Annotated in this window: 48 protein-coding genes and 1 tRNA gene (1 of these 49 running past the window's edge); 15 read left to right on the top strand and 34 right to left on the bottom strand. The window is 65.3% G+C overall.

What is annotated here, in order from left to right; genetic code table 11:
• A protein-coding gene (locus RV045_RS11410) for a manganese efflux pump MntP (RefSeq protein ID WP_423235918.1) crosses the window boundary here: on the top strand, positions 1 to 432 show its 3' portion. The gene continues 141 nt to the left of window position 1, outside the view; 432 of the gene's 573 nt are visible here — the last part of the coding sequence; the start codon falls outside the window, past its left edge; the stop codon is at positions 430 to 432.
• A gap of 7 nt (positions 433 to 439) precedes the next feature.
• On the opposite strand, the gene xylB is transcribed toward RV045_RS11410, so the two are convergent.
• The 12 genes from xylB to xylA all read right to left on the bottom strand — a co-directional run bounded on the left by xylB (position 440) and on the right by xylA (position 14,710).
• Positions 440 to 1,918 carry a xylulokinase gene (gene xylB / locus RV045_RS11405; protein ID WP_423235917.1) on the bottom strand — a complete coding sequence of 493 codons (1,479 nt, stop codon included), beginning with the start codon at positions 1,916 to 1,918 and terminating at the stop codon, positions 440 to 442.
• A 15-nt stretch (positions 1,919 to 1,933) separates the two neighbouring features.
• Entirely contained in the window at positions 1,934 to 2,878 is a 945-nt protein-coding gene (locus tag RV045_RS11400; RefSeq protein WP_423235916.1) for a helix-turn-helix domain-containing protein, read from the bottom strand.
• A gap of 9 nt (positions 2,879 to 2,887) precedes the next feature.
• Positions 2,888 to 4,276, bottom strand: coding sequence for a D-arabinitol 4-dehydrogenase (gene dalD / locus RV045_RS11395; RefSeq protein ID WP_423235915.1), 1,389 nt, complete (start codon positions 4,274 to 4,276; stop codon positions 2,888 to 2,890).
• Between the two features lie 11 nt (positions 4,277 to 4,287).
• Positions 4,288 to 5,049: an SDR family oxidoreductase gene (locus RV045_RS11390; protein WP_423235914.1), complete on the bottom strand. Its 762-nt coding sequence runs from the start codon at positions 5,047 to 5,049 to the stop codon at positions 4,288 to 4,290.
• 16 nt (positions 5,050 to 5,065) lie between these two features.
• A complete protein-coding gene (locus RV045_RS11385; protein WP_423235913.1) occupies positions 5,066 to 6,106 on the bottom strand; it encodes an ABC transporter ATP-binding protein in 1,041 nt (346 codons plus the stop codon).
• Positions 6,107 to 6,174: 68 nt separating this feature from the next.
• Positions 6,175 to 7,005, bottom strand: a complete 831-nt coding sequence (locus tag RV045_RS11380; RefSeq protein ID WP_423235912.1) for a carbohydrate ABC transporter permease — start codon at positions 7,003 to 7,005, stop codon at positions 6,175 to 6,177.
• Positions 7,006 to 7,015: 10 nt separating this feature from the next.
• On the bottom strand, positions 7,016 to 7,876 hold the full coding sequence (locus tag RV045_RS11375; protein ID WP_423235911.1) for a carbohydrate ABC transporter permease: 861 nt from the start codon (positions 7,874 to 7,876) through the stop codon (positions 7,016 to 7,018).
• 84 nt (positions 7,877 to 7,960) lie between these two features.
• Positions 7,961 to 9,265, bottom strand: a complete 1,305-nt coding sequence (locus tag RV045_RS11370; RefSeq protein ID WP_423235910.1) for an ABC transporter substrate-binding protein — start codon at positions 9,263 to 9,265, stop codon at positions 7,961 to 7,963.
• Positions 9,266 to 9,440: 175 nt separating this feature from the next.
• Entirely contained in the window at positions 9,441 to 10,577 is a 1,137-nt protein-coding gene (locus RV045_RS11365) for a sugar ABC transporter permease (protein WP_423235909.1), read from the bottom strand.
• Positions 10,578 to 10,616: 39 nt separating this feature from the next.
• The gene (gene xylG / locus RV045_RS11360) at positions 10,617 to 12,179 is read right to left on the bottom strand and encodes a D-xylose ABC transporter ATP-binding protein (protein WP_423235908.1); all 1,563 of its coding nucleotides are present in this window, start codon (positions 12,177 to 12,179) and stop codon (positions 10,617 to 10,619) included.
• 101 nt (positions 12,180 to 12,280) lie between these two features.
• Complete coding sequence (xylF, locus tag RV045_RS11355; protein WP_423235934.1) at positions 12,281 to 13,267, bottom strand: D-xylose ABC transporter substrate-binding protein; 987 nt, start codon at positions 13,265 to 13,267, stop codon at positions 12,281 to 12,283.
• A gap of 90 nt (positions 13,268 to 13,357) precedes the next feature.
• Positions 13,358 to 14,710, bottom strand: a complete 1,353-nt coding sequence (gene xylA, locus RV045_RS11350) for a xylose isomerase (RefSeq protein ID WP_423235907.1) — start codon at positions 14,708 to 14,710, stop codon at positions 13,358 to 13,360.
• A 242-nt stretch (positions 14,711 to 14,952) separates the two neighbouring features.
• On the opposite strand from xylA, the gene RV045_RS11345 reads away from it, so the two are divergent.
• Both RV045_RS11345 and RV045_RS11340 read left to right on the top strand, forming a co-directional pair.
• Positions 14,953 to 16,179, top strand: a complete 1,227-nt coding sequence (locus tag RV045_RS11345) for a XylR family transcriptional regulator (protein ID WP_423235906.1) — start codon at positions 14,953 to 14,955, stop codon at positions 16,177 to 16,179.
• On the top strand, positions 16,176 to 17,219 hold the full coding sequence (locus tag RV045_RS11340) for an aldose epimerase family protein (protein WP_423235905.1): 1,044 nt from the start codon (positions 16,176 to 16,178) through the stop codon (positions 17,217 to 17,219). The genes RV045_RS11345 and RV045_RS11340 overlap by 4 nt, the downstream gene beginning before the upstream one ends.
• A 28-nt stretch (positions 17,220 to 17,247) precedes the next feature.
• Here RV045_RS11340 and RV045_RS11335 read toward each other — a convergent pair whose 3' ends face one another.
• The 21 genes from RV045_RS11335 to petA form a co-directional block, all read right to left on the bottom strand.
• Positions 17,248 to 18,438, bottom strand: coding sequence for an ABC transporter substrate-binding protein (locus RV045_RS11335; protein ID WP_423235904.1), 1,191 nt, complete (start codon positions 18,436 to 18,438; stop codon positions 17,248 to 17,250).
• A gap of 89 nt (positions 18,439 to 18,527) precedes the next feature.
• Complete coding sequence (locus tag RV045_RS11330; protein WP_423235903.1) at positions 18,528 to 19,514, bottom strand: branched-chain amino acid ABC transporter permease; 987 nt, start codon at positions 19,512 to 19,514, stop codon at positions 18,528 to 18,530.
• A gap of 19 nt (positions 19,515 to 19,533) precedes the next feature.
• On the bottom strand, positions 19,534 to 20,445 hold the full coding sequence (locus tag RV045_RS11325; protein WP_423235902.1) for a branched-chain amino acid ABC transporter permease: 912 nt from the start codon (positions 20,443 to 20,445) through the stop codon (positions 19,534 to 19,536).
• Positions 20,442 to 21,185 carry an ABC transporter ATP-binding protein gene (locus tag RV045_RS11320; protein WP_423235901.1) on the bottom strand — a complete coding sequence of 248 codons (744 nt, stop codon included), beginning with the start codon at positions 21,183 to 21,185 and terminating at the stop codon, positions 20,442 to 20,444. Before RV045_RS11320 ends, RV045_RS11325 begins: the two co-directional genes overlap by 4 nt.
• Positions 21,182 to 21,994: an ABC transporter ATP-binding protein gene (locus tag RV045_RS11315; protein ID WP_423235900.1), complete on the bottom strand. Its 813-nt coding sequence runs from the start codon at positions 21,992 to 21,994 to the stop codon at positions 21,182 to 21,184. The genes RV045_RS11320 and RV045_RS11315 overlap by 4 nt, the downstream gene beginning before the upstream one ends.
• A gap of 34 nt (positions 21,995 to 22,028) precedes the next feature.
• Entirely contained in the window at positions 22,029 to 24,104 is a 2,076-nt protein-coding gene (gene capA / locus RV045_RS11310) for a caprolactamase subunit alpha (protein ID WP_423235899.1), read from the bottom strand.
• 66 nt (positions 24,105 to 24,170) lie between these two features.
• A complete protein-coding gene (gene capB / locus RV045_RS11305) occupies positions 24,171 to 25,922 on the bottom strand; it encodes a caprolactamase subunit beta (protein ID WP_423235898.1) in 1,752 nt (583 codons plus the stop codon).
• A 159-nt stretch (positions 25,923 to 26,081) separates the two neighbouring features.
• Positions 26,082 to 27,047 carry an AraC-like ligand-binding domain-containing protein gene (locus RV045_RS11300; protein WP_423235897.1) on the bottom strand — a complete coding sequence of 322 codons (966 nt, stop codon included), beginning with the start codon at positions 27,045 to 27,047 and terminating at the stop codon, positions 26,082 to 26,084.
• Between the two features lie 130 nt (positions 27,048 to 27,177).
• The gene (locus tag RV045_RS11295) at positions 27,178 to 28,605 is read right to left on the bottom strand and encodes a YfcC family protein (protein ID WP_423235896.1); all 1,428 of its coding nucleotides are present in this window, start codon (positions 28,603 to 28,605) and stop codon (positions 27,178 to 27,180) included.
• Between the two features lie 12 nt (positions 28,606 to 28,617).
• Positions 28,618 to 29,391, bottom strand: a complete 774-nt coding sequence (locus RV045_RS11290) for an IclR family transcriptional regulator (RefSeq protein ID WP_423235895.1) — start codon at positions 29,389 to 29,391, stop codon at positions 28,618 to 28,620.
• Positions 29,372 to 30,247, bottom strand: a complete 876-nt coding sequence (locus tag RV045_RS11285; protein WP_423235894.1) for an N-formylglutamate amidohydrolase — start codon at positions 30,245 to 30,247, stop codon at positions 29,372 to 29,374. Before RV045_RS11285 ends, RV045_RS11290 begins: the two co-directional genes overlap by 20 nt.
• Positions 30,248 to 30,366: 119 nt before the next feature.
• Positions 30,367 to 30,918, bottom strand: a complete 552-nt coding sequence (locus RV045_RS11280; protein WP_423235893.1) for a class I SAM-dependent methyltransferase — start codon at positions 30,916 to 30,918, stop codon at positions 30,367 to 30,369.
• Between the two features lie 10 nt (positions 30,919 to 30,928).
• Positions 30,929 to 31,777, bottom strand: coding sequence for a lysophospholipid acyltransferase family protein (locus tag RV045_RS11275; protein WP_423235892.1), 849 nt, complete (start codon positions 31,775 to 31,777; stop codon positions 30,929 to 30,931).
• A gap of 3 nt (positions 31,778 to 31,780) precedes the next feature.
• Positions 31,781 to 33,079, bottom strand: coding sequence for a dihydroorotase (locus tag RV045_RS11270; RefSeq protein WP_423235891.1), 1,299 nt, complete (start codon positions 33,077 to 33,079; stop codon positions 31,781 to 31,783).
• Positions 33,076 to 34,035, bottom strand: coding sequence for an aspartate carbamoyltransferase catalytic subunit (locus RV045_RS11265; protein WP_423235890.1), 960 nt, complete (start codon positions 34,033 to 34,035; stop codon positions 33,076 to 33,078). The genes RV045_RS11270 and RV045_RS11265 overlap by 4 nt, the downstream gene beginning before the upstream one ends.
• A 26-nt stretch (positions 34,036 to 34,061) precedes the next feature.
• Complete coding sequence (gene pyrR / locus RV045_RS11260) at positions 34,062 to 34,619, bottom strand: bifunctional pyr operon transcriptional regulator/uracil phosphoribosyltransferase PyrR (RefSeq protein ID WP_423235889.1); 558 nt, start codon at positions 34,617 to 34,619, stop codon at positions 34,062 to 34,064.
• Entirely contained in the window at positions 34,616 to 35,062 is a 447-nt protein-coding gene (gene ruvX, locus RV045_RS11255; protein ID WP_423235888.1) for a Holliday junction resolvase RuvX, read from the bottom strand. Before ruvX ends, pyrR begins: the two co-directional genes overlap by 4 nt.
• 8 nt (positions 35,063 to 35,070) lie before the next feature.
• Positions 35,071 to 35,649, bottom strand: coding sequence for a YqgE/AlgH family protein (locus RV045_RS11250; protein WP_423235887.1), 579 nt, complete (start codon positions 35,647 to 35,649; stop codon positions 35,071 to 35,073).
• Between the two features lie 9 nt (positions 35,650 to 35,658).
• The gene (locus RV045_RS11245) at positions 35,659 to 35,928 is read right to left on the bottom strand and encodes a hypothetical protein (RefSeq protein ID WP_423235886.1); all 270 of its coding nucleotides are present in this window, start codon (positions 35,926 to 35,928) and stop codon (positions 35,659 to 35,661) included.
• Positions 35,925 to 37,247 (bottom strand): cytochrome b, encoded by a 1,323-nt coding sequence (locus tag RV045_RS11240; RefSeq protein ID WP_423235885.1) that lies wholly within the window; start codon positions 37,245 to 37,247, stop codon positions 35,925 to 35,927. The genes RV045_RS11245 and RV045_RS11240 overlap by 4 nt, the downstream gene beginning before the upstream one ends.
• A 2-nt stretch (positions 37,248 to 37,249) precedes the next feature.
• A complete protein-coding gene (gene petA / locus RV045_RS11235) occupies positions 37,250 to 37,870 on the bottom strand; it encodes a ubiquinol-cytochrome c reductase iron-sulfur subunit (RefSeq protein WP_423235884.1) in 621 nt (206 codons plus the stop codon).
• Positions 37,871 to 38,060: 190 nt separating this feature from the next.
• On the opposite strand from petA, the gene mscL reads away from it, so the two are divergent.
• Positions 38,061 to 38,495 carry a large conductance mechanosensitive channel protein MscL gene (gene mscL / locus RV045_RS11230; protein WP_423235883.1) on the top strand — a complete coding sequence of 145 codons (435 nt, stop codon included), beginning with the start codon at positions 38,061 to 38,063 and terminating at the stop codon, positions 38,493 to 38,495.
• Positions 38,496 to 38,583: 88 nt separating this feature from the next.
• Here the strand turns inward: mscL and RV045_RS11225 are convergent, their stop codons facing one another.
• The gene (locus RV045_RS11225; RefSeq protein WP_423235882.1) at positions 38,584 to 39,045 is read right to left on the bottom strand and encodes a hypothetical protein; all 462 of its coding nucleotides are present in this window, start codon (positions 39,043 to 39,045) and stop codon (positions 38,584 to 38,586) included.
• An 86-nt stretch (positions 39,046 to 39,131) separates the two neighbouring features.
• Here RV045_RS11225 and RV045_RS11220 point away from each other — a divergent pair, with 86 nt between their 5' ends.
• The 11 genes from RV045_RS11220 to RV045_RS11170 all read left to right on the top strand — a co-directional run.
• A complete protein-coding gene (locus tag RV045_RS11220) occupies positions 39,132 to 39,836 on the top strand; it encodes a nucleoside/nucleotide kinase family protein (RefSeq protein WP_423235881.1) in 705 nt (234 codons plus the stop codon).
• 65 nt (positions 39,837 to 39,901) lie between these two features.
• A tRNA-Arg gene (locus RV045_RS11215) sits at positions 39,902 to 39,977 on the top strand.
• A 288-nt stretch (positions 39,978 to 40,265) separates the two neighbouring features.
• A complete protein-coding gene (locus RV045_RS11210; protein WP_423235880.1) occupies positions 40,266 to 41,204 on the top strand; it encodes a DUF7832 domain-containing protein in 939 nt (312 codons plus the stop codon).
• 201 nt (positions 41,205 to 41,405) lie between these two features.
• Entirely contained in the window at positions 41,406 to 42,287 is an 882-nt protein-coding gene (locus RV045_RS11205) for a PoNe immunity protein domain-containing protein (protein WP_423235879.1), read from the top strand.
• A 138-nt stretch (positions 42,288 to 42,425) separates the two neighbouring features.
• Positions 42,426 to 42,770, top strand: coding sequence for a hypothetical protein (locus RV045_RS11200; protein ID WP_423235878.1), 345 nt, complete (start codon positions 42,426 to 42,428; stop codon positions 42,768 to 42,770).
• A gap of 24 nt (positions 42,771 to 42,794) precedes the next feature.
• Positions 42,795 to 43,100: a hypothetical protein gene (locus RV045_RS11195; RefSeq protein WP_423235877.1), complete on the top strand. Its 306-nt coding sequence runs from the start codon at positions 42,795 to 42,797 to the stop codon at positions 43,098 to 43,100.
• Positions 43,042 to 43,752 (top strand): hemagglutinin repeat-containing protein, encoded by a 711-nt coding sequence (locus RV045_RS11190; RefSeq protein ID WP_423235876.1) that lies wholly within the window; start codon positions 43,042 to 43,044, stop codon positions 43,750 to 43,752. Before RV045_RS11195 ends, RV045_RS11190 begins: the two co-directional genes overlap by 59 nt.
• Before the next feature lie 388 nt (positions 43,753 to 44,140).
• Positions 44,141 to 45,880 carry a ShlB/FhaC/HecB family hemolysin secretion/activation protein gene (locus RV045_RS11185; protein ID WP_423235875.1) on the top strand — a complete coding sequence of 580 codons (1,740 nt, stop codon included), beginning with the start codon at positions 44,141 to 44,143 and terminating at the stop codon, positions 45,878 to 45,880.
• Positions 45,881 to 45,893: 13 nt separating this feature from the next.
• Positions 45,894 to 56,618: a two-partner secretion domain-containing protein gene (locus tag RV045_RS11180; protein ID WP_423235874.1), complete on the top strand. Its 10,725-nt coding sequence runs from the start codon at positions 45,894 to 45,896 to the stop codon at positions 56,616 to 56,618.
• The gene (locus tag RV045_RS11175; RefSeq protein ID WP_423235873.1) at positions 56,615 to 57,430 is read left to right on the top strand and encodes a hypothetical protein; all 816 of its coding nucleotides are present in this window, start codon (positions 56,615 to 56,617) and stop codon (positions 57,428 to 57,430) included. The genes RV045_RS11180 and RV045_RS11175 overlap by 4 nt, the downstream gene beginning before the upstream one ends.
• Before the next feature lie 41 nt (positions 57,431 to 57,471).
• Positions 57,472 to 57,671: hemagglutinin repeat-containing protein (locus RV045_RS11170; RefSeq protein WP_423235872.1), on the top strand; the 200-nt coding region annotated here is incomplete at its 3' end.

The raw sequence follows: 57,671 nt of genomic DNA, 5'->3' as shown, positions 1-57,671 counted from the left end.
GGGCTGACGCCCGTGCTGGGCTGGCTGCTGGGCCTGGGCGCGGCGCAGTACATCACCGCCTGGGATCACTGGGTGGCTTTCGCGCTGCTGGTGGGCCTGGGCCTGCACATGATCCGCAACGGCCTGGCGCCTGCAGCCGATGACCCGGACGCGCCCAGTGCGCGCCGCCCGGGCTTCTGGGGTCTGGCCGCCACGGGTCTGGCGACCAGCATCGACGCCATGGCAGTGGGCGTGGGCCTGGCGTTTCTGGATGTGAACATCGCCGCTGTGGCCGGGGTGATCGGTCTGTGTACGCTGGTGATGGTGACGCTGGGCATCCTGCTGGGGCGCGTGCTGGGCCGAATGGCCGGACAGCGCGCCGAGGTGGTCGGCGGCGCCATCCTGATCGTGATCGGCGCGGTGATCCTGTGCGAGCACCTTTCGGCGGGGTGAGCCGGGTTCAGTCTGCGGCGGGCACGAACTCCTCGCGCAGCGCGCGATACAGCCGCTGGTGACGCTGGTGGCGCGGCAGCAGGCGCTCGCGCAGTGCCGCCTGGGGCGCAAAGCGCCGCGCTGAATCCGCCGCGCCCGGGGCTGCGCAAGCCTCTTGCGGTGTGGCGCCCAGCGCCATCCAGGCCAGGCGCGCTGCGCCCAGTGCGGCGCCGACATCGCCGTGCTCGGGCAGGAAGAGCGGCCGGTCCAGCCCGCTGGCCAGCAGCGTGGCCCAGAAGGCGCTGCGCGATCCGCCGCCCGTCAGCGCCAGCTCGCGCGCAGCGTCAAAGGTGGCGCCCATGGCGCTGGCGCCATCCATCAGACCGAAACTGACGCCTTCGACCACGGCATAGGCCATCTGGGCGTTGCTCTGGCCGTGGCGCAGGCCCATCCAGACGGCGCTGGCGTGCGGGTTGTTGTGCGGCGTGCGCTCGCCGCTGAGATACGGCAGGAAGAGCGGGGATTCGTCCTGTTGCGCAGGGCTCAGGGCCTCGACGGCCGCGAACAGCGCCGCCACTGAAGCAAAACCCAGCGTGCGCTGCGCCCAGTCGATGGCGCTGGCGGCGCTGAGCATCACCGACATGCCGTGCCACAGCCCGGGCAGGGCGTGGGCAAAAGCGTGCAGCCCTTGCGCCGGATTGGGCTGGTGCGCGGCGCTGATGCAGAAAATCACCCCCGACGTGCCCAGCGAGACAAAGCCCTCGCCCACCCGGCTGGCGCCCACGCCGACCGCGCTGGCGGCGTTGTCGCCCGCGCCACCCGCCAGCGGGATGCCGGCCGTCAGGCCCAGCTCCTGCGCGGCCTTCGGCGTCAGCTGGCCCGCCACGGCATTGCCTTCGACCAGGCGCGGCATCTGCTCGCGGCGCAGGCCGCTCATCTGCAGCAGATCGTCCGACCACGCGCGCCGGGCGATGTCCAGCCACAGCGTGCCCGAGGCGTCGGACATGTCGCTGACGCGCTCGCCGCTCATGCGCCAGCGCAGCCAGTCCTTGGGCAGCAGCACGGTGGCCACGCGCGCGAACACGTCGGGCTCTTGCTCGCGCAGCCACATCAGCTTGGGCGCGGTGAAGCCGGGCATGGCCAGGTTGCCGCTGGCGGCCAGAAAGCTGGGCTGGCGCATCAGCGCCTCGCAGGCCGCGCCGCTGCGCCCGTCGTTCCACAGGATGGCCGGGCGCAGCACGCCACCGGCCGCGTCCAGCAGCACCGCGCCGTGCATCTGGCCGGAATAGCCCACCGCCTGAATCGCCCGCGTGTCCACGCCCTGGTCGCGCAGGCGCTGCATCGCCAGCGTCAGCGCCGTCCACCAGTCTTCGGGATGCTGTTCGCTCCACAGCGGGTGGGGGCGCTGCAGCTCAAGCGGCGTGTCGGCGCTGGCGACAACGCGGTGCGCGTCGTCCAGCACCAGCACCTTGATGCTGGAGGTTCCAGCGTCTATGCCCAGAAACATGGCGGCTCCTGAAAGTTAGCTCCGGCCCGCAAAGCGCATCTGGCTGCGCTGACGGAAGGCGCGCGGCGTCATGCCTTTTTGCGCCAGAAAACGCCGGTTGAAATTGGAGATGTTGTTGAACCCCACGCCGTAAGCGATCTGGGTGATGGATTCGTCGCCCTCCATCAGCCGTCCGCAGGCCTGCTGGATGCGCAGGCTGCTGACGAAATCGGTGAAGGAATTGCCCGTGGCCTTGCGGAAAAAGCGCGAGAACTGGCTCTCGCTCATGTCCATTTCATCGGCCATGGATTTCAGGGAGAGTTCGTGGGAGAGATCGCGCGAGATGCGCGCGATGACGCGGCTGATGCGCTCGTCGGCGTCCCGGCTGCTGCCCTGCAGGTAAACGCTGGACAGCAGGCGCACATCCGTCCATTCGGCCAGCAGCGCCATCAGCTCGCAGAAGCGGCCGAAGCGGCGCAGCCCGGAGCTGCTGACGATGGCGTCCAGCAGCGGCCCGGCCTGGTCGGCGATGCCGAAAAATTCGATGCCGCGCTGCGAACGCTCCAGCAGCGCCATCACCGGAGCCAGCTCGGGCATGCGCCCGGCGGCTTCGGCCAGCGGCTCGTGCGCAAACTGGATGACGACATCGCGCTGCGGATAGCCCTCGGGCGGCACATTCTGCGAGACCCAGTTGTGCGGCAGGCGCGGCCCGGCCAGCACGAGGTGGCCCGGCTCGAAAGGGCCGATCCAGTCGCCGACAAAGGCCTGGCCGGTCGAGGCGGTGATCAGGTGCAGCTCGTACTCGTCGTGGTAGTGCCAGCGCGCCAGCGGCGTGGGAAAGCCGTGACGCAGGCACTGGATGAAGCCCGCCCGGTCCAGCGATTCGTAGCCCAGGCGCGTTGAGCGCGTCAGGGGCTGTTCCAGCTCCGGGCGCGACTGGCGCGGCAGCGGGGAGAGCAGGGAAGGCGGCAGCAGACTCATGACCGCAGGTTAGCCGATGAAGGCCGCCACGCGCTGGCTGGCGTCGCGCAGCGCGGCCACCAGGCGCGCGTCCCCGGCCAGATCGCCCCACAGCGGCCGGTCGGCGCACAGCGCGGCCACCGGGTCGCTGCTCGCGCAGATGGCGTGCGCGACGGCCGGGTCCATGGCCTGATCCTGGTAGGTGTAGGGAATCTGTCCGGCGTGCCAGCGCTGCAGGTAGGCCAGGAAAAGCGCGGGCAGCATGGCGACGCTGGCGATGCTCTCGCCGCGCGCCAGGCGCTGGCGGAAGGTCGGCGCGATGAAGCCGGGAATTTTGCTGAAGCCGTCCATGGCCACGCGCTGGTTGGTGTCGCGGATGGCGGGGTTGCCAAAGCGGTCCAGCACCACGTCGCGGTAGGCGGGCAGATCGATGGGGCAGGGTTGCTCTGGCGTGTCCAGCACCGGGATGACGTCGTCGGTGACGTAATCGAAGGCGATTTTGCGGATGTCGGCGTCGTGCGTGCCCTCGTGGATGTAGGTGTAGCCGCGCAGCGTGCCCGCCCAGGCGATGGCGCTGTGCGTGGCGTTGAGCAGGCGGATTTTGGCCTCTTCGTAGGCATCGACCGAATCGACCATTTCGACGCCCACCGCTTCCCAGGCCGGGCGTCCGGCGGCGAAGTGGTCTTCGATGACCCACTGGATGAAGCTCTCGCCCATCAGGGCGGCGGGGTCATCCACGCCCGTGGCGGCCTGCACGCGCTCGCGCACGTCGGGCGTCGGGCGGGGCGTGATGCGGTCCACCATGGCGTTGGGGCTGGTGGTGTTGTTCTGCACCCAGGCCAGCAGCTCGCCATCGCCCACAAGCCCGATGAACTGCAGCAGCCCTGCGCGCGAGCGCTCGCCGTTGTGACGCAGGTTGTCGCAGTTGAGCAGCGTCACTGGCCCGGCGCCCGAGCGCATCCGCGCGCGCAGCAGGGCGGTCAGCGCGGCGTAAATCGTCGGCCCGGCTTGCCCGGCGCGCGCGGCGTCCAGGTCGGTGCGCAGATCGGCGAAGGTGGCCAGGTCCAGGCGGTTGGCCGCGTCCAGGTAATAGCCAGCCTCGGTCACGGTGAAGGAGATGATTTTTGTCTCGGGCCGGGCGCCTTGCGCGATCAGCCCGGCCAGGTCGGCGCTCCAGGGGATGATGTTCTGGATCGAGGTGATGCGCGTGTAGCGGTGCTCGCCCGCCGGGGAAATGGTCTCCAGCGTGTAGGCGCCGCCCTGGTCGGCCAGCGCCTGGATCAGCTCCGGGCTGTCGGGGCGGGTGTTGCCCCCGGCCAGCGACCAGCGGCTGTCGCCCGACTGGATCAGTTCGTGCAGATAAACGGCCTGGTGGGCACGGTGGAAGGCGCCCAGGCCCAGGTGCAGCATGACGTTCATGGTGGAGACTTTCAGAGATCGAACTGGGAGGGCAGCATGACCACATCGCGGATGGTCATGCCGCGCGGGCGGGTGAGCATGAAGCGGATGACCTCGCCGACTTCGGCCGGATCCAGCAGCGTGCCGTTGGCCTTGGCCTGAGCCAGCTTTTCGGGCGGCCAGTCGGCCAGCAGCGCGGTGATGACGGGCCCGGGCGAAATGGCGCCCACGCGCACGCCATGCCTGAACACCTGGCGGCGCACGGTCTGCACAAAGCAGTCGATGGCCCACTTGGATGCGGCGTAAACCGGCTCCCACGGCGTCGGGAAATGCGCCGCCAGCGAGCTGGTGACCAGCACGTCGCCCGAACCTTGGGCAATGAAATGCGGCAGCACGTCGTGCACGTTTTTCATCACCACATTGATGTTCAGGTGGAGCATGCGGTCGATGGCGGCCGGATCGGCATCGACCAGATCGCCGCCGACGTAGCTGCCCGCGTTGGCGTGAAAAATGTGCAGGCCGCCCGCCAGCGCCAGCACGCGCTCAAGCAGCGTGGCGCAGGCGGCAGGGTCCAGCAGATCGATCTCCAGCGCCAGCGCACGTCCCTCGCCGTGATGCGCGTTCAGGCGCTGGCACTGCGCGGCCAGCGCAGCGGCGTCGCGGTCGACCAGCACCACGCGGGCGCCCGCGCCCAGTAGCGCTTCGGTGCTGGCCAGCCCGATGCCCGAGGCCGCGCCGGTGATGGCGGCGACCTGACCGCTCAAGGGTTGTCCGTTTGGGGGGAGGGTGCTCATGGGTGTGCTCCAGGCCTCAGGCGGTGACGGGGGCCTGGGCGCCACGCACAACGCGGCCTTGGGCGTCGAAAACGTGGGCGCGCTGCGGATCAAAACTCAGGCCCACGTCCTGGCCGATCTGGCAGGCGCTGCGCTCGTTCAGGCGGGCGATCCAGGGCTGCTGGCCGCCGGTGTTGACGTAAATCAGCGTCTCGGCGCCCAGCGATTCGATCAGTTCGACCTTGCCCTGCACGCGGCTGTCGCCTGCGCGCGTCACGCTGAGGTATTCCGGGCGCAGGCCGACAAAGCCGTCGTGCGGCGCGCCGTCCACGCCGGGCACGTCGCTGGCGGGCAGCACGTTCATCTGAGGCGTGCCGATGAACTGCGCCACGAACTGGTTGGCCGGCTTGTCGTACAGCTCCAGCGGCGTGCCGACCTGCTCGATCTGGCCGTCGCGCAGCACCACCACGCGGTCGGCCAGCGTCATGGCTTCGACCTGATCGTGGGTGACGTAAATGGTGGTCGCGCCCAGCTCGCGGTGCAGTTTGGCGATCTCCACCCGCGTCTGCCCGCGCAGCGCGGCGTCCAGGTTGGAGAGCGGCTCGTCGAACAGGAAAACCTTGGGCGAGCGCACGATGGCGCGGCCGATCGCCACGCGCTGGCGCTGGCCGCCCGACAGCTCTTTGGGCGTGCGCTGCAGGTACTGCGTCAGGTTGAGGATGCGCGCGGCGTTCTCGACCTTCTCGGCGATCAGTTTGGGGTCGGCCTTGGCCAGCTTGAGCGCGAAGCTCATGTTTTCCGCCACGCTCATGTGCGGGTAGAGCGCGTAGCTCTGGAACACCATGGCCAGGTCCCGCTTGCTGGAGGGCAGGTGGGTGATGGCTTTGCCATCCAGGCTCAGTTCGCCGCCGTCGATGTGCTCCAGCCCGGCGATCAGGCGCAGCAGCGTTGATTTGCCGCAGCCCGAGGGGCCGACGAAGACGATGAATTCGCCCGGGTCGATGGACAGGTCGATGCCTTTGATGGCGCGTTGGGTGCCGAAGAATTTTTCGATGCCCTTGAGTTGCAGGTATGCCATGGGGATGTCTCCGGAAAAAGGGTGGGGGCCGTTAAGGTGGGCCGTTCGTGTCTGCGTTGGCTGGACGGTTACTTGACGGCGCCGAAAGTCAGGCCCTGGACGAGCTGTTTCTGGCTGAACCAGCCAAACACCACGATGGGCGCGATGGCCATCAGCGAGGCGGCGGACAGCTTGGCCCAGAACAGGCCCTCGGGGCTGGAGTAGCTGGCGATCAGCGTGGCCAGCGTGCCCGCGTTGGCCGAGCTGAGGTTGAGCGACCAGAAGGCCTCGTTCCAGCTCAGCACCAGGCACAGCAGGCCGGTGGAGGCCAGGCCGCCCATGCCCAGCGGCAGCAGCACTTTGGTGGCCTCCTGCCACAGCGTGGCGCCGTCCATGCGCGCGGCTTCCAGGATCTCATGCGGAATGTCCTTGAAGGCCGAGTACAGCATCCAGACCATGATGGGCAGGTTGGAGAGCGTGAACACGATGATCAGCGCCAGGCGCGTGTCCAGCAGGTGGCTTTTCTGGGCCAGCACATAGATCGGCACCAGCGCGCCCACGGCCGGCATCATCTTGGTGGACAGCATCCACATCAGGATGTCCTTGGTGCGCGGGCCTTTGAAAAAGGCCATCGAGTAGGCGGCCGGGGCTGCGATTGCCAGACCCAGCAGCGTGGAGACCACGCTGGTGATCAGCGAGTTGGTGGCGTAGAGCAGGTAGTCGCTGCGCTCCTGCACTTCGCGGAAGTTGTCCAGCGTGGGCGTGAAGAACAGGTCGGGCGGCACCTGGATGGCCTGCAGCTCGGTCTTGAACGCGGTCAGCATCAGCCAGCCCAGCGGGAAGAAGAGCAGCAGCGCCACGAACCAGGCGGCCAGCGTGCGGATGACGTTGGCGGGCGTGAAGAAGGTCTGGGTGGTCATGGAAGTCTCCTTACTTGTCCAGGTTCTTGCCGACCAGGCGGATCAGGAAAATGGCCGCGATGTTGGCCAGAACCACCGCAAACAGCGCCCCGGCCGAAGCCACGCCCGCGTCGAAGTTCAGCAGCGCCTGCTTGAAAATCAGGAAGGCCACGTTGGTGCTGGCGTCGCCCGGGCCCCCGCCGGTGGTGGTGTAGATCTCGGCGAAGACCGACAGCAGGAAAATCAGCTCGATCATCACCACCACCGCCACCGATCGGGCCAGATGCGGGATGTAGAGATAGCGCAGCTGCTGCAGGTAGGTGGCGCCGTCCATGCGCGAGGCCTCCAGCTGGTCGCGGTCCATGCTCTGCAGCGAGGTCATGAAAATCAGCGTCGCAAACGGCAGCCACTGCCAGGACACCATGATGATGACGCTGAGCAGCGGGTAGTCGGTCAGCCAGTCGATGGGCGTCAGGCCGAAGGTGTGCCAGACCTGCGCCAGCACGCCGTAAATGGGGTTCATCATCATGTGCTTCCACAGCAGCGCATTGACCGTGGGCATGACGAAAAAGGGCGAGATCAGCAGGATGCGCACGAGGCCGCGTCCGGGAAACGGATCGTTGATCAGCAGGCCGATGCCCACGCCCATCACCACGGTGATGAGAATGACGCTGCCCAGCAGCAGCACGGTGTTGATCACCGAGGTGGTGAAGGACGGGTCGGTGACGAAGTATTCGAAGTTTTCCAGCCCGATGAAGCCGGTCTGCTCGGGCTGCATCAGGTTAAAACGGATGACCGAGAAGTAGATCGTCATCACCAGCGGGACGATCATCCACAGGAAAAGGGTCGCGACTGCTGGCGTCAGCAGCGCGCGGGGGAGGAATCGGTTCATGGTCTGCTCCGGGCAGGAAAGACCCCGCGCCACTGCGGCAGCCGTGGCGCGGGTGCGGCAGGCGCCGCAGGACAGGCTGTGGGCTTACTTGTAGTAGCCGGCCTTCTTCATTTCACGCTCGGCAGCCAGCTGGCCCGCCTTCAGGGCCGCGTCCACCGTGGTCTTGCCCGCCAGCGCAGCGCTGATCTGCTGACCCACGGCGATGCCGATGGACTGGAACTCCGGGATGGCCGCGTACTGCACGCCCACATAGGGCGATTTGGGCAGCGTGGCGTCGTTGGGGTTGGCGCTGTCCAGCGCGGTTTTCTCGGCGGAGGCGAAGCGGGCGGCCTTCTCGAAATCCGGGGAAGCGTAGGTGCTCTTGCGCGTGCCGGTCGGCACGGCGTGCCAGCCTTCGGTCTTGGCCACGAGCTGGATGTAATCCTTGCTGGTGGCCCAGTTGATGAACTTCTCGGCCGCGTCCACCTTCTTCGATCCGGCGGGAATCGCCAGCGACCAGGCCCACAGCCAGTTGGCCCCCTTGGGCGTGACCTGCGTGGGCGCCTGCGCAAAAGCCATGTCCTTGGCGACCTTGGACTGCTTGGGATCGCTGACAAACGAGGCTGCGATGGTCGCGTCCACCCACATGCCGCACTTGCCCGCGTTGGTCAGCGCCAGGATCTCGTTGAAGCTGTTGGCCGACGAGCCCGGAGGGCCGTAGTTCTTCAGCAGGTCCACGTAGAAGCTGATGGCGTCGTGCCAGGGTTTGCTGTCGATCTGGGGTTTCCAGCTCATGTCAAACCACTGGCCGCCGTAGGTGTTGACCAGCGTGGACAGGAAAGCCATGTTGTCGCCCCAGCCTGGCTTGCCGCGCAGGCAGATGCCGTAGACACCGTTCTTGGGGTCGTTGATCTTGGCCGCCAGATCTTTGATCTGCGCCCAGGTGGGACGCTCGGGCACCTTCACTCCGGCCTTGTCGGCCAGGTCCTTGCGGTACATCAGCATCGAGCTTTCGCCGTAGAAGGGCGCAGCGTACAGCTTGCCGTCCACCGACAGGCCGCTGCGGATGGCGGGCAGCAGGTCGTCCACGTCGTAGGAGGCAGTGGGCTTGAACTCCTGCAGCCAGCCGCGCTTGCCCCAGATGGGTGTTTCGTACATGCCGATGGTCATCACATCGAACTGGCCGCCCTTGGTGGCGATGTCGGTGGTGACGCGCTGGCGCAGCACGCCTTCTTCCAGCGTCACCCATTTCACCTTGATGTCGGGGTTGGCCGCCTCAAAGTTTTTGGTGAGTTTTTGCATCTCGATCATGTGACCGTTGTTCACGGTGGCCACGACCAGTTCGGTGGCGGCCTGTGCGCCGGTGCTCAGAAGAGCCAGCGCGGCCAGGGCAGTCAGGGTGCGTTTCATGGTGTCTCCAGAAAAAGGAATTTTCAACACCGCAACCTTAGCCACCCGTTTTACTCGGACATGCCGCTTTCTGGCGCGGAGCTGTACTTTCTTGCATTGAAAGACCAGGAAAAATACTGAATGCGGCGGGAAAGTGTCTGGGTGGGGGAGATGGCGGGCATCACTTTGGGGCGTTTCACCGGCGCTGTCCCCGAATCGTGACATCGACCCATACCGCTGACACCAGGATGCCACCTTTGACGATCATCTGCCAGAAGGTGTCGACATCCAGCATGGACATGCCGTTATCCAGGCTGCTCATCACCAGCGCGCCGATCAGTGCGCCGTACACCGTGCCAGAGCCCCCGCGCATCGATGTTCCGCCGATGAAACAGGCCGCGATGGCGTCCAACTCTCCATTGGTGCCCGCTGAAGGGGAGCCAGCGGCCAGCCGCGCGGTATTGACCACCCCGGCCAGCGCACACATCAAGCCCATCAGACCGAAAATCCACAGCTTGACCGCCTGCACATTCACTCCCGAAAGCCGTGTTGCCTCCATATTGCTGCCCACCGCATACACCCGGCGGCCAAAAACCGTGAAGTTGGTGACATACGTGAAGATGCCCAGCAAAGCCAGGAGCAGCAGAACAGGAACAGGGATACCGTCATAGCTGTTCAAGGTAAGAACAAATGCCAGGATCACTGCAGCAGCCAGTGCGATGCGCAGGGCGTCGCGCCAGACCGGCGGAACGGTCAGGCCATTGGCGAGGTTGCGGCGGCGCGTATTCCAGACAAGGATCAGGCACAGCGCAATCAATACGCCTCCCAGAATCTGCCCTGCAGCGTGTGACAGATAGCCCTGACCAATCCAGACCAGCCCGTCCGAGACCGGGGCAACAGTGAGACCGCCAGTCACGCCCAGCAGAATGCCGCGAAAAGCCAGCATGCCGCCGAGACCGACAATAAAGGAAGGGATGCGCAGATAAGCGGTTAACCACCCATTAAACAGACCAATCAGCATGCCGAGAATCATGACCAGCGCTAGATTCAACGGCAATGGCAGGTGATAGTTCACATCCAGTACCGCAGCGAAGCCGCCTAGCAGACCCAGCAATGAGCCGACCGAAAGATCAATTTCTGCCGCGATGATGATCAAAACCATGCCGCAAGCCAGAATGCCCGTGACGGACATCTGCCGCAGCAGGTTGGACAGGTTTCGGGCACTGACATAACCACCGTCGGTTTGCCATGCAAAGAAGACCCAGATCAGTGCTGTGGCCGCCAGTAAAACCAGCATCTTGTATTGGTTAAAGTAATGCTTGAAATTGCTCATGGTGAAAATCCGGGAATTGCAGAAAATAACGGGTCTCACTCAGACCGTAACCACGTGATCAAGGTACCTCGCGGTGTCTTCGCTGCTGATGGCTGCAGCAAGAATTTTTTCCTGAGTCAGTCCCTGGCGCTCGAAGTTGCCACGCAATCGCCCTTCACCGATGACCAAAACCCGATCGGAAAGCCCCAGAACCTCGGGCAGCTCGGACGAGACCATGATAATGGCGACCCCTTGCTGGGCCAGCTCGAGCATGAGTTTGTAGATCTCGTACTTGGCACCCACATCAACGCCCCGTGTGGGCTCATCAAGAATCAGTATTCGGGGTTGTGCCAGCAGCATTTTGGCCAGGATGGCTTTCTGTTGATTTCCACCCGATAGACCAGTGATCGAAAGTGCCGGGCTGGAGGTTTTAATCTGCAGTCTGGAGATCTGTTCTGCAACGGCTTGCTGTTCGCTCTGGCCATTGATATGTCCAGCTCGTGCCAGCTGGGTCAATATCGCCAAAGTGATATTTCTACCAACGCTAAAGTCGGGAATTATTCCATGCATTTTCCGGTCCTCCGGTACCATGCAGAGCCCGGCTTGAATGGATCGTTGCGGTGTTCTATGATTCAGCGGTTTCCCGTCAATAAGAACTTCACCTTCGGATCGGCCCGGATAGGCTCCAAAAATCGCTTGCATCAGTTCTGTTCGTCCCGCGCCGACGAGTCCGGCCACCCCCAATATTTCGCCACGACGCACCGAAAAAGAGATGTCGGAGACACAAAGTCGGCTGGGCATGTCGATGTCGTGACAGGTGATATGATGGGCTTCCAGTATGACTTCTCCGGTCTCGTGAGGCATCTGCGGATAAAGCTGCGTGATTTCCCGTCCGACCATCTGAGTAATAATGGCTGTGGTGTTCATGTCACGCATAGGCGTTGTCGCGACGTGGTGACCATCCCGTATCACGGCAATGGTGTCGCAGACTGCAGCCACTTCGTCCAGTTTATGCGAGATGTAAACGCAGCCAACGCCCTGCGATTTCAGGTCTCGAACAATATCCAGCAGCACCGCGATTTCTGACGATGTCAACGACGAGGAAGGCTCATCGAGTATCAGTAGTTTTGCATTTTTATTGAGTGCTTTTGCAATTTCGATCAATTGCTGATGCCCGCCACCATAAGCGGAAATGGGCTGCCTGACGTTGATGTCGGGTATGCGCAGACGCCGGACCAACTCATCCGCGCGTCGGTGCATGGTTTCATAATCCATGCGTCCTCCGCTGCGGGTGATTTCGTGGCCCAGAAAAATATTTTCTGTGACAGATAAATCGGGGACCAGCATCAGTTCCTGGTGAATGATGACAATGCCTGCCGCCTCAGTTTCACGTACCGACTGGGCTTCAAGCGGCTGTCCCTTCCAGCGTATCGAGCCTTCCCAAGTGCCATGCGGGTAAACCGCTGACAGCACTTTCATCAGTGTTGATTTTCCTGCGCCATTCTCGCCGCACAAGCCCACGCACTCTCCGGCATGCACCCTCAGGTAAATATCAGACAGTGCTTTCATGGCACCAAATGACTTGGTGATGCCTTCCATTTCAAGCAGCAGTTCAGATGTCATTGCATGTCCAGTGTCAAAGATGACCTGCCGATGACGTTGTCATGAGCAGGCCATCCCTTGTTCAAATCACTCGCTCGCACGAGGGTATAGGGAAAGTCTTATCACCGCCCGTCAATCTGGGCTTGGGTGTAAAAACCATCTTTGACCAGCATGCCGACGTTGTCCTTGGTCATCACAATCGGTTTGAGCAGAATGGTGTTAACCTTTTTGAAACCATTGTCATACTGCGTGTTGTAGTTGATCTGCTTGCCTCTCACCAGATCAATCGACAGCTTGGCGGCCTCAGTTGCAATCAGCTTGATGGGTTTGTACACCGTCATGGTTTGTGTCCCGGCCACAACGCGCCTGACAGCCGCCAGATCGGCATCCTGTCCGGAAACAGGCACTTTGCCCGCCAGCTTTTGCGCGGCCAGCGCCTGAATCGCTCCCCCTGCAGTGCCATCGTTGGACGCAACAATGGCGTCAATCTTGTTTGCGTTCGCGGTCAGGGCGTTTTCAACGATGGACAAGGCTTCAGTCGGACTCCACTCCTTGACCCATTGCTGGCCTACAACTTTGATATCCCCTTTGTCAATCAGCGGCTGCAGGACCTTGAGCTGGCCTGCGCGAAGCAGCTTGGCATTGTTATCAGTGGGTGATCCGCCGAGCAGGAAGTAATTGCCTTTGGGCTGATGCTTCACGACCTCGGTTGCTTGCAGTTCACCGACTTTTTCATTATCAAAAGAAATATAGGCGTCGACATCCGCATTCAAAATAAGTCGATCGTATGAAATGACTTTAATGCCCGCTTTTTTGGCTTCCTTCACTGCGTTGGTCATGACCGTGGCATTGAACGGCACAATGGCAATGACGTCAACTCCCCGTGAGATCAGGTTTTCAATCTGTGCAATCTGGCGTTGCTCACTGGCATCAGCAGATTGCACATAGACGGTCGCCCCCAGCGCTTTGGCGGCTGCGGTGAAGTAATCGCGGTCCCGGGCCCAGCGCTCAACCCGCAGATCATCGATTGAAAAGCCGATTTTGGGGTGTTGTGCATCAGCTCGGGCCTGGCCAGCGATGCCCATGGCAAAAACAGCACTCAGTGCCATGATGATGGGTTTGATGTTTTTTTTCATGATTGTCTCCGTGGGTTTTAAAAAGCGAGAAGGTCGGGCTCCTGCCCTATGAAGATGCTGTTCTCAGCCGAAAATGGCGCGATTAATGACGTTTTCCAGATGCTCCTGACGGCCGCTGACTGGCTTAGGATCAATGAGATCAGTGAGTGCGTTATGGGCAATACTCTCCAGGCTGACCTGGCCCGACAGCAGTTGCTGCCCATAAGTGCTGCTCCAGCCGGCATAGCGGTTTTGTTTGAAGTTTTCGATGGTTTCATTTTCAATCAGCCGTGCTGCCCGCTCCAGTGCCAGTGCCAGAACATCAATGGCGCCGACATGACCGTGGAACAGATCGACCTCGTCCATGCTCTGGCGCCTGACTTTCGTATCAAAATTGAAGCCGCCATGAACCAGCCCTCCTCCCTGCAGGATTTCATACATTGCCAGTGTCATTTCTTCAACGCTGTTCGGAAACTGGTCTGTGTCCCAGCCATTTTGAGGGTCCCCCCGGTTGGCATCGATGCTGCCGAAAATGCCTAAAAAAATGGCGGTGGCGACTTCATGATGCAGGCTGTGCCCTGCGAGAGTGGCGTGATTGGTTTCAATATTAACCTTGATTTCTTTCTCAAGACCATACTGCTGCAAAAAGCCAAAAACGGTTGCACTGTCGTAATCGTATTGGTGTTTGGTCGGTTCCTGCGGTTTGGGCTCAATCAGTAAAGGTCCTTCGAAGCCTATCTTGTGCTTGTGTTCGGTCACCAGATTCAGAAAACGACCCAGCTGTTCACGCTCACGGCGCAAATCGGTGTTCAGCAGGGTTTCATAGCCTTCGCGGCCACCCCACAGCACATAGTTTGCACCGCCCAAGCGATGCGTGGCATTCAGTGCATTGAAAACCTGGGTTGCTGCGTAAGCGAAAACCTCGGGGTTGGGGTTGGTTGCGGCTCCGGCCGCATAGCGGGGGTGAGAAAAGCAGTTGGCCGTTCCCCAAAGCAGGCGAACGCCTGTTTCACCCTGCTTTTTTTCAAGCACATCGACCATTTCAGCGAAATTGCGCTGATAGTCTTTCAGGTTATCTCCTTCAGGAGAAACGTCCACATCGTGAAAGGTATAGAAATCAACGCCCAGTTTCGTGAAAAACTCGAACGCAGCATCTGCTTTCTTGCGTGCCAATTCCATTGCTGTGGCCCGTGGATGGGCCTGCGCATGCCAAGGACGCTGAAATGTCCCGCTACCGAACACATCATTGCCCGGCCAGACAAAGGTGTGCCAGTAGCATGCGGCCAGCCTCAGATGATCTCGCATTGATTTACCCAAGATCAGGCGATCCGGATCATAGTGCCGGTACGACAGGTCCCCGCAGTGGCTCGTTCCTTGAAAGCGGACAGGTGCTATGCCGGGAAAGTATTCGGTGCTTTGCTTTGTGGTGTCTGACATATTCGTTTTGGAAAGGGGGCGAACGAATCAACGTCGCCTGTTTGTGAAAAATCGCATGACATTCATGCCAGCTTGAAAATGATGCTAACGGGTAAAAATGTGATGAAATTACGAAAATCGTCAGCAGGGATGTCAATTTTTTTTGATGCGCTGCACAAAGCGAGGGAAAACCCTGTGAAAAGTTATCTGTCCTTTAAACTGATCGCCAAGGAACAAAGCTGCAGACCTGTCGCTGAACACCGATGAATCCACCTTCTGCTACCACCGGACCCCCGGTTCACCGGGTTGCGCTGCTGTTCAATGCCAGCAAGGTGTATGACCGTGAGGTCATGACGGGGATTGCTGACTACATCAACAGCACGCGCGCGGCATGGGACCTTTTTTTGGAAGAGGATTTCGTCTACCGCCTGAACGGCATTGATCAGTGGGAAGGCGACGGGATCATTGCCGACTTCGACGATCCCGAAGTCGCGCGGGCCCTGGGGGGCTGCCGCATGCCGGTTGTGGCGGTGGGAGGCTCCTACGCCGACGAGCGTGAGTACCCGCTGGATGTGCCCTACGTTGCCACGGACAACCGCAAGCTGGTGGGGCTGGCCTGTGAACATCTGATTGCAGCAGGCTTACGGCACCTGGCTTTTTTTGGGCTGCCGGCTGATCCCGGCCGTCGCTGGGCTCGCGAAAGAGAACAGGCCTGCCGTGATGCGGCTGCGGCCGTGGGGCTCCCCCTGGCGGTCTATCAGGGCCTGACCACACGCGCCACCGACTGGGGTGAGGCCATGAACGGGCTGACCCAGTGGCTGCAGTCGCTGCCCAAGCCGGTGGGCATTGTTGCCGTGACAGATGCCCGCGCCCGGCAACTGCTCCAGGCCTGCACGATGGCGGGCATTGCCGTGCCTGAGCAGGTGGCTTTGATCGGGATAGACAACGATCCTTTGACCCGTGTTCTGGCGCGGATTCCTTTGAGCTCCGTCATGCAGGGCACGGCCGAGATGGGGCGTACGGCGGCCCATCTGCTGCATCAGATGCTGGGGGGCGCCCGGCTGGGAAATCTGCGTGTCGTGGTGCCTCCGGCGGGGATTCACGTTCTGGCATCCAGCCAGCCGTCGCGCGCCGGTCATCCACGCGTCATGCGTGCCCTGATGTTCATCCGGCAGTACGCCTGTCAGGGCATACGCACAGAACAGGTGGCCGACTATGTCGGGGTGTCCAGGTCAACGCTGGAGAGTCATTTCCGCCGTGAACGCCAGTGCAGTGTGCACGACGACATCCTGCGCCAGCGGATTGAGGTGGCTTGCGGCCTGCTTCGCCAGGGAACCGGACAGATTGCCGAGATTGCCCGGCGTGCCGGATTTTCGTCCGTGCAGTACATGAATACCGTATTTCGCCGGGAGCTGAACTGCACGCCCCGTGAGTACCAGACTCAGTGGCTTGGGTCTCATCCGGCCAAAGAAAAGGAGCAGGATCAATGACGATGGTTTTATCCCGTGTCCGGCGTCTCACGGACGAAGGCGCTGGTCCGCTTTTCATGTTGAGCAATTCTTTGGATATGTCTGTGGTGATCAGCCCGTGGGGTGCGACCCTGCGCTCCTGGCGTGTGCCAGACCGGTACGGCCGGGTTGCGGATATTCTTCTGGGGTACCCCTCGGAAAAGGGCTGGCAGGAGAACCTTCACTTCATGGGGGCGACGGTGGGCCGCTGGGCCAATCGCATGTCGAACGCCCGTTTTTCTCTGGATGGCCGCCTGTTTCAGGTGGATCGCAATGAGGGCAATCACCTGCTCCATGGCGGATATACCGGGTTTCACCGCCGCCTGTGGTCCGCCCGGATTCAGGACGATACGCTGGTGCTGGGCTTGACTTCACCGGACGGGGATGGCGGGTTCCCGGGGGCTGTTAACGTCCAGTTGGCCTACCGGCTGGACGACGAAGGGCGCCTGCTGCTGGACTACCAGGCCAGCAGCGATGCGCCAACCCCCATCAACCTCACCGCGCATCCCTATTTCAACCTCGGTGGCGATGGCCGGGACATCCGCGATCACCAGTTACGCATCGATGCCGAACAGGTCCTGCATACAGACAAGGCATTGATCCCCACGCATCAGGCCCCTGTCGCGGGCAGTGCTTTTGATTTTCGCAGCCCCGCGCCGATTGGTGCCAGGCTGTCCTGGCTGGAGCCCCAGCTGACACTGGCAGGGGGCTTTGATCACTGCTATGTGCTGCCCGGTGGGCGTGGTGATCTGCGCGAAGTGGCCCATGTGCATGAGCCCTCGTCAGGGCGTTCATTGACCGTTCTGACCACCGAGCCGGGGCTGCAGTTTTATAGCGGGAACCACTTGCGCCTTGTGCCTGGTCGACACGGCCTGTATCAGGCCCACGCGGGTTTCTGTCTGGAGGCTCAGGCCTTCCCGAACCAGATCAACAGCCCGGACCCGGTGCAGGCTGAAGCCGTAGTTCTGCGCCCGGGACAGCATTACCGGCAGCAGACCTGCTACTGGCTCCAGACCCTCTGACGGAGGGCCGGTGTTGGCCCCCGCCGTATCACCGCTTCGCCAGCTCCGCCACCGGGAAGGGCTTGGCGAGCTGCCATTTGTCGACGATGCCGGGCTTGCCGTTTTTGACTTCGCTGATCAGCAGCGGGATGTTGTTCTGGATGTGCAGCGCCGGGCTGAAGCTGCGCGGGCCAAAAATGGTGGGTTCGGCGTTCATTTTCTCCAGTTGCGCGACCACGGGTGCGCCATCGGCCGATTTGGCGCGCTCGACCGCTTTGGCCCACAGGTCGATCAGGATGTAGCCCGGGTAGACGTAGGTGCTGGACGGGCGCCCGCCGTACTGGGTGGCGTAGGTCTTGTTGAAGGCCTCGACTTTGGGGTTGGGGTCGTCGCCGTAGATCGAGCCCTGCACGGGCACGACAAAGTTGGACAGGCCGGGCACCGAATCCAGCCAGTAGCTGCCATCGACCGCCGAGCCGTTCAGGATCAGCGAGTTGATCCCGGCCGCGCGCAGCTGCTTGACCGCGCTGGCCGCAGCCGGAATGACCGAGCACAGCATGATGGCGTCGGGCGGCGTGGGCAGCGCCTTGATGCGCGAGACCTGCGCCGCGATGCTGGCGTCGCCGCCCTTGAAGGTGTCCTGGCCGACGATTTTCAGCTCAGGCAGGGTTTTGGCCTGCGCGGCAAAGCCCTTGCAGATGCCTTTGTTGTACTCGATGGCCGTGTCTTCCAGCACGTAGGCGCTGCGCACCTTGCGCCTGTTGTAGGCCCAGTCGATGACGGTGGCGCCCTGAACGGCGTTGAGCAGCGAGCCGGTGAAGGCCATTTTGCCCACGCCCTGCAGCCCGGCCTTGATGTCTTCGGCGCACAGGAAGAAGGCGACTTTGCCCTTCTTCTGCGCCTCGATGGCGGCGGGGGCGCCGAAATCGTAATCGCAGCTGGTCACGACCAGATCAGCGCCCTGGTCCAGCACGTCCAGCCCGGCTTTGGCGCTCTGGGCGCGGTCGGTCTTGCTGTCGGATTCGACCACGCGCAGCTTGCGGCCCAGCAGGCCACCGGCGGCGTTGATCTCGTTGATGCGGATCATGGCGGCGTTGCGCGCCGGGGTGTCGTAGGCCTCCAGCCAGCCGGAGCGGGCGGTGGCAAAGCCGATGACCAGGTCTTTGGGCTGGGCCTGGGCGGCGGTGCAGGCGGCCAGCGCGAGCGCGGCCAGAGCGGTGCGGGTGAACAAGGGGCGCATGGCAGGGTCTCCTAGTGTTTTCGGGATGGAACGGGGGTCAGGTCAGCAGGAAAAGAGGGAGGGCGGGAAGCAGGGAAGGCGGGAAGACGTCAGCGCGTCCACAGCCCGTGCGGGCGCACGATCAGCATCACGATCATCAGCAGGCCGATGGCGATCTCCTGCGCGCCGTGCGGCAGCGCCAACGTGGTGCTGCCCAGGGTCACGCCCGCCTCCAGGCGGGTCAGAAGCTCCATGAGCAGCGAGATCAGCACCGTGCCGCCCACCGCGCCGCGCAGGCTGGACATGCCGCCGATGACCAGCATCGCCAGCGTGATGAAGGTGCGCGGCAGGTAGTACTCGTCCGGGCTGACCACGCCCAGGTACTGGGCGTTGAGCGCTCCGGCGGCGCCGCAGACCAGGGCGCTGAGCACGAAGGCGATCAGCTTCATGCGCAGCGCGCGGATGCCGCAGGACTGCGCCGCCACGGGCTCTTCGCGCACCGCCTGCAGCGCCAGTCCCCAGCGCGAATGGCGGTGGATTTCAGCCAGCAGCAGCGCCAGCAGCGCCACGCCCAGCGCCTGCGGAATGCCCACGGTGGTGGGGACGCCGACGATGGAACTGGTCCCCGCCGTGACGCTGTCCCAGCTGGAATAGACCACGTTGAAAATCGCCAGCAGCGAAAAAGTGGCGATCGACGCCGCGATGCCCGTCAGCCGCAGGATGGCGATGCCGGTCACTGCGGCGGCCACGGCGGCCAGCGCGCCGCCCGCCAGCGTGGCCTGCCACCAGGGCAGCGACAGCGCCTGCAGCCACTCGGGCAGACCGCCCAGCACAAAGGGTTTGATGGCCGGATCCATCGTCAGCCAGGCGGCGGCGTAAGCGCCCACGCCCATGAAAGCGATGTGGCCAAAGCTGATCACACCCGACTGCCCGACAAAAACAAACAGGCCCAGAACGGTGACGACGCGGATCAGCCCTTCGGTCAGCGTGCGCTGCAGGCCGGGCGCGGCCACACTGGCCAGCGCGGCCAGAGCCAGCAGCACGGCGGCCAGGAGCAGCGCATCGCGGTGGCGCGCGGCCAGGGAGGATGGGTTCATGGCGGAATCTTCCTCGGGGTCAGATGCGCTGGCGCACCGCAGAAGTGACAAACAGGCCCTGGGGTCGCCACAGCAGCAGGGCGATCACGCCCAGATAAACCAGGGCATCGCGGAAAGGGCGGGCATCCAGCGGCAGCACCATCTGCAGCGCGGTGCTGACCGCGCCCAGCAGAAAGCCGCCCAGCACCGCTCCGGCCAGGCTGCCCAGGCCGCCGATCACCGTGGCGACGAAAGCCACCAGCATCATCGGCCCGCCCATGCGCAGGTCCAGCACGCCCGACTGGCTGGTCAGAAAAAGCCCGATCAGTGCGGCCAGCGCGCCGCTCAGGCCAAAAGCCAGCAGGATGACGCGGTTGGCGCGCACGCCCAGGGCCCGTGCCATGGCGAAATCTTCGGCGGCGGCGCGCATCTCCAGCCCGACGCGGCTGTGACGCAGCAGCATCACGAGGCCCACCAGCAGCGCCAGCGTCACCGCGATGATCAGCAGCTGCAGCCCCGGCACGCTGGCGCTGCCGATGGGCACCGGCTGGCTCAGCGCAGGCCACAGGTTGATTGATTTGGGCCGCGAGCTGTGCAGCATCAGCAGCGCGTTCTGGATGACGAAGCCCAGCGCAAACGAGGCGATCATGGTCGCGGTGGGCGAGGCGCGGCGCAGTCGCCGGAAAATCAGCGCCTCGGACAGCATGGCCAGGCCCGCGCCCAGCGCCAGTGTGGCGGTCACCAGCAGCGGCGTGCTCCAGGCGCCGATCAGCAGCGGCGCAGCGGCGGCCGTGGTGGGCGCGATCAGGCCAAAGACCGAGAAGGTCATGACATCGCCGTGGGCGAAGTTCACGAGGCGCATCACACCAAAAATCAGCGCGATGCCCAGCGCCCCGAGGGCGTAAAGGCTGCCCAGCGAGAGGGCGTCAAACAGCAGCTGCAGCAGGTTCATGGCGGGCTCTCCAGGGCGGGGCTGTCGTCGCCGAAATAGGCGCGTTCCAGCGTGTCGGCGTCGATCTGGCTGGCCGGGCCGCGCAGCACGGCCTGGCCTTCGCGCAGCAGCACCAGCGGGCTGGACATGGCGGCGGCGCGGCGCGAGCTCTGTTCCACGATCAGCAGCGACAGCCCCTGCTCGGCCTGAAGCTGGCGCAGCGTGGCGTAGACCTGGTCGGTCACCTGTGGCGCCAGGCCCAGCGAGGGCTCGTCGATGACCAGCAGGCGCGGGCGGCCCATCAGCGCGCGGGCAATGACCAGCATCTGCTGCTGGCCGCCCGACAGCATTCCGGCCGCCTGCTGCAGGCGCGGCTGCAGCATGGGAAAGACCGCCAGCAGCCGATCCAGATCAGCGGCGATGCCCGCGCGGTCGCGCCGCCGAGTGGCGGCCACGCGCAGGTTGTCGATCACGCTCAGGCTGCCAAAGACGTGGCGGCCTTCGGGGATCATGGCGATGCCGCGCGCAGCGATGTCCTCCGGGCTGAGCCCGGCCAGGCTCTGGCCCTGCCACAGCAGCGCGCCGCTGGCCGGGCGCACCCAGCCGATCAGCGATTTGCACAGCGTGGATTTGCCCGCGCCGTTGGGGCCGGTCAGCATCAGCGTGCTGCCTTGCGCCACGTCCAGCGAGAGACCGCGCAGCGCCACAGTGCTGCCGTAGCGCACCGTGAGATCCTGGACGCTCAGATCAGCGGCGCTCATGCGGCCGCTCCGGCAGAGCGGGGCGAGGCCGCGCTGCTGGCGCGGTCTTCGTCCACGGCGGCGGCCATGCTGCCCATATAGGCTTCGCGCACGCGCTCGTTGCGGTGGATCTCGTCAGGCAACCCTTGGGCGATGACGCAGCCGCTGTCCAGCACCACCACCTCGTCGCACAAGCCCAGCACCAGGCGGATGTTGTGCTCGATCAGCAGCACGCCGCAGCCCACGCGCTCGACCAGGTGGCGCACCAGCGCGTCCAGCTCGTGCGCTTCCGGGTCGCTCATGCCGGCGGCGGGCTCGTCCAGCAGCAGGTAGCGCGGGCGGCCCATCAGCGCGCGGGCGATGCTGACGCGGCGCTCGTCGGTGTAGGGCAGATCGGCCGCGCGCAGCGGGGCCAGCGCGCCGACCTGCATCTCGTCCAGCAGGGCCTGCGCCTCGCGCCGCGCCTGCGCACGGTTCTGGCCCAGGCCGACACCGGCGGCTTCCAGGTTCTCCTGCACCGTCAGGTTGGCGAACAGGCGCCCGCCCTGGAAGGTGCGCGCCACCCCCCAGCGGCGCAGCGCGTCGGCGCTGAGGCTGCGCAGGCTCTGCCCGTCCAGCCGCACCTCGCCCTCGTGGGGCACCTGAAAGCCCGACAGCACGTTGACCAGCGTGGTTTTGCCCGCGCCGTTGGGGCCGATCAGGCCGGTGATGCGCCCGCGCTGCAGCGTCAGATCCACGCCGCTGAGCGCTTTCAGGCCCTGAAAGTGGACGCCGACGGCATGCGCCTGCAGGCCGCTGGCGCTGTCCGATGAGGTCGCGAAGGAGGTCATGGCGGTGGCCTTTGCTGCAGCGGCGCCCGGGCGCTCAGGCGTCCTGACGGGTGATGACGTAGGTGCCGCTGGCGTGCAGGCGCACGCGCCAGCCCGGCTGGACGACGATGGTGGTGGTGGGCTCTTCGATCACCACCGGGCCGTCAAGCAGGTCACCGGCGCCCAGGCGCTGGCCGTCATAGACTGGCGTGCGCGTGCGGCTGCCGTCGCCGGCAAAGACCATGTCGCGCTCGCCCGAGCGGGCGCTCTGGGCCTGGCCGCCCGCCGCGATCTGTCCGGGCTGCACGGCGCCGGTGCGGCCGGAAACGGTGGCTTCGATGTTCACGATTTCGATCAGGCTGTCGGGCTCGTCGTAGGTGAAAAGCTGGCGGTGCAGGTCGTTGAAGCGCTGGCGAATCTCGCCCAGCGTGTCCGCGCTGATGCGCAGATCGCCCAGATCGACCGTGCACTCGTGCACCTGGCCGACGTAACGCATGTCCATGCTGCGCTGGACGTGGATGTCCTTGCGCGCCAGGCCTTCGCTCTCCAGCGCCTGCACGGCGTCGGCTTCGAGTTCGGTGAAGCGCTGCTCCAGCCCGGCCAGGTCGGCGCGTTCGTCCAGACGCATGGGCGTGGCGGCCATGCGGTTGTAGCGGATGTCGGACAGCAGCTGGCCGAAAGCGCACAGCCCCGAAGCCAGCTTGGGCACCAGCACGGTGCGGCAGCCGATCTCCTGCGCCAGCGCGGTCAGGTGCAGGCCGGTGGCGCCGCCCGCGCCGATCAGGGCGAAATCGCGGGGGTCGTAGCCGCGCTCGATGGACACGCGCCGGATGCCGTTGACCATGCTGTTGTTGACGATGCTGTACATGCCGTGCGCGGCGCGCTCCAGGCTGATGCCCAGCGGCTGCGCCACTTCGCGGGTGATGGCGTCAGCGGCGGCGCTGGCGTCGATCTCCAGGCGCCCGCCCAGCAGGTGCGTGGGGTTGAGGTAGCCCAGCACCACATTCGCATCCGTCACGGTGGGCAGCGTGCCGCCGCGCTGGTAGCAGGCCGGGCCAGGCTGCGCGCCCGCCGACTGCGGCCCCACATTGAGCACGCCCAGCGCGTCGATCCAGGCGATGGAGCCTCCGCCCGCGCCCAGCGTTTCGACCTGGATCATGGGCGAGCCGATGCGGTAGCGCAGGAAATCGATGTCCTTGCTGATGTTGGTGCGGCCCTGGTGGGTCAGCGTGATGTCGAAGGACGTTCCGCCCATGTCCACGGTGATGTAGTTGGCCAGGCCCAGCGGCTCGCACACCCAGGCGCCCGCGCGCGGCGCCGAGGCAGGCCCCGAGTTGATGGCGTTGACCGCGCGCGAGACCATCACGTCGCGGGCCGCCATGCCGCCGTTGCTCTGGAAGTAGCGCACCGGCACGCGCACGCCCTGATCGCGGTAGAACTGGTCGATGCGGTCCACATAGGCTTTCAGCACCGGGCCCAGATAGGCATTGACCACGGCGGTCGAGGTGCGCGTGTACTCGCGCATCTGCGGAAAGACCTCCAGACCCGACGACACGTAGACCTCCGGCAGCAGCTCGCGCACCAGCTCGGTGACGCGGCGCTCGTGCTGGCCGTTGGCGACGCTCCACAGCAGCGACACGGCCACGGCCTGCACGCCCTCGCGGCGGAAGGTCTCGCAGGCGGCGCGCACGTCGTCCTCGTTCAGCGGCGTGCGTATGCTGCCATCGGCCAGCACGCGCTCGCGCACCGGCAGGCGCAGGTGGCGCTCGACCAGCTGGCGCGCGGGCGGGTAGTCGGCGTCGTAGCGGTAGCCTTCTTCCTTGTGACCCAGACGGATCTCCAGCGAATCCTCGTGCCCGGCGGTGCAGATCAGCCCGGTCTTGACGCCCTTGTGCTGGATCAGCGCGTTCAGCGCCACCGTGGTGCCGTTCACGCACAGCGTGGTGTCGGCCAGGATGTCGGCCACCGGCCGCCCCAGCTTCTCGCTGATCTGCGCCAGGCCCGCCGCGATGGCCTGCGTGCCGTCCTCGGGGGTGGAAGTGGCTTTGAACAGGTGAACCTGGCCCTGGTCATCGGCCAGAACGAAATCGGTGAAAGTGCCGCCGGCGTCTACGCCCAGTCGATAGCTCATGGTGTGTTTCTTTCTTCAGAAGGGGGAAGGGGCCCGGGAGCCCGTTCAGGCGATGGAGGCTGCGGCTCAGGCTGAGGCCGTCAGGCGCGCGCCGCAGGGGCGGGCGGTCCAGGTGGCGGTATCGACCTCGACGCCGTACTCGTCGCGCGCGGCGGCGACCGAGACATAGCCGTTGCGCACGTCAGCGACCACGCGCTCGATCTCGCGCTGCAGCGGTTCGCCCCAGCCGCCGCCGCCCGGGTTGATGGTGGCCACGCGCTGGCCCGGCTGCAGGGTCATGATGGCGTTGGTGCGCATGACTTCCTTCACCGCTTCGCCGTCCTTCAGCTCGACGCGGCCGACCTTCAGCTCAGGCCGCGCGCTGCGTGCGCCCTGGGCGCCAATGGCCGGGTAGTGGCGGCCTTCGCCGAAGCTGATCGCGGTCATTTCGTGCGCCAGCGGTTCGACCTCCCACACCGTGGCGCAGCCGCCCCGGTGATAGCCCGCGCCGCCGCTGTCGCCCACGAGGCCGTAGCGGTGGATCTGCACCGGGTAGGAGTATTCGAGGATTTCGATGTCGCCCGAACTGAGCGCGCCAAAGCAGCACTGCGGCCCGACCGAATTCCAGCCGTCCATGCTGGCCGTGGCCCCGGCGCCGCTGATCAGCGAGGCCAGCACCATGGTCACGTACTCCTCGCTGTTGCGCGTGTCAAAGCCCGCGATGTTGATGCCGCTGCTGTGTCCCCAGGACCCCACGGCGCGCTCGGGCGCGGCCTGTTCCAGCGCCAGACGCACGGCGTCGGCCAGGGTCTCCATCGGCGTGGTCGTGCAGTTGACGTGCGGCGCGGGTTCGCGGGCGTTGCACAGCGTGCCCTTGGGGCCGAGGTCCAGCGTCACGCAGCGGTACAGGCCCTCGTTGTAGGGCGGCGCCACCTTGGCGAACATCATCAGGCCCAGGTAAACGCCCGAGTAGGAATTGCCCTCGTAGCTGTTGATGAAGTAGGGCACCTGCGGCGGGCTGTCGATGCGGATGTGGCAGTTGTCGCCCCGGATGTCCACCGTGGCGGTGATGGGCAGCTCGCCCAGCCCGTGGCCCGCGTCTTCCAGCACGGCGGTGGCGGTGTAGCGGCCGTCTTTCACGCTGGCAAAGAGCTGGCGCATCGAGCGGTCGGCCATGGCCAGCAGCTCGTCGCTGCAGGCCTGGACTTCTTCCAGCCCGTATTTTTCGACCAGCGCGATCAGGTTGCGCTCGCCGATGGTCACGGCGCCGTACTGCGCCTTCAGATCGCCCTCCCAGTCCCGGCGCGAACGCACATTCGACAGAATGAACTGGATCACGTCCTGGCGCGGCTCGCCTTTGCTCCACAGCTTGACGGGCGGAATGCGCAAGCCTTCGGCGAAGATTTCCTTCGCATCGGGGTTGTAGCCCGCCGGGACCGGCCCGCCGATGTCGGTGACGTGGCCTTTGCACACGCTCCAGAACACCAGCTTGCCCTTGTAAAACACGGGCTTGTACATGGTGCAGTCCAGGATGTGGCTGCCCATCATGGCCGGGTCGTTGTGGTAGATGACATCGCCTTCGTGGATGTCGTCGCCAAAGTAGGCGGCCACGGCTTTCATGGCTGGCATCAGGCCGCCCAGGTGGATGGGAATGTCCTGGCCCTGCAGGATCATTTCGGCGCGGTGATTGAACAGCGCGTTGCTGTAGTCGTGGGCCACGTTGAACACGCTGGAGCGGGCGGTTTTCTCCAGCGTCAGCGTCATTTCGCGCTGGGTGGTTTCCAGGGTGCCGCGCACGACGGCGAGAGTGATGGGGTCGACGGACCGGTTCGTTGCCATGGATGCTCCTCCTTGCACAGGCCGCAACAGGCGGCGCGATGTCAGGAATTGTGGGCAGCGAGGCCGGTTCGGACTTGTGCGGGCGTGCACCACGGCTTGTGCGTGGGTGCAGTGCGGGGAGGATTTTCCCCAGGCCCTTCGTGACCTGGGGTGGCCGGTTCAGCTTTTCAGGACAGGCGGCGTCTGGCCGGGCTGGACCTGGCTGGGCGGCAGACCAAAATGGCGCCGGAAAGCCGTGGAGAACTGCGCCGGGTCGCCAAAACCGCAGGCGTAAGCCACCTGCGCGACGCTGCGCCCGCTGCTGGCGCGGGCCAGCTGCTCCCACGCGGCCTGCAGGCGCAGGCTGCGCACCCACTGCGAGACCGATTGCCCCGTGTCGCGGAACAGGTCGTGCAGGTAGCGCAGCGAAATGCCGCAGGCGGCAGCGATGCGCTCGGGCGTCAGATCGGGGTCGGTCATGCGCTGGCGAACATGGGTTTCGATGCGCGCCAGGTGCGCGGCCCGCACCGAGGACAGCCCCGACTGCAGCGCCGAAGGCTCGTCCAGCAGCGCGGTGGCTAACAGGTCGATCAGTTGCTGGCCCATCAGCGCGCGCGTTTCCGGACCCTGCTGCGTGCAGTGCCGGGTGATGAGCATCAGGTAATCGGAAAACAGCTGCCCGGCACCCTGGGTGGTGTCGAAGTGGCGCGCACAGAAGCGGTCCACCGGCCCGGCCCGGCTGCGCAGCGCCGCTTCGGGCAGCTTGAGCACCAGCATGCTGTTGTCCTGGCCGTAATCGAAGCGGTAAGGTTCGTCGCCATGCTCCAGGATGAACTGGCCGGGCTGGCACAGCGTCTCGCGGCCCATCTGCGCGAACTGCACCGGCGTCAGGCGCGGCAGCGTGACCAGGATCTCGCCCGTCGGTCCCTGCTGCGCCAGACGCGCACGGCGGTAGCGCAGCGGGCTGCTGGCCAGCCGCGACAGCGAGACCTGGCCCAGCGACCAGGCCTGCAGCTCGCCCCGGAATTCCTGCTGCTGCACGCCAAAATCCAGCTGCAGCTGGAAGTAGGTTTGCGCAATCACCTCCCGCCAGTAGGCCGAGGCCTGGCGGCGTGGAACCGTCGCGGTGCTGTGGTACTGGTTCATGGGGGCGGTGGGCTGGCGGGTCCAGACAGAATAGCCCGCGATGGTGCGGCCCGCCAGTGGCCCAAGGCCATCGGGGTTAACCCGCGTCCGCCACCCTCATCCGCGCTGCCTTGGGCGCCTGCGCCGCCCGTCAGTAGCCCGTGGTCACGGCAAAAGCCAGCGCCAGGCCCGACATCACCAGCAGGATGAGGAACAGCGGCAGCACAAAACGCAGCCACTGGCCGTAGCCCACGCGCGCGGCGGCCAGATAGGCCAGCAGCATGCCCGAGGTCGGCGTGATCATATTGGTCAGACCGCCGCCCAGCAGAAAGGCCAGCACCGCCGTCTGCCCGCTCACGCCCGACAGCTGAGCGATTGGCGCAATGATGGGCATGGTCACCTGCGCTTTGCCGGACACCGAGGGGATGAACACGTCCAGAAACATCTGCACGCCCATCAGCCCCTGCGCGACCCAGACCGGCGCGTGCTGGCTGACGGCGCTGGTGGCCAGGTGGACCAGGGTGTCCATCACCTGGCTGCCATGCAGGATGATCTCCACCGAGGAGGCCAGACCGATCAGCAGCGCGGCCAGCATCATGCTTTTCATGCCGTCCACAAAAGCGTCGCAGGCATCGCGCGGGGCCAGCGCGCCCAGGGCAGCGATCAGGGCACCCAGCAGCAGGTAGAAAGCGGCCAGATCCAGGTTGCCCCAGTGGGCGTTTTTCACCCCCACAACCAGCGCCACGCAGGCGCCCAGCAGCACCAGCAGAATGGCACTGTGCCGCCAGGAGAGACGGGCTGCCGCATCCTGTGCCCGCTCAGGCGGCGCTCCCCGAACCTGGCGCGCCAGGCGCAGCACGTACAGGATGCCCACCGCCATGAAAATCACGAAAAGAGCGATGCGCAGCCCCATGCCGCTGAACAGCGGCACCCCGGCCATGGGCTGGGCCACCGCCAGCGCAAAGGGGTTGGTGACCGACGCGACATAGCCGATCTTGGCGGCCACCGCCACCACGGCCAGGCCGAACAGCGGCGGCAGCCCCAGGCGCTCGGCCAGCAGCACCATCACCGGGATCAGCACCAGATACTCCGAGATGAAGCCCATGAAGGTGCTGCCCAGGCCCAGCACCAGCATGAGCACCGGGACCAGCACCCGAACGTTGCCGCCGGTCACGGCCAGCAGCCGGTCCAGCCCCGCATCGACCACGCCGGTGCGGCGCATGACGCCAAACATGCCGCCGACAAACATCACCATCACGATCAGTTCAGCCTGCTTGGCCAGACCCTGGGGCACGGCATGGACCACCGTCAGCAGGCTGGCGGGCTGGGCCACGGCCGCGTTGTCCTCTTTGCCCGGCAGGTGGACGGCCAGCAGCTGTCCCAGCGATTCGGGCTTGGCCACCACCTGGTAGGTGCCCGGTACGACCAGCTTGCCCTCGCGCTGGAAGTGCCCGGCGTCCAGCCACCAGGTCAGCGCCAGGGCCATGCCCAGCACCCACAGCATCACCACCACGGGATGCAGCAGGCGTTTGTGGCCGTGCGCGGCGGCGGGCGTCGTTGTCGGAAGGGCGGTGTCCATGAAAAGCTCCTGTCAGAAACCCAGATCGGAAGAAAGATGGCGGCTGCTGCGCTGCAGCTGGCCGCTCCACTGCGCCAGAACGTCCGGCGCCACGCTGGCGCCGTCGGTGGACAGGCTCAGCGAGGCCACGACCGCGCCACTGGCGTCGCGCACCGGCACGGCGATGGCCAGACGGCCGTGGGCGCGTTCGCCCTGGCTGATGGCCAGCTCCTGCTGCTGCACGCGCTGCAGTTCGGCGCGCGTTTCGCGCTCCCACCAGGCGGCGTCGCGGCCCTGCAGCGCAGCCTGCTGCGCGATGAAGCGCTCGCGGATCTCGTCCGGCGCATACGCCAGCAGCACCTTGCCCGAAGCGCCGGAAAACAGCGGCCGCCGGTTGCCGACCAGCCGGGACAGCGCCAGTTCCTGCTCGCGGTCGGCGCGGGCGATGCAGACCGATTCCAGCCGCTCCCGCACGCGCAGCACCACCGTCACCCCCAGCTGCGCGTGCAGCGCCTGCATGTGCCACTGCGCGCAGCGCACCAGCGCGCTGTCCTGCACGGCGGCCACGCCCAGCACGAAAGCCTGCGGCCCCAGGCGATAGCCGCCGGGACCGGCGCTCAGGTAGCGGCCGTGCTGCAGCGTGCCCAGCAGCCGGAAGGTGCGCGATTTGGTCAGCCCGGCGCGGCGCGCCAGTTCGGCCACGCCCAGGCCGGGCGCTTCGGCGACCAGATCCAGCAGCTGCAGCGCGCGCTCGACCGCATCGATGCGGTAGCCGGGGGGCGTCGTGTCAGAGGCTGCGGGTGACATGGTCGATCAGCGCGCGCGAAAAATCGTCCAGGCGGCGCTGGAGTGCCTCAAAGCCCGCGTGCGTGGCGTGGCGGCTTTCGTCCAGGTACAGCGCGCGGTTCAGCTCGATCTGCACGCTGTTCACCCCCTGCGCGGGCGCGCCGTGGGCCAGCACCAGATCGCCGCCCTGGTAGGGGTCGTTGACCTGGACCGAGAAGCCGCGCTCGCGCAGCGCATCGGCCACCCAGGCGGTGAAGGCCGGGTCGGCCGTGCGGCCCAGACCGTCGCTGACCACGATATCCGGGCGCTGCGCGCCGCGGTCCACGTTCATGGCGTTGCCCTGCGCCTTCATTGAGTGGCAGTCGATGTGCCAGACGCGGCCGCCCGCCTGCTGGCGCTCGTGCAGCAGCCGCGCCAGCGCCTGGCGGTAGGGGCGGTAGTAGCGATCCAGCCGCGACTGCACCTCGGTCACGTCCAGCAGGCGCTGGTACATGGGGCGGCCGGGCAGGATGTCGCGCCGGATCAGGCCCATGCCGCGCAGCGTGTAGGCGCGCGGCTGCAGCGGCTCGGGCCAGGGCTGGGCCAGAAGCTGGGCGTCGATGTCGTCAGCCGCCCGGTTGGGATCGATGTAAGCGCGCGGAAAACAGGCCGCCAGCAGCGTGGCACCGCGCCCGACGGCGGGCAGCCACAGCTCGTCGACGAAGGCGTCGCAGGAGCTGGCCAGTTCGGCCTCGGTGGCGACGGTGCCGAAATCGTCCGGCAGGGCGAAGCCGCTGTGCGGCGAATCAAACACCAGCGGCAGGGCATCGCCCAGCGGGGCATGGATGACGAAGGGCTCGGCGGGGGCGGGCTGGGCCCGCAGGATTTTCGAAGACATACACAGACCACTCAATGACACGGTCCGAGTATGTCAGCGCGGGGCTTGTGCTCCCATCCTGCGCAACCCGCAGGATTTCGTTTCGACAGGTGAAACGGTGGACTGATTTCTGCTGCGATTCACGTGCGCCGCAGCACCAGCACCCGCGCGGGCGGCACGTTGCGCAGCACCAGGTGGCTGCTGACCAGGTGAAAGCCGGGCTGGCGGCGGAAAAAGCCCGGGTTGGGGCTGTAGGTGTACTGCACCCAGAGCTGGCCGGGGCGCAGCAGGCGCGCGTACTGCTGCGAGATATCCTCGCGAACGGACGGCGGCAGGCTGTAAAAAGGCACGCTGGAGATGATCACGTCGGCCGCCGGTTCCAGGCTGTCGGCGGGCAGGGTTTCCACCCCGGCGCCGATGACGTGCGCGCCGCGCAGTGCCGGATCGCGGCGAAGGATGCCGCAGAACACGGGGTTGATCTCGACCAGCGTGGCCTGCGCCGGATCGCTCAGGTGCGGCAGGTAGTGGCGGGTGATGACGCCGTTGCCCGGACCGACTTCCAGCACGCGGCTGTCTGGCGTGAGCTGCGCCGAGGCCACGATGTGGCGGCACAGGTAGCGCGAGCTGGGCGCCACCGATCCGGTGGTCTGGAAATGGCGCAGCGCCGTGTGCAGAAAAGCCAGGGGACTCATGGTGGCCGTCTCAGGAAGCCAGCGGGGCAGTGCTGCGGGCCGCATCCAGCGTGGCCAGCGTCGCGCTGATCTGCGCGTGGGCGTCGCGCGCCAGCTGGTTGCGGTCGGGGGCGGAGGTGTCGGGGCTGGCCGGGGTCGTGTCCAGCGCAGGCAGGAAGCGCAGCTGGCAGGTGACGTGCGGTGCGCACAGCACCCGCCAGACCGACTGGGCGAAGCTGACATCGCCACCGAAATAGGTGTCAGGACAGTAGCCGCCACTGGCGTTGGCGTAGCGCAGCGCCAGCGGCTGGATGGGCGCGCCCGACTGCAGCGCCGACTGGAAGAGGTTGCCGTAAAAGCGCAGCACGGTGTTGCCTTCGCCCGTGGTGCCTTCGGGGAAGAAGCCCATCACTTCGCCCTGCTGCAGGCGCTGCGTCAGATCGCTGACCATGCGCCGCGCGTCGCTGCGCTTCTCGCGGCTGATGAAGAGCGTGCCGCTCAGGGCGCACAGCGTGCCGACCAGCGGCCAGGAGCGGATCTCCGATTTGGCGACAAAGCGCGCAGGTGTGCGGGCGTTGATGGCCATGATGTCCAGCCAGGAGAGGTGGTTGGCCACCACCAGCACCGGGCCGGGCGCAGGCTCGCCCGCCACGTCCAGCTGTACGCCCAGGGCGCGCAGCACGTCGCGCGACCAGTTCATCAGCACCGCGTCGCGCTGGGCGGGCGTCAGTTCGGGAAAGCGCGTCAGCGCCAGCCGCCCCTGCGCGAAGACCGTGAGCAGGCGCACCCCGCGCCAGACGGCGCGCAGGGCGCGGGCCGGGGTCACAGGCTGGCGCGCGGGCGGCCAGGGCGCGGGCGCCAGATCATTCGTGTCGTTCATGCTTCAGTTCAGTGTGCTGGCGGTGTAGGCCGCATGACCGGCGACCCAGGTGGCGCGCACCTGGCCGGGCAGTTCCCAGCCTTCGAAAGGGGTGGACCGGCTCTGGCTGACCAGCCGCTCGGGCGTGACGGTCTGGCGCACGGCCGGATCGACCAGGCACAGGTCGGCCACACCGCCCTGCACCAGGCGCCCCAGGCTGGCGGCCAGCGTGCTTTGGCCCAGGCAGGCGGCAGCGCGGTGCGTCACTGGGGCCAGCGCCTGCGCGGGCGTCAGGCCCGCCAGTTCACCCCAGCGCAGCGCCAGCGGCAGCAGCAGCTCAAGGCCCGTGGCGCCCGGGCTGGCGCCGTCGAAAGCCTGCTGCTTGTCTTCGGCCTGCGTCGGCGTGTGCTGGCTGACCAGCGCGTCCAGCGTGCCGTCCAGCAGGCCCTGCTGCAGGGCGTCGCGGTCGCGCTGCTGGCGCAGCGGCGGGTGGATGCGCTTGCGCGTGTCGAAATAGCCGATGTCGATTTCGGTCAGATGCAGGTGGTTGACGCTGGTGTCGGCGGTCACGGGCAAGCCGCGCGACTTGGCCTGGCGCACCAGCGCCACGCCCGCTGCGCTGGAGATCTGGCACAGGTGCACGCGCGCCCCGGTGGCCTGCATCAGCTCGAAAATCGTGTGCAGCGCGATGGTTTCTGCCGCTTCAGGGAAGCCCGGCAGCCCCATGCGCGTGGCCAGCGCGCCACTGGCGGCCACGCCCCGGCCCAGCCACGGGTCCTGCGGACGCAGCCACAGCGTGTAGCCAAAGGTGGCGGCGTACTGGAAGCTGCGCATCAGCACCTGCGTGTCGGTGATGGGCACCTGAGCCTGCGAGAAACCGACGCAGCCGGCCTCGGTCAGCGCGGCCATTTCGGTCAGTTTCTGCCCGGCCAGGCCCTGCGTCAGCGCGCCCAGCGGGAAGAGGCGGCATTTGCTGAGCTTGCGCGCGCGCAGCTTGAGCATCTCGACCAGCGCCGTCTCGTCCAGCACCGGGTCGGTGTCGGGTGGGCAGACCAGGCTGGTCACGCCGCCGACGGCGGCTGCGCCGAGTTCGCTCTCCAGCAGGCTGGACTGGCCGTGGCCCGGAGCGCCCAGACGCGCGCACAGGTCGACCAGGCCCGGCAGCACCCACAGCCCGGTGGCATCGACGCGGTTCTGCACCTCGAAACCGGCGGGGACTTCGCCCAGCGCCACGATGCGGCCGTGGCTGATGGCCAGGTCGCCGATGCGGTCCAGGCCGCTGGCCGGATCGATCAGGCGGCCGTTGTGGATCAGCGTGTTCATGCCATATTCCCTGCGATGGTGCCCATCACCGCCATGCGCACGGCGATGCCGAAAGTGACCTGCGGCAGGATCACGCTGCGCTCGCCATCGGCGACGCTGGACGCGATCTCCACGCCCCGGTTGATGGGGCCCGGGTGCATGACGATGGCGTCGTCTTTGGCCCACTGCAGGCGCTCGGGCGTGATGCCGTAGGTGCGGAAGTATTCGCCGCTGCTGGGCAGCAGGGCGCCGCTCATGCGCTCGCTCTGCAGGCGCAGGGTGATGATGACATCGACGTCTTTCAGGCCTTCGCGCAGGTCGTGGCAGACGCGCACACCCAGCGGGCGCAGGCTGTCGGGCACCAGCGTCTTGGGGCCGACAACGCGGATGTCGGGCACACCCAGGGTGCTGAGCGCGTGGATGTCCGAGCGCGCCACGCGCGAATGCGCCACGTCGCCGACGATGGCGACGCTGAGGTTGTGGAATTCTTTCTTGTAGTGCCGGATGGTCAGCATGTCCAGCAGGCCCTGGGTGGGGTGCGCGTGCTGGCCGTCGCCTGCGTTGATCACGTGAACGTGCGGCGCACAGTGCTGCGCGATCAGGAAGGGCGCGCCGCTCTGGCTGTGCCGCACCACGAACATGTCGGCCTGCATGGCCGACAGGTTGGCGATGGTGTCCAGCAGGGATTCGCCCTTGGCGGTGCTGGATCGGGCGATGTCCAGGTTGATCACGTCGGCCGAGAGGCGCTTGGCGGCGATCTCGAACGTGGTGCGCGTGCGCGTGCTGTTCTCGAAGAAGAGGTTGAACACGCTCTTGCCGCGCAGCAGCGGCACTTTCTTGATTTCGCGCTGGTGGATGGACAGGAAGGCTTCGGCGGTGTCCAGCAGCTGGGTCATGATGGCCTTGGGCAGGCCTTCGGTGCTCAGCAGGTGGATCAGCTCGCCGTGGCGGTTGAGCTGGGGGTGTGGGGCGGGCATGTCGTCAGAATCCAGATCAGTTCGGGTCAGGCGCTGCGCACCAGCTCCCAGCGGTAATCCTGGGGCGCGGCGCGGCGCTCGCCCAGAGGCTCCAAGGAGAGGCGGCAGTCGGTCGGCACCGCCAGGCGCTGTCCGGCGCAGGTGGCGGCGATGGGCAGCTCGCGCCCGTTGCTGCGGTCCAGCAGCACGGCCAGCGCGATGCTGGCGGGGCGGCCGAAATCGTGCAGCTCGTTCATGACGGCGCGCACGGTGCGGCCGGTCTGCAGCACGTCGTCGACCAGCAGGATGTGCGCGCCATCGACCTCAAAAGGCAGGCGCGTGGCGTCGGTGCTGGCGCTCAGTCCGCGCTGCGCGAAATCGTCGCGGTGCAGGGTGCTGGAAATGCAGCCCGGCTCGCCCGCCAGGCCCAGATCGGCATGCAGGCGCGCCGCCAGCCACACACCGCCCGCCCACACGCCGGTCACGTGCACGGCCTGGCCCGCGCGCTGGGCCAGCCAGTCGCGGCACTGGGCCAGTAGCTGCTGGTAGGCCTGGTCGGGCGCGGGCAGGTCGCGGCCCGGATCGAAAGAGGTCGGCGGGGTCATAGTCGGTCCAGATATTGCTGCAGGATGACGGCGGCGGCGCGCGCGTCGATGCTATGGCTGGCGCGCGAGCCGCTGCCGGCCTCGGCACCTGCGGCCTCGCAGGTGCTGTAGCGCTCGTCTTCCAGGTGGATGTCCAGGCGGCAGCGGCCGCGCAGCTGGCGCGCAAACCGCCGGGCGCGGGCGGTGTTGATGTGCTCGGCGCCGTCCGGGTGAAAAGGCAGGCCGACGACCAGCGCGGTCGGCTGCCATTCGGCGATCAGGGCGTCCAGCGCCTGCCAGTGCTCCTGGCCGCGCACGCTCAGGGTTTTGAGCGCCTGGGCGCGCCGCATCAGGGTGTTGCCCACGGCCACGCCGATGTGGCGCGTGCCGTAATCCAGCGCCAGCAGCGTCTGGTCCGGGCCGCTGCGCGGCGCCGGGTCGGGAAGATTCTGCACTGGCGTCATCCGGCGCGTCAGGCGTGGCCGCTGACGCTGCTGAGCTGCGCCGGATCAAAGCCCAGCAGCGTGAACGCTTTTTCGTAGCGCTGCTCGATGGGCGTATCAAAAATGATTTCTGGTTTGGCCTGCACCGTCAGCCAGCCGTTGCGGCCGATTTCGGCCTCGAGCTGTCCGGCGTCCCAGCCGCTGTAGCCCAGCGTGACCAGCACGCGGTGCGGTCCTGCGCCACTGGACAGTGCTTCCAGCACGTCGCGGCTGGTCGTCACTTCCAGGCCGCCGGGGATGGACAGCGTCGAGCCGTAGCCCGTGGGTTCGTCGCCGATGCGTTCGTGCAGCACAAAGCCGCGCTCGCTCTGGACCGGGCCGCCGTAATAGACGGGCAGGGTGGAGATTTCGTCCCGGGTCAGCGACAGGTCGATGCGCTCGAACAGGCTTTTCAGCGTGATGTCGATGGGTTTGTTGATGACCAGACCCAGCGCGCCCTTGTCGTTGTGCTCGCACAGGTACACCACCGCGCCCGAGAACAGGGTGTCTTTCAGCCCCGGCATGGCGATCAGGAAGTGGTTGGTGAGGTTGATGGGCTCGGACGTCATGCCCGCATTCTAGTCGGTGTCGCTGGGACGGAGGGTCCAGTGTCGGGTCCACCCCCAGACCGCAAACGTCCACAGCGCCAGCCCCAGCAATACGCCCGCCCCCAGTGCCCGGCGCTGGCCCGGGGTGGGCGCCGTGGCCAGCGTGCCGCGCACGGGCTGGGCGGCGGGCGCACTTGCGCTGTGCACAGGCGTGGGTGTAGGGGCTGTCGTGACTGGCCCGGCGGCGGCCACCAGAGCGGCGAGCGCCACCAGCAGCAGAGCCGTGGCCAGGCGCTTCATGGCCGCCCTCCCGGCGCGCGGCCGCGCGCGCTCCACAGCGGCATCAGCGCGAAAAAGCCGTAGTAGTACAGCGTGCCGGCCTGCGCCAGGCGCAGTGTCGTGTCTGACGGAGGCCATTGCCCGCACAGGCCCAGCAGCAGCACATCCAGCACCAGCAGGGCGTAAAGCGCGCTGTGCCAGCGCGGACGGTGGCGCAGCGAGCGCTGCGGGCTGCGGTCCAGCCAGGGCAGGGCGGCCAGCAGTGCCACCGCGCCCACCAGCACCGCCAGGCCCCAGAAGCGCGCGTCCAGAACCAGCAGCAGGACGATGCTCACGGCGGTCACCGGCAGCACGCGGGCGCGGCCCATGTCGCTCAGCCCGCCGCGCCACAGCGCCCAGACGGCACCCAGGGCCACCGCCACGCTGAACACGATCAGCAGTGTGGGCGTGGTAGCGCGCAGCAGGGCAAACAGCGGCGAAAAATACCAGGCGGGCGCGATGTGGTCGGGCGTCAGCATGGGATTGGCGGGGAGATCGTTCTGCGGGTCGTGCAGCAGCGCACCCAGCGCTCCGCCCAGGTCCGGCCCGAAGAACACCAGCGCGGCGCCCAGCAGCAGGGCGATGGCCAGCGCGCGCAGGCCGTGCGCCGTGTGGTGGGGGTGAAAGGGCACGGTGGGCAGGGGCTGCTGCGCCGGGTCTATCCCGTCCGGGTTGCTGGGCCCGGCCACGCGCAGGCAGACGATGTGCAGCACCACCATCCCCCCGATCAGCAGCGGCAGCACAATGACGTGCAGGGCGTAAAAGCGCGTCAGCGTCACGCCCGAGGCGGTGTGGTCGCCGCGCACCCACAGCAGCAGATCGGGCCCGACGCCAGGCAGGCCGCCCAGCAGCCCGGTCACCACCTGCGCGGCCCAGTAAGACACCTGGCCCCAGGGCAGCGTCTGCCCGGTGAAGGCCTGTGCGGCCATCAGCGCCATCAGCGCCAGGCCCGTCAGCCAGACCAGCTCACGCGGGCGCCGGTAGGATCCATACATCAGCCCGCGCCACAAATGCAGCGCCAGGACCACGAAGATCGCCGAAGCGCCCACGCGGTGCGCCTGCAGCAGCAGCCAGCCCCAGGGCACTTCGCGCGCCATGCGCTGCACCGAGGCATGCGCCTCGTCGCCCGACGGCACATAGTGCATGGCCAGGAAAACCCCGCTGACGCCAAGAATCGCCAGCGCCGCCAGCGCCAGCAGGCCAAAGACGTACCAGACGTTGAGCGTGGCGGGCACGCGGTAGCCGCTGATGTGCTTCGCCCAGAAGGCGCGCAGCGGCAGGCGGGATTCCAGCCAGTCCATGCTCAGGCGGCCTGGGCCGGGGTGTCTTCGCCCAGGATCAGCTCGGTGGCCGAGGCAAAGCGGTGCGCTGGCACGGCCAGATTGTCCGGCGCAGGCTGGTCGCGGAAGACTCGCCCGGCCAGGTCAAAGGTCGATCCGTGGCAGGGGCACAGAAAGCCGCCCGGCCAGTCAGGCGGCAGGCCAGTGCCCGCGCCGGGCGTCAGGCGGTCCAGCGGCGTGCAGCCCAGATGGGTGCACACGCCGACCACGACCAGCCACTGCGGCAGCAGCGAGCGCGTGGCGTTGCGCGCGCCCGTTGGCGTGATGCTGCCCGGCCGCTGCGACTGCGGATCGGCCAGACGCGCCAGCAGCGCCGGGTTGGACAGCGCCGCCACCTGCTGCGGCGTGCGGTGCACCACCCACAGCGGCTGGCCCAGCCAGGTCAGCGACAGCTTCTGCCCGGGCGCCAGGGCGGCCAGATCCACACGCAGTGGCGGCGGATGGCGCAGGTGCTCGGGCGGCAGCAGGCTGCCCGCCAGCGGAATCGTGGCCGCGACGCCGCCCACGGCGCCCAGGCCGCAGCTCAGCGCCATCCAGCGGCGGCGGGCGGGATCGGTGGGCGGGGGCGGTGTGGCAGGTTTCATGCAGGACTGATTCTAGCCGCCTGCTTCTTGTGATGATTTGTTCACGCCTGCGCACCGCCGGGGCGACAGCCCGGCCACGGTTTTAACGCCGCCGCGGCACGGCTGCCGCTGTGAGTCGGATGGGGTGCAATACGCTGTCATACTTGCGCCACTCTTTTACCCCAACCCCTATACCCCCAAGGAGTTTTTCATGAGCATGGCATCCGAATTCAAGGACTTTATTGCCAAGGGCAATGTGATGGATCTGGCCGTTGGCGTGATCATCGGTGCGGCCTTTGGCAAGATCGTCGATTCGCTGGTCAAGGATGTGATCATGCCCATCGTCAACTTCATCACGGGCGGCCAGGTGGATTTTTCCAACCTGTACGTTGTGCTGCGCGGTGGTGACAAGGTCACCGAAGGCATGAAGCTGGCCGACGCCCAGGCCGTGGCCAACGTGCTGGCCTATGGCAACTTTGTCACCGTGGTCATCAACTTCCTGATCCTGGCTTTCGTGATTTTCATGATGGTCAAACAGGTCAACCGCCTGAAGAAGGAAGCGCCGGCCGCCCCGGCTGCTCCCGCACCGACGCCGGAAGACATCGTGCTGCTGCGCGAGATCCGCGATTCGCTGAGCAAGCGCTAAGCGCTGCCAGCCGGGGCCTTGCGCCCCGGTGCTGCTTCGGCAGTTCCGCCCACCCGGCCTGCGTCTGACGACGCTGCGCCGGGTTTTTTTATGGCCGGGGTTTATGGCTGGATTTGCGGGCGCCTGATGCGTTCGCGCGGCGCCGGGCGCGCACCAGCGCCGGAACGCCCCACAGCACCAGCGCGCCGGTGACAAAGCCCATCGAGGCGCCCAGCACGCGGCTGCCGTAATGCGCCTGGCCCAGCCAGGCAGCGCCCATGCCGGACAGACCGGCCAGCAGCAGGTGAACGCCATCGCGCAGCAGGTGCAGGGGCAGCCGCTGGGGCAAGGCCCGGCGTGGCGGAAGCTGGCGCGGCGGCACCGCGATGGCGGTGGGTTGGGCTGCTGCGGCATCCGCGACCCGTACGGCAGGGGCGTCAGCGGTCAGGTCGTCCTCGCCCGGCGCCAGGGCGTGGCGCTCGCGGCTGTCGTCGATTTCGGTGTCGGCCCAGGCGGGATCACCGGCCATTTCGGGCGGCACGGACAGGGCGGTTGAAGCGGGCGGGTTCATGCGCGCGCATCATGCCACAGGCCCCCGCTGCCGGGCCGCGCCTATGATGGCGGACATGTCCTGCATCGTGTCCCGCACCCGCCGCCATGAGCCACCCCGCTGATCCCTCGTCCCGCCCGTTTTCTCGCCAGCCCGCTGTGCCCGCGCTGCGCGGCTGGGACGCCACCTGCGCTGCCGCGCGTCACCTGCTCGATCAGGCCCTGGCGACGGGACGGCGCCAGATGCTGGGCGTGGCCGCCTGCCCGGGCGCGGGCAAATCGACCCTGGCCGCCCGGCTGCTGGATGAGCTGGGCGACGCCGTCGCCATCGTGCCCATGGACGGCTTTCATCTGGCCAATTCCGAGCTGGCCCGCCTGGGCCTGGCGCAGCGCAAGGGCTCGCCGCCCAGTTTTGATGCGCCGGGTTTCGTCGCGCTGCTGGAGCGCCTGCGCCGCGACGGCGGGCCGGTGTACGCGCCGGAGTTCCGCCGCGAACTGGAAGAATCCATCGCCGGCGCCCTGCTGGTGGCGCCGCAGCACCGGCTGCTGATCGTCGAAGGCAACTACCTGCTGCTGGAAGAGGGCGGCTGGGCGGGCGTGCGCCCCCTGCTGGACGCCTGCTGGTATCTGGCCGTAGACGACGGGCTGCGCCGCGAGCGCCTGCTGTCGCGCCACATGCACCACGGCCGCACGCGCCAGCAGGCGCTGGACTGGATGGCGGGCAACGACGAGCTCAACGCCGCGCTGATCGCTGCGCAGGCGCACCGCGCTGACGCCTGGGTGCATCTGGACACCGATCAGGACGCTGCTTGAGCGCCGCCGTGTCGCGTCTGGCCTTACAATGCGCGCTTGTCTGACCGGCGCCCTGCCGGTCCTGCGCGGCTGTAGCTCAGTGGATAGAGTATTGGCCTCCGAAGCCAAGGGTCGTGGGTTCGATCCCCGCCAGCCGCGCCACATTTATCGTTAAGAGTCAAAGACTTGAAAGCCTGCAGTGATGCGGGCTTTTTATTTTGGTGGGTCTGTGACGGATTTTGTGACGGGATTGTGACGGGTTCTGTGACAGACCGCTGTGGCCCAAGCCGGGAAATGATCTTTGGTCTGTGTGACGGCCAGGGGCAGCCCAAGCTACGGCAGACGCTCTCCGCTTGTCTTACAGGGCCTGCCCCTGCCCTGTTGGCAGCTCGTCGGCAATATACTCGGCCCAATGTTCCCTCTGTGCTGGAAATTGGAAGGAGGCCTTAAATGGCGCGGTCAGGAAAAATTCTAAGTTACGACGAGATGCTGGAAAAATTCCCCGATTGGATCCTTTGGGAGACTGATTCATATTATCAAGAGTCGACTCCAGAGGCAACAGAGGCAAATCGAGTATTTCGGATAAAGGAGATAGGTAACGTTGTTAAGTTTATTCAGGATCATGGCCTGACTCGTCATGTTTTGTGCGCTACAGCGCCGGATATCCCTGATAACTTTTTCGTCTATCTGCGTGATATAACCCCGGAGGGATTGGGCTTCTATCGTACTGGTTATAAAAAATGGCTTGACCATATAAACCGTAATACGAATGCAGATCCATCGGACGTCAGAATCATGGAGAAGGCTTTGGCAGAGATGCGGGCCAAGGTAGCCATGGCAAAAAACCCGACCCCTTCGCCTGTAAAAAGATCGAAATCATCGGCGTCTGAATCCGTAGAGGCGGACGAATTCATTCCCCTTGTGAAGTACGATGATGCAAGCTGGCACAGTGAAGGCGATTTTCCTTCTGACATTCCACCTGATGCGGCTGGAACACATATAGGAATGTTTTTTTCTTGGCTGGTGTTGAATAATATGGCCAGCAATGATTACAAGGGTGCATTCGGCACAAATATTGATGAATTGAGGCAAAGAAATTTCACTCCAGGCGCTTATTTCTTGCGCTTTTGTGATGGAAAGTTTGTCAGCGATGACATCAGTGCTGTTGGTAATAAATTTTCGGCATTTTATTACGATATGAAGCAGGGGGATTATATCGCTGACTACGAGTCCAGCGTTGCTGCAGGCTTATCCAGCACTTATTTGGTGCCAGACACATGGGAGACGTATGACAAGCTCGCTCCGATAATTCAAGAGCGCTTTCTGCAGTGGAGCCAAAGTCAAGATGCCGGTGATCGCGAGGCTCACCCTCAGAAACCCGAGTGCTGAAGTCACAGCGGAGGCGGTAGGTGCAGACAATGCGATTGATGTGGGCAAGGCTTTAAGGAGGGGAAGAGTGGAAAGTTGGGTTGTGACTGTTCGTCCAGATGACGCCGCAGCGATTGAAGTCCTAGACGCACTTGGGAAGCCGAAATCAATAGACACGTCGAAGATCATCCTTCCTGATCGCAACTTGTCGGGTGCGCGGAAATGATTCGCGCATCACTGGGGAGTGATGAGTATTGGGTTGGCAGAGTGAAGAAATTCCGAGATGCTGTGCAAGAGCACGGTGATCTATGTCAAACGCCATCTGAAAATCCAAAATACGAGCCGCAGTTTCAATTTAACCTGAGTGTATATCATGTTCGATTGATACTTCTCCTCTACTCATCTGGATCTCCCATCCACGAGCTGGCCCAGCCCTTCCCGGGCCTGCTCGACGCTTGGGAGCTATCCAACCGCCAGAGTGACGAGGTCTGTAAAGCACACCACTTGCCAACCTGCCGGGATTGGGATTTCTCACTGACCTGCCTGAACCACTACAACTGGTGTTTCTGGCTCATCGGCTTGGCCTTGGCACTGGACATTCCCGAAGAGCAGTGGCAGCGCCTGTTGGCCTTGGTGGGTGGCGAAGGCGAGGACGAATTGCTGGATCGTGTGATCGCCAGCCGACAGCCGGGTCGACGCATTGGCAGTGCATTGCTGCACGCCAAGCCCTATGGCCGTTTGCTTGAGGCGGTGAATGCACCGCAGCCCCACCAAGCGGCGGCGCTGCGCGAGTTTGTCGATCACTGGTATGCCGAACTCAAGCGGCCTGCGCCCAAGAACCGCAAAGCGCCTGCGGTAGAGCCGTTTTGGTACATCTACGGCGATCCCGAAAAACACCCGCTGGAGATGGGCAGCTATTTTGGCCGTTGGTGCATTGAGGCGGTGGCGGCTGTCAAAGCCTTTGGGCTGGACGACAGCCAGTGCCTAGGACACGAGTACTACCCGGGTGATCTGTTGCGGCCGGATGGGCCGAGTATTCACCCGGTGCGTGAGGAGCCCAAAGATGGTTGGCTGGCACGTCTCTTCGGAAAGAAGAAGATATGAATCACACCTACGACCTGATTTTCAGCTGATCAATAAAATGCTTGAGTCTTTGATTTCTGGAGTGCCGGCGAAAGGCTCGGTGATAGATATTTTAAATAAAAACACAGGGTCACCCTTGGGCTTAAAGCGAAAATTTAAATGAAAAATATCTACATCCTGCTGACTGGTGCGGTTTTTTTGATTTCGTGCACTCTTCGTGGCTTTAGTCCGCCACCTGATGATGATGAGGCCTTTACAAGTAAAAAGCGTCCAAGCATTTTTGATGTTCGCCAAGCATTGGTGGCATGCGGCGATAACAAGCCCAAAGCACCGAATGAAAGACAAGAGAATGCGAATGCCAGAGTAATTGAGTGCATGTTCGCAAAAGGGTTTTATTTTAAATCGGGCTGGGGTGGAAATTGCTCCTATCCAGACTATCGCGCGAAGTTGCCAGCATGCCAAAATGCACCGCAGCGTCCCCGTGAAGGCTATTATGGGCAATAACTAAATCGTATATTCCAGAAGACAGTGTGTCAGCCCGGCGAAATTGACGGCAGCGGCGCGCTGATCTCTGGTGACAGCCTGAAGCTGGACGCCGGGCGCAACCTGGCCGTGGCCTCCACCACCGTGGGCGGCAGCAGCCAGGATGGCCCCAGCAGCCACAGCTACACCGATCTGGACCGGGTGGCGGGCCTGTATGTGACCGGAAGCGGTGCCACGGTGCTGCAGGCGACAGCGGGCCAGGGCATCCAGCTCACGGCCGCGCAGGTGGCCCATGCAGGTGGCCCATGCAGGCGGTGCAGGCAGCACCACGCTGCTGCAGGCCGGGGGTGATCTGACGCTGGATGCCGTCAGGACCGGCCGGTCGCAGAGCATCGTCTGGGACGCGGACAACCACCTCAAGGCCAGCCAGAGCCAGGACGTGGGCACCACAGTCCAGGCCGCAGGCGACATCGCCCTGAAGGCGGGCGGCGACATCAGTGGCCGTGCGGCCACGGTGTCCAGCAGCGCCGGGGCGGTGACGGCCGACGGCCGGGATGTGAAGCTGGCCGCCGGGGAAAGCAGCAGCAGCTTCGACCAGGCGCAGCGCCACACCAGCTCCGGCTTCCTGAGCAGCACAACCATTGCCAGCCGCACGACGAGCGACCAGACGAAGGCTGTGGCCAGCGAACTCTCGGGCCGCACTGTGACCATCAACGCCAGCCGTGACGTGGCCGTGAAGGGCAGCAACGTCCTGAGCGATGCGGGTACGGCCATCACGGCCGGGCGCAACGTGGACATCACCCTCGGCACACGCAGCCAAAGCAGCGCCCAGAAGCAGGCCGGAACCCCCCGGAGTCAGCGCCCGCTTTGCAGCGACAAGGCACCAGCCAGAACTGTCGCCCCCGGACACAGAGCATCCGGTGCCAATCCTGGTGCGTCAATGGCGACTGCGTTGTCAAATATGAAAACGGCTGCCGGATGCGTGTTCAGGAGAATCCGGTGATGGCCCCTTTCTCTGGGCAGTTCTCTTTTCCGGCGCCGTCGTGCTGAGCAGGCCGGCTTTGCGCAGCCCTTGCGGACGTTGCCAGAAAGACACGGTCGGATGAATTTTCGTGCCGGGCCAGAACAGACTGCTGGCTGGGGGAGAACAGGCTCTCGGTGTTGCTTGAACGTTTTAGCTGCTCCTGTTGAACGGGTTTCCGGGGGAGAGTGGACGGAGCAGGTGCAAATTCACGTTTTTCGAGGCCTGTCAACAACCTGACTGCAGTGCCTGGTCATTTCGTTTTTTTGTGATCCGGCATCCTATCCTGACAAATATGATCAGGATAAAAAAACCGTATCGCGCAGCGTCTCGCTGCCTGCTTTCCGCCCTGCTTGTGTATGGCTTTTCCATGCATTCTGGCCTGGCGCTGGCCCAGAGCCCTGACCCGGATGCCCAGCTCAGGCTGCAGCAGCAGCGCAGCGAAGAGGCGCGCAGACAGCTTCAGGGCGATGCGCCGGTTTTTATCCAGCCCGGTGCGGCCACTGCGCCATCCGCGCCATGGCCGGACGAGCAGCCCTGCTTTGCCATCCGCAGCGTGACGCTGCAAAGCCCGGACGGTCAGCCGGTACCGCCTGAACTGGCGCGCATCGCGCTGGCGGCGGCCGGCCCGGGAGGGCCTGCCGATCCGGCCGGGCGGTGCCTCGGGACGGCCGGCGTCAACCGCGTGCTGTCGGCGGTGCAGGATGCGCTGGTGTCTGGGGGGTACGTCACCAGCCGCGCTGTCGCTGCGCCGCAGGATCTGCGCAGCGGTGTGCTGCAGGTCACGCTGGTCCCTGGGCGGGTCAGCCAGGTCCGGCTGCAGGGGGCGCCGCAGCGGCCAGCCGCCCTGTGGAACAGCCTGCCGACCGGCCCAGGGCAGCTTCTGAACCTGCGTGACATCGAGCAGGGTCTGGAAAACCTCAAGCGTGTGCCCACGGCCGACGTGGATATCCAGATTGCCCCGGCGGCTGGTGACCCAGCGCCCGGCGCGAGCGATCTGCTGCTGCAGTACAGCAGCCGTCCACCAGTGCGTGTGGCGCTGGGGCTGGACAACGGCGGCAGCCTGGCGACCGGGCGCTGGCAGTCCACGGCGACGTTTTCCATGGATAACCCGCTGACGCTCAGCGACCTGTTTTACGTGTCGGTCACCCGCAATGCGGGCCTGCTGGACGGGGCCGATGCCCCGCCCCGGGCGGCGGACGGGCGGCGCGGCTACGGCACGGCGGGCTACAGCCTGCACTACTCGGTGCCCTGGGGCTACAGCCTGCTGTCCTTCACCGGCGGACGCAGCAGCTACCAGCAGACTGTGGCCGGGGCCAGCCAGGACTACAGCTACAGCGGCAGCAGCCTGACGGGCGACCTGTCGCTGTCGCGCACCCTCCTGCGCGACCGCAACAGCCGCACGGTGCTGACCGTGGGCGGCTTCCTGCGCAGCAGCCGCAGCTACATCGACGACACCGAGATCGGCGTGCAGCAGCGCAGCACGGCGGGCTGGTGGCTGGGGCTGGACCAGACGCTGGACAGCCAGGGCGTGCGCTGGGCCTGGGGGCTGGACTATCGCCGTGGCACGGGCGCCTTGGGTTCCCGGCCCGCGCCGGAAGAGGATTTTGGCGAGGGAACATCCCGCTTTGGCGTGGTCCGTGCGCGTCTGTCGGTACAGGCGCCGCTGCAGTTTGTCATGCCCTGGGGGCTGCAGGCGGGGAGCATCAGCACCGCCTGGAATGGCCAGCGCGCCCTGACGCCGCTCACGCCGCAGGACCGCTTCTCCATCGGGGGGCGCTACAGCGTGCGTGGCTTTGATGGCGAGACCAGCCTGACCGCCCGCAGCGGCTGGGTCAGCCGCACCGAGCTGGCGCTGAACCTGGGCCAGTCCCCCAGCCAGCTTTATCTGGCGCTGGACAGCGGGCGCACCGTGGGGCCGGAGACCCGCCTGCAGCTGGGCGACCGGCTGGTGGGTCTGGCCCTGGGCGTGCGCGGCAGCTGGACCGTGGCGCGACCCATGCCCTGGGTGCTCACCTGGGATCTCTTCGCCGGGCGCCCCGTGTCGCGTCCGCAAGGATTCCGCACCGCATCGGCCACCCTGGGGGTGAGCCTGAACCTGAATTTCTGACGAAAGCCTCCGCATGAACCGCCATCTTCACCGCCTTGTTTTCAGCCGCCGTCATGGCCAGCTTGTGGCTGTGGCCGAATCCGCCACCGCCCAGGGCAAATCGGCCGGACAGACGTCTGGACGGACCTCCGCCGGGTCCGCCGTTGCCCGCCTGGCGCTGGCCAGCGTGCTGGCTTTGGCCCCCCTGGCCCAGGCTCTGGCCCAGGTGGTTGCGGACCCCTCTGCGCCCAAAACGCAGCAGGCCACAGTGCTGGCTGCGCCCAATGGCGTGCCCCTGGTCAACATCCAGACGCCCAGCAGTGCCGGTGTCTCGCGCAACACCTACCAGCAGTTCGATGTGCAGGGCAATGGCGTCATCCTGAACAACAGCCGGGGGAATGTGCAGACGCAGCAGGGGGGCTGGGTCCAGGGCAACCCCTGGCTGGCGCGGGGCGAGGCAAAAATCATCCTCAACGAGGTCAACAGCAGCAATCCCAGCCAGATCAGGGGCTATATCGAGGTCGGTGGCCAGCGCGCCGAGGTCATCGTGGCCAACCCGGCAGGCATCCAGGTGGATGGCGGGGGCTTCATCAACGCCAGCCGGGCCACGCTGGTGACCGGGCAGGTCCAGACGGGCGAGAGTGGCCTGCAGGGCTATACCGTCAGCGGCGGCACCATCACCATCGATGGCAGGGGGCTGGATGCCAGCCTGACGGATTACACCGGCCTGCTGGCACAGGCGGTGAAAGCCAATGCGGGGGTTTGGGCCAAGCAGCTCCAGGTGGTGACGGGGCACAACCAGATCAGCGCGGACACGTCTTTGGTCCAGGCCACGCCCGCCGCCAGTGCCAGCTCTGCTGACGGCCCGGCCTTTGCGCTGGATGTCTCCAGCCTGGGCGGCATGTATGCCGGCAAAATCACCCTGCTGGGCACGCAGGCGGGCCTGGGCATGCGCAACGCGGGCCAGATCGGCGCCAGCGCGGGCGAGCTGGTGGTGCGGGCGGACGGCCGTCTGGAGAACACCGGCACGTTGCAGGGCCAGGGCGGGGTGGACATCGCCACGGGCAGTCTGGCCAACGGCGGCCAGATCCTCAGCCCGCAGCAGGTGAAGGTGCAGACGGCGGCAGACCTGGGCAATGCGGGCGGCAGCATGCAGGCGCAGCGCCTGGAGCTGGCCAGCGGCGGCGGCATCGACAACACGGGCGGCACCCTGGCCCAGACCACGGCGGGGCTGTCGGTAACGGCGCGCACGGTGGACAACAGCCAGGGCCAGTTCGGCACGCCGCAGCAGGCCACTGACACGGGCGGGGCGGTAACGCCTTCGAGGCCTTCCGGCGGCAGCGGGTCGGGCACGGAGGGCGGCACAACCGCAAGCGGTAGCGGCAGCGCAACAGGAAGCGCAACAGGCAGTGGCACGGCAGCGGGTGGGACGGCGGTGGCCGCTCCCCTGCCCCCGGGCGTGATCCAGGCCGCAGGCGCGCTGGTCAACCAGGGGGGCAAAGTTGAATCGGGCGGTGCGGTCAGCCTGCAGACGCAGGCGCTGGACAACCGCCAGGGACAGATGCGCCTGGACAGCCTGCAGGTGAGTGGCGGCACGCTGGACAACAGCGCCGGCCAGATCACGGCGGCGGGCGATGTGACGGTGGCGGGCCAGTCGGTGGACAGCCACGATGGCAGCATCCAGGCACAGAACATTCGCCTGTCGGCCCGCCAGGGCGTGAGCCTGGGCGGCAGCGCGCAGCTTGCGGCCCGCCAGACGCTGTCGGTGGATGCCGCGCAGGTGGACAGCAGCGGCACGCTGCGCTCGGGCGGCGACACGGCCATCCGGGCGGACGGTCCGGTGAACAGCAGCGGGCAGGTGTATGCCGGGGGCAACCTGGCCATCACCAGCCTGGGCACGGTGACGAATACGGGCGTGGCCGGTGCAGCGGGCGACACCACGGTGACAGCAGCCCGTCTGACCAGCCATGCAGGCAGCACGCTGGCGGCGGGCCTGCAGGCCGATGGCCGCCTGGCGGGTAACGGGCGTCTGCAGACCAGCGCCACGGGTCAGACCACGCTGCAGGGCAGCACGCTGAGTGCGGGCGACCAGTCGCACAGCGCCGCGGCGCTGGATGTGTCCGGCGGTGACAGCCAGGTGTCCGGGCGCAGCGTGACGCTGGAGGCGAAGTCGGGCGGCCTGGATGCGTCCGCAGCCACGGTGACGGCCGCGCAGACCCTCAAGGCCACGACGCCGGGGCTGCTGGACACGCGGGGCGCCAGCGTCAGCGCGGCGCAGCTGGACCTGGCCGCGCAGGCTCTGGACAACGATGGCGGACGCCTCAGCCAGAGCGGCAGCGGCGACATGACGCTGGACCTGGCCGGAACGCTGTCCAACCGCCAGGGGGTGCTGGAGAGCAGCGGCCGCAACCTGACGCTGAAGGCCGCGGCGCTGGACAGCACAGCAGGCCGGATCACGCACAGCACGGCGGATGCCAGCGGGCAGCTGGCCATCACCACGCAGTCGCTGGACGGTGCAGGTGCCACGATCCAGGGCAATGGCGGCGTCAGCCTCCAGGCACGGCTTGCGCGCCTTGGCGGGGCCACGACCACGGCCGTGGGCGCGCTGGATATCGGCAGCCAGACGCTGGACGCCAGTGGCGGTACGCTGCAGGGCGACAGCATCCGGCTGGGCGCCAGCCAGGCCCTGACGCTGGGCGGCAGCGCGCAGGTCTCGGCGGTGAAGGGCCTGCAGATCGATGCGGGCCAGGTGGACAGCGGCGGCACGCTGCGCTCGGGCGGCGACACGGCCATCCAGGCCAGCGGCCCGGTCAGCAATGCCGGGCAGGTGTACGCCGGGGGCAACCTGGCCATCACCAGCACGGGGGCCGTGACGAATACAGGCCTGGCCGGATCGGCGGGTGACACCACGGTGACTGCAGCCCGTATCACCAGCACGGCAGGCAGCACCCTGGCGGCGGGCCTGCAGGCCGATGGCCGCGTGCCCGCAGACAGCAGCGCGACGCTGCGCACCCGGGCCAGCGCAGACACCGTGCTGGCCGGCGCGGTGCTGGCCACGGGCACGCAGGAGCACAGCGCGGCGGCCCTGGATGTCGGCGGCAACACGCTGCAGGCGCGGGACATCCGCCTGCAGGCGCGCACGGGCGCCGTCAGCGCGGCGGGCGCCAGCCTGACGGCGACAGGCACGCTGGCCCTCCAGGCCGCAACCCGGCTGGACACGCAGGGCGCTACCGCGACAGCGGGCCAGCTTGAGCTGGCCGCGCACGACATCAGCAACGCCGGGGGGCGTCTGCAGCAGTCGGGAAGCGCAGCGACCACGATCAGCCTGCCGGGGCGGCTGGACAACAGCGGCGGCGTGATCGCCAGCAACGGCTCGCGCCTGTCGGTGACGGCGCAGGGCCTGAGCAATGCGGGCGGCGCGGTGCGCGGCGCAGCGGTGGACATCACCACCCGCGACCTGCTGGACAACGGCGCGGGCGGTACGTTGCGCGCTGCGGGCTCCCTGGACGTGAAGGCGGGCCAGCTGGCCAGCGCGGGCAGCATCAGCGCGGGCGGTGACGTGACCGTGACCAGCGCGGGCGACCTGTCGCAGTCCGGCCAGATGGTGTCGGACACGGGCCGCGTGCAGGCCAGTGCCGGTGGCACGCTGCACGGTGCGGCGGGCAGCCTGACGGCGGCGGCTGGGGATGTGAGCCTGACGGCCGGGCGCATCGCCCAGGACGCGGGCAGCACGCTGGCAGCGGGGCTGGCGGGAGACGGCAGTATCCAGGCGGGCCGGGGTACGCTGGCCACTGCGGCCATGCAGGACAGCCACCTGAACGGCACGCTGGCCAGCGGCGCAGGTCAGCAGCACAGCGGGGCCAGCGTCGATCTGGCCGGAGCGAGCCTGACGGGCCAGTCGGCCCGCGTCCAGGCCAGTGCGGGGGATGCCGATGCGTCGGGCAGCCGCATCAGCGCAGCGCAGGGCGTGAGCCTGCAGGCCGCAGGCACGGTCCGCACGGCCGGGGCCAGTGTCTCGGGCCAGGACGTGAGTGTGTCGGCGCAGTCGCTGGACAGCCAGGGCGGCACGCTGCAGGCGGCGGGCACGCTGTCGGTGGCGGCGCGCGACGTGAACAACACGGACGGACGTCTGCTGTCCAGCGCCACCACAGCGGTCACGGCCACGGGCGTGCTGGACAACACGCGGGGGCTGATCTCCAGCCAAGGCACGGTGTCGGTGGTGGACCCGCAGGCGCAGGCCAGCCGCACGCTGGTGGTGACCAACACCGGCGGCACGCTGATTGCAGGCCAGGATGCCGGGGGCGAGCCCACGGGCCTGCTGAAGCTGCAGGCCGCGAAGCTGGGCCTGGACGGCCAGGTGCTGAGCCTGGGCGACATGGACGTGAGCCTGCTGGGCGACCAGACCTTCGCTTCGGGCAGCACGCCGCTGCAGGCCAACGGCAGCCTGAGCCTGACGACCACCGGCCGGCTGACCAATGGTGGGCTGCTGCAGCCGGGGCGCGATCTGACGGTGACGGCGCAGGACGTGGACAACCAGGCTGGCGGCGTCCTGTCCTCCGGGCGGACCACCCACCTGGCCGTTGCGGGTACGCTGACCAACCGGGGCCAGATCGACGGCGGCCTGACGCACATCGAGGCCGGAACGCTGGCCAACACCGGCACGGGCCTGATCATGGGCAACCGGGTGGCGGTGGCGGCCGGGACGGTGGACAACTCGGCGGAAGGGGGCAAGGCCGCGACGATCGCCTCGCGGGGCGATCTGGACATTGGGGCAGCAACCCTGCGCAACCGGGATGGGGCCGAGCTTCTGGCGCTGAACGATCTGACGGTGGGTGGGGCGCTGGGCGATGCAGGTCGATCTACAGGCAAGGCTGGTACGGTCTCGAATCAAAGTGCCAGGATCTTGGCTCAAAATAATCTGAGCTTGACTGCGGAATCAATTGAAAACAAGAATATTCACTTTAAATATAGTATATCTAAGACTGTTTCGAAGGGCGCTCAAGAGTACATATTGTCATCCGGAAAAATTCTTCAAGCAAAAGATGTTGCTTGGTCGAAACGGTATGATCCGAGTGAGTGTTTTTTTGGCCAGTGTGGCTTTGGAGCAAATGGTGGAATATATCCTGCATCCGGGGCTTATGCGGATATAAGATTCAAGGGGTATTACTTTGGTCCGGATGCGTACACGCCCCCTTATTTAAGTGTGGGTGATCATGATACAAATTTGCCTGCACGATTTAGCTATCGTGGTGACTCCCCGATATGGTCGGATTTGGGTGTTAAACGACCAAAGACAGATGGTTTGGCGCCAAACATGCCGACCGGAGAAGATAACGGCACTACCTTCACACCTGCCTCAGATCTGGCCATAGCCACATGGTTGAAGGAAGTTCAGCCGTGGCTGGATTTGCAAAACAGGATTAATCAGTTTAGAAAAGAAGTTCAAGTCGATCTTTTATCTGGTCAAACGCCTTACAATCAGTTTGATGTTCAGCAGGATGTTCTAACCATTGACCCTGATTCCGAGAAAAAGGCTGCGGTCATTTCGAGCGGAGCTAATCTAATGCTGTCTGCTTCAAGTCGTCTTGAGAACTATGCCAGTAAAATTCTTGCAAAAGATATATCAATTGCAGGTTCTAGCTTGGATAACTCGGGGCCTACCGTTTCTTTGGCTACGAAAGTTATCAATGGATTTACTTATGAGTGGGCTTTTTTATTTAAGTCTTGTGATCCGTTTTGTGATGATGTCTACGGATGGAAAAGCCAAGCTTACTCGCCGCCCGCTGTTTACAAAGAAACTGAAGTTGGTGTTATTCCACTGAACGGGGATGGGGGCGGCATTCCTGTAAGCCCAAATTTTCCAGCTCCGGGAGAATCGATTCCGGTCAAGGATTTAGCCCCGGTCGTCGGTGTGACGTCTATAGCAGCTAGTGTGCATGCCGGAAAAACTACGGACAAAGCAGTGAGTGCAGCGGTTATAGCTGTAGGACAGACGGTAGGCACTTCGCTGCCCGGCGTGACGTCCGCTGTAGCACCCTTGCAGGCTGGTGCCTCCGCAACCAGTACTGTACCCCCCAGCGGCGCCTTCATCCGCACCGTAACCACTGCAGCCACGCTGCCTGCTTCCAGCCTGTTTGCTATCAATCCGGCGGCCGACAACAAACCTCTGGTGGAAACCAACCCGGCGTTCACGCAGTACAGCCAGTGGCTGTCGTCGGACTACATGCTCAAGGCGCTTGCGATTGACCCTGCGACCACGCAAAAACGCTTGGGCGATGGCTTTTACGAGCAGCGCCTGATCAACGAGCAGGTAGCCCAGCTCACCGGGCGGCGCTACTTGGGTGACTACACGACAGACGATGGGCAGTACCGTGCCCTGATGGACAACGGCGCCACTTTTGCCAAAGCCCAGCAGCTTCGGCCCGGCATTGCCCTGACGGCAGCGCAGATTGCCCAGCTCACCAGCGATATCGTCTGGCTGGTGGCGCAGGACGTGAAGCTGCCCGATGGCACGACCACCCAGGCGCTGGTGCCCCAGGTGTATGCCCGAGTTCAGCCCGGCGACATTGACGGCAGCGGCGCGCTGATTTCTGGCGATACGCTGAAGCTGAATGTGTCGGGTGGCCTGGTGAACTCCGGCACGCTGGCCGGGCGGCGCGTGGTGGATATCCGCGCGGGGGACGTGACGAACCTGGGCCGCATCACGGGCCAGGACGTGGGCGTGAAGGCCGACCGCGATATCGCCGTGACCGGCGGAACGGTGGACGCGCAGGACAGCCTGAAGCTGGACGCCGGGCGCAACCTGGCCGTGGCCTCCACCACCGTGGGCGGCAGCAGCCAGGATGGCCCCAGCAGCCACAGCTACACCGCTCTGGACCGCGTTGCGGGCCTGTATGTGACGGGCTCCGGTGCCACGCGGCTGCAGGCGACAGCGGGCCAGGACATCCAGCTCACGGCCGTGCAGGTGGCCCATGCAGGCGGTGCAGGCAGCACCACGCTGCTGCAGGCCGGGGGCGATCTGACGCTGGATGCCGTCAGGACCGGCCGGTCGCAGAGCATCGTCTGGGATGCCGACAACCACCTCAAGGCCAGCCAGAGCCAGGACGTGGGCACCACAGTCCAGGCCGCAGGCGACATCGCCCTGAAGGCGGGCGGCGACATCAGTGGCCGTGCGGCCACGGTGTCCAGCAGCGCCGGGGCGGTGACGGCCGACGGCCGGGATGTGAAGCTGGCCGCCGGGGAAAGCAGCAGCAGCTTCGACCAGGCGCAGCGCCACACCAGCTCCGGCTTCCTGAGCAGCACAACCATTGCCAGCCGCACGACGAGCGACCAGACGAAGGCTGTGGCCAGCGAACTCTCGGGCCGCACGGTAGCCATCAACGCCAGCCGGGACGTAGCGGTGACGGGCAGCAACATCCTGAGCGATGCGGGCACGGGGATCACGGCCGGGCGCAACGTGGACATCACCGCCGCCGCGCAAAACAACGCCTCCAGCAGCGACTACAGCAAACGCAGCAGCGGCCTGCTGGGCGGCGGAGGCTTGGGCTTCACTATCGGCACGCGCAGCCAGAGCAGCGCCCAGAAGCAGGCCGGTGACACCGCCGCAGGCAGCGTCATCGGCAGCACGGGCGGCAACGTCAGCATCCAGGCCGGTCAGACCTACACGCAGACCGGCAGCGACGTGCTGGCGCCCAAGGGCGATATCGGCATCCAGGCCAAGAAGGTGGACATCACCGAAGCCCGCGAGAGGCGCAGCGACAGCAGCGAACAGAAGTTCAGCCAGAGCGGCATCACCGTGGCGCTGAGCGTTCCGGTGATCGAAGCCGTACAGGGCGTGACGCAGATGGCCAATGCGGTACAGGACACCCGAAGCGCCCGGATGCAGGCCATGGGCACGGCGATGGCGGCCGTCAAGGCCAGCGATGCGCTGGATGCCGCAAAGGCGACGGCCCAGTCGCTGAACGACGGCAAAGTGCCCGATGGCGTCAGCCTGAGCGTGTCGCTGGGCAGCAGCAAAAGCCGCAGCAGCAGCACGTCCAGCAGCGAAAGCGGCCGGGGCAGCACGCTGGCGGCGGGTGGCAACATCGCCATCCAGGCGACGGGCGGGGGCCAGGGCAGCGACCTGACCGTGCGCGGCAGCAGCATCCAGTCGGGCGGCGACATTGCGCTGAAGGCCGACAACCGCGTGCGCGTGCTGGGCAGCCAGGACGAAACGCAGCAGGGCGGCAGCGACAGCTCGGGCAGCGCCGCCATCGGCCTGAGCGTGGGTCTGGGCGAGCAAAGTGCTGGCCTGTCGCTGACCCTGGCGGCCAGCCGCGCCCTGGGCCACCGCAACGGCAGCGCGACCACCCAGCAGGACAGCACGGTCGCAGCGGGCAAAACCCTGACGATAGACAGCGGCGGTGACACCGACATCCTGGGCGGCACGGCCAGCGGCGAAACCGTCAAGGCGCGGGTGGGCGGCAACCTGAACCTGGCCAGCCTGCAGGACACGGCGAAGTTCAAGGAGGACAGCAAAAACGCCGGTTTCAACGCCAGCATCCCGATTCCGGGCATGTCCACGGGCACCGCGAGCGCGTCCCTCAGCGCAGGCAAAACAGCCCTCCGCAGCGACTACGCCAGCACGCAGACCACCAGCGGTATCAAGTCGGGCGACGGCGGGTTTGATGTGCAGGTGAAGGGCAAAACCACGCTGGATGGCGCGGTGATCGCCAGCAGTGATGCTGCGGTGGCTCAGGGCAGAAACCGCTTCCGCAGCGAAGGCCGCACAGAGCTGAAGGACATCACCAATTCGGCCAAGTACAGCGCGGACAGCGTGAGCGTTGGGGTGGGAATCTCTGGCGCAGCATCAAAGGACACCGGCGCCCAACCGGTCCAGAAGTCCGGCCCGGCGCTCAACGGTGCGGGCCTGGGCAGCGACAGTGGCAGTGCTGGCAGCGTGACCCAGGCGGGTATCAGCGGTATTGCGGGCGATACTTCCGTGCGCAGCGGGGATGTGGGCAGCGGGATCAAGCCGATATTTGATGCGGACACAGTTCGCGCGGATGTGAATGCGCAGGGGGTGATTACGAAGGAGTTTGGACCCGTTGCGGCGAAGGAATGGGGCACTCTGGCCGACCATTTGGCGCTCGAGGCGCAGAAGGAAGGCCGCACGGAGGACGCTGAAAAATGGCGTGAAGGCGGTACTTACCGCGCGGCAGGCCATGCAGTACTGGGTGGCCTGACAGGCGGCACGGCCGGTGCTGTGGGCGCATCGGCGTCCAGCCTTGCCGCGCCAGTTCTTGGGGGCGTTCAGTCCAAACTGGCTGCGGGGCTTGCGAGTGCAGGCCTGTCTGACAAGCTGGCCCAATCCCTTGCGGGAGCCACGGTGGCGACGGCAGCGGGCGTGACGGGAGCTGTGGCCGGTGGCACTGCGGCGGGCACGGCGGCGCTGAACCAGGATGCGAATAACAGGCAGCTGCATCCGGATGAGGTCAAACTGATTGACAGTAATGCGGCTCGTTATGCTCTGAGGCGGAAAATCAGTCGTGAAGAAGCCATCAAGGAGCTGGCCCAGCAGGCTGCACGGCAGGCAGATGCCACCTGGTCTGTGTTTTTGGGGAGTGAGACTGATACCGCCGCTAAACTGTTTCTGAAGGAAATCGGGGCAGGCCGGACATTCACGAATGACGAAGGGAACCAGCAACCTCTGTTTACGGCTGGGGCGGGTGATTTTGCAAACGCGATGCGAGGTGCGTCGTATGCTCGCAGCAGCACTGAAGTGATGGATCTTTACCGCCGTGATCTGCAACCTGATGCTGCGGCTGCAACGCCGGGCCAAATAGCAGCGAACGCCGGGACATTGGTGAAGGATGGAGCGATTGAAGCGCTCAGTACTCTGCCGGGTGCAGCTGCCCAAGTGATACTGCATCCAATTGATACGGCCAAGGCTATGCCGGGCGCCGTTGTCGATGGCTTCAGTCAGGCGGGGCAAAGTCTAGGTGGTTCGGCTGCAATTGCTTTTGATGACGCTTCGCGCCAGCAGCTGATTGATTTGTACGGCAGCAATGCGGCCCCTGGCATCGCGGCAACAGCAGGGGCTCTGCCTGCTGCAGCAATGGTTCTGCCGTCTACACCCGCAGGAAAAATTGCGCTTAAGGCTGGGGGGAAAATCCTCGTGGATGGGGCAGAGGCTGCTGTGACGGCCGGAAACAAGGTACTTGACGCTGCTGCAGTTGCTTTCGAAACCAATAAAATCCGTAATCTTGAACAAGTCACTATGTCCGCCAAGGGCACGATCTCGGCGCAGAAAATAACCTTGGCTGGTACACCTGCCGCTTTGAACGAGGCTGAACTGTCAAAGCTGTCGGGATTGGGGAGCTTGGACTCGAATGCTGCAGGAGCGCTGCGTGAAGAGGTGACAGATTCTTACTTTAGACGGAATGGATTCACGGCGCTGGACGGCAAGTGTGGCGCGGGGAATAAAAATTGCTTCGATGGGGTTTATGTGAAAAATGGGCAGGTGTACATCAATGAGGTGAAGCCGATTGGTTCAAAAAATACTATTTCCTTGAGCGGTAATTCCTCTTCGCCAAATGACATCGGCGTCCAGATGACTAAAGAGTGGATCGACAGTAGGCTCGACGAGCTGTTCAGCTCAGGGGATCCGGTGAAAATTAAAACAGCAAATATTATTCTTGATGCAATCAAGAGTAAAAATTTGGTTAAGACGGTTTCGGGGGTTCGGCCTGATGGTATCACAACGCTGGGGATAAAATGAATATAAAAATTATTTCTCGAGAAGAAAAATTAATTAATAATTTGAATTCTTTTAAAATGAATTTGCCAGGGGATATTAGTCTGTATGTATCCGGGCAGGTTAAAGTTGATAGGGCATTTATTCTTGCTAGACTATCTGGGTTTCATGCCAATTTAGCGCTGGAAGAGGGATTCCTAAAAGGCAATGACGAGCAGTTTCGTCAGAACTTTTATTTGGCGCACTTGATCTCGGATGAGGCTAATAAAAAAGGATTTAATCCGGGGTTTCGCGACCTCGGATTCCCAATAAAATATTTCGCTTTCGCCCTGCTCTCTGACAGCTCCGACTGTGTTAAGGCGATTTCTGAAGTTGAATTATTTAACAAGGATGATTACAAAGGGTATCATTTTTACTGCCATCTTTTGCAGTTATTGCTAAAAGACGATTTCGAAGCAATACAAGGCTTTTTGGAAAGTGGAAAAAAAAGATGCTCAGGAGATTTTCGCAATCAATTAATCGAGGGGAAGGATTTTTTTACGCTTATCATTAATCGCGATGTAGCGGGGCTGGAGGCGCATATCGAGGCGCTAGCTCACAAAAAAACCAGCGTCTTAATTGATGGCGAGTTTCTTAATCCATGGGCATCTGTGTGCGCAAAAATTTGCTGGATCAAAGGTATCGAGGTTCAAGTTGATCACCCTTTGGTTCCGATGGACTTGATGCCTGTGCGGCCATTAGACCATTACGAAATTGAGTACGAGTTTTTAAAACCCGGTTGGGAGCCGCCAAAGCAAAGTTTCATGGACAGGGTAAAACGGATGGTCAAGCGCTGATCTGGCGGTGATCGCCTCTCAGTCTGTCGGGCGACCTGACCGTGCGCGGCAGCAGCGTCCAGTCGGGCGGCGACATTGCGCTGAAGGCCGACAACCGGGTGCGCGTGCTGGGCAGCCAGGACGAAATGCAGCAGGGCGGCAGCGACAGCTCGGGCAGCGCCGCCATCGGCCTGAGCGTGGGTCTGGGCGAGCAAAGTGCAGGCCTGTCGCTGACCCTGGCGGCCAGCCGCGCCCTGGGCAG

The sequence above is a fragment of the Amphibiibacter pelophylacis genome (assembly GCF_037688875.1).
GTDB classification, from domain to species: Bacteria; Pseudomonadota; Gammaproteobacteria; order Burkholderiales; family Burkholderiaceae_C; genus Amphibiibacter; species Amphibiibacter pelophylacis.
Note: the sequence above shows the minus strand (reverse complement) of the source record. Positions and strands in the feature narration are given on the sequence as shown.

Coding starts and splice junctions, on each gene's coding strand:
- RV045_RS11240 (WP_423235885.1), bottom strand. CDS start 37,247: ATGGACTGGCTGGAATCCCGCCTGCCGCTGCGCGCCTTCTGGGCGAAG.
- RV045_RS11370 (WP_423235910.1), bottom strand. CDS start 9,265: ATGAAACGCACCCTGACTGCCCTGGCCGCGCTGGCTCTTCTGAGCACC.
- RV045_RS11315 (WP_423235900.1), bottom strand. CDS start 21,994: ATGACCTCCTTCGCGACCTCATCGGACAGCGCCAGCGGCCTGCAGGCG.
- RV045_RS11335 (WP_423235904.1), bottom strand. CDS start 18,438: ATGCGCCCCTTGTTCACCCGCACCGCTCTGGCCGCGCTCGCGCTGGCC.
- capA (WP_423235899.1), bottom strand. CDS start 24,104: ATGAGCTATCGACTGGGCGTAGACGCCGGCGGCACTTTCACCGATTTC.
- RV045_RS11220 (WP_423235881.1), top strand. CDS start 39,132: ATGAGCCACCCCGCTGATCCCTCGTCCCGCCCGTTTTCTCGCCAGCCC.
- dalD (WP_423235915.1), bottom strand. CDS start 4,276: ATGAACGTCATGCTGCACCTGGGCCTGGGCGCCTTCCACCGTGCCCAC.
- ruvX (WP_423235888.1), bottom strand. CDS start 35,062: ATGACGCCAGTGCAGAATCTTCCCGACCCGGCGCCGCGCAGCGGCCCG.
- RV045_RS11250 (WP_423235887.1), bottom strand. CDS start 35,649: ATGACGTCCGAGCCCATCAACCTCACCAACCACTTCCTGATCGCCATG.
- RV045_RS11205 (WP_423235879.1), top strand. CDS start 41,406: ATGATTCGCGCATCACTGGGGAGTGATGAGTATTGGGTTGGCAGAGTG.
- RV045_RS11175 (WP_423235873.1), top strand. CDS start 56,615: ATGAATATAAAAATTATTTCTCGAGAAGAAAAATTAATTAATAATTTG.
- RV045_RS11265 (WP_423235890.1), bottom strand. CDS start 34,035: ATGCCCGCCCCACACCCCCAGCTCAACCGCCACGGCGAGCTGATCCAC.
- RV045_RS11190 (WP_423235876.1), top strand. CDS start 43,042: ATGCAGGTGGCCCATGCAGGCGGTGCAGGCAGCACCACGCTGCTGCAG.
- RV045_RS11180 (WP_423235874.1), top strand. CDS start 45,894: ATGAACCGCCATCTTCACCGCCTTGTTTTCAGCCGCCGTCATGGCCAG.
- petA (WP_423235884.1), bottom strand. CDS start 37,870: ATGAAACCTGCCACACCGCCCCCGCCCACCGATCCCGCCCGCCGCCGC.
- RV045_RS11300 (WP_423235897.1), bottom strand. CDS start 27,047: ATGAACCAGTACCACAGCACCGCGACGGTTCCACGCCGCCAGGCCTCG.
- RV045_RS11200 (WP_423235878.1), top strand. CDS start 42,426: ATGAAAAATATCTACATCCTGCTGACTGGTGCGGTTTTTTTGATTTCG.
- RV045_RS11295 (WP_423235896.1), bottom strand. CDS start 28,605: ATGGACACCGCCCTTCCGACAACGACGCCCGCCGCCGCGCACGGCCAC.
- RV045_RS11280 (WP_423235893.1), bottom strand. CDS start 30,918: ATGAGTCCCCTGGCTTTTCTGCACACGGCGCTGCGCCATTTCCAGACC.
- xylF (WP_423235934.1), bottom strand. CDS start 13,267: ATGGCACTGAGTGCTGTTTTTGCCATGGGCATCGCTGGCCAGGCCCGA.
- RV045_RS11390 (WP_423235914.1), bottom strand. CDS start 5,049: ATGAGCACCCTCCCCCCAAACGGACAACCCTTGAGCGGTCAGGTCGCC.
- RV045_RS11330 (WP_423235903.1), bottom strand. CDS start 19,514: ATGAACCCATCCTCCCTGGCCGCGCGCCACCGCGATGCGCTGCTCCTG.
- pyrR (WP_423235889.1), bottom strand. CDS start 34,619: ATGACCCCGCCGACCTCTTTCGATCCGGGCCGCGACCTGCCCGCGCCC.
- RV045_RS11345 (WP_423235906.1), top strand. CDS start 14,953: ATGAATCCACCTTCTGCTACCACCGGACCCCCGGTTCACCGGGTTGCG.
- RV045_RS11290 (WP_423235895.1), bottom strand. CDS start 29,391: ATGTCACCCGCAGCCTCTGACACGACGCCCCCCGGCTACCGCATCGAT.
- RV045_RS11340 (WP_423235905.1), top strand. CDS start 16,176: ATGACGATGGTTTTATCCCGTGTCCGGCGTCTCACGGACGAAGGCGCT.
- RV045_RS11210 (WP_423235880.1), top strand. CDS start 40,266: ATGGCGCGGTCAGGAAAAATTCTAAGTTACGACGAGATGCTGGAAAAA.
- RV045_RS11185 (WP_423235875.1), top strand. CDS start 44,141: ATGCATTCTGGCCTGGCGCTGGCCCAGAGCCCTGACCCGGATGCCCAG.
- RV045_RS11400 (WP_423235916.1), bottom strand. CDS start 2,878: ATGAGTCTGCTGCCGCCTTCCCTGCTCTCCCCGCTGCCGCGCCAGTCG.
- xylA (WP_423235907.1), bottom strand. CDS start 14,710: ATGTCAGACACCACAAAGCAAAGCACCGAATACTTTCCCGGCATAGCA.
- capB (WP_423235898.1), bottom strand. CDS start 25,922: ATGGCAACGAACCGGTCCGTCGACCCCATCACTCTCGCCGTCGTGCGC.
- xylG (WP_423235908.1), bottom strand. CDS start 12,179: ATGACATCTGAACTGCTGCTTGAAATGGAAGGCATCACCAAGTCATTT.
- RV045_RS11375 (WP_423235911.1), bottom strand. CDS start 7,876: ATGAACCGATTCCTCCCCCGCGCGCTGCTGACGCCAGCAGTCGCGACC.
- xylB (WP_423235917.1), bottom strand. CDS start 1,918: ATGTTTCTGGGCATAGACGCTGGAACCTCCAGCATCAAGGTGCTGGTG.
- RV045_RS11325 (WP_423235902.1), bottom strand. CDS start 20,445: ATGAACCTGCTGCAGCTGCTGTTTGACGCCCTCTCGCTGGGCAGCCTT.
- RV045_RS11365 (WP_423235909.1), bottom strand. CDS start 10,577: ATGAGCAATTTCAAGCATTACTTTAACCAATACAAGATGCTGGTTTTA.
- RV045_RS11320 (WP_423235901.1), bottom strand. CDS start 21,185: ATGAGCGCCGCTGATCTGAGCGTCCAGGATCTCACGGTGCGCTACGGC.
- mscL (WP_423235883.1), top strand. CDS start 38,061: ATGAGCATGGCATCCGAATTCAAGGACTTTATTGCCAAGGGCAATGTG.
- RV045_RS11275 (WP_423235892.1), bottom strand. CDS start 31,777: ATGAACGACACGAATGATCTGGCGCCCGCGCCCTGGCCGCCCGCGCGC.
- RV045_RS11385 (WP_423235913.1), bottom strand. CDS start 6,106: ATGGCATACCTGCAACTCAAGGGCATCGAAAAATTCTTCGGCACCCAA.
- RV045_RS11270 (WP_423235891.1), bottom strand. CDS start 33,079: ATGAACACGCTGATCCACAACGGCCGCCTGATCGATCCGGCCAGCGGC.
- RV045_RS11225 (WP_423235882.1), bottom strand. CDS start 39,045: ATGAACCCGCCCGCTTCAACCGCCCTGTCCGTGCCGCCCGAAATGGCC.
- RV045_RS11380 (WP_423235912.1), bottom strand. CDS start 7,005: ATGACCACCCAGACCTTCTTCACGCCCGCCAACGTCATCCGCACGCTG.
- RV045_RS11285 (WP_423235894.1), bottom strand. CDS start 30,247: ATGTCTTCGAAAATCCTGCGGGCCCAGCCCGCCCCCGCCGAGCCCTTC.
- RV045_RS11245 (WP_423235886.1), bottom strand. CDS start 35,928: ATGAAGCGCCTGGCCACGGCTCTGCTGCTGGTGGCGCTCGCCGCTCTG.